The 42,051-nt window shown below is 70.2% G+C and carries 43 protein-coding genes, 1 tRNA gene and 1 riboswitch; of the genes, 31 read left to right on the forward strand and 13 right to left on the reverse strand.

What is annotated here, in order from left to right; genetic code table 11:
- Positions 1-128 precede the first annotated feature (128 nt).
- The 3 genes from ACWDA7_RS28630 to ACWDA7_RS28640 all read left to right on the forward strand — a co-directional run bounded on the left by ACWDA7_RS28630 (position 129) and on the right by ACWDA7_RS28640 (position 4,131).
- Positions 129-1,535 (forward strand): FAD-binding oxidoreductase, encoded by a 1,407-nt coding sequence (locus ACWDA7_RS28630; RefSeq protein ID WP_450607586.1) that lies wholly within the window; start codon positions 129-131, stop codon positions 1,533-1,535.
- 235 nt (positions 1,536-1,770) lie between these two features.
- Entirely contained in the window at positions 1,771-3,306 is a 1,536-nt protein-coding gene (locus ACWDA7_RS28635) for an RDD family protein (RefSeq protein ID WP_450607588.1), read from the forward strand.
- Between the two features lie 54 nt (positions 3,307-3,360).
- Positions 3,361-4,131 (forward strand): RDD family protein, encoded by a 771-nt coding sequence (locus ACWDA7_RS28640; RefSeq protein ID WP_450607590.1) that lies wholly within the window; start codon positions 3,361-3,363, stop codon positions 4,129-4,131.
- Between the two features lie 127 nt (positions 4,132-4,258).
- Here the strand turns inward: ACWDA7_RS28640 and ACWDA7_RS28645 are convergent, their stop codons facing one another.
- Complete coding sequence (locus ACWDA7_RS28645; protein WP_450607592.1) at positions 4,259-4,546, reverse strand: hypothetical protein; 288 nt, start codon at positions 4,544-4,546, stop codon at positions 4,259-4,261.
- Between the two features lie 479 nt (positions 4,547-5,025).
- Here ACWDA7_RS28645 and ACWDA7_RS28650 point away from each other — a divergent pair, with 479 nt between their 5' ends.
- Complete coding sequence (locus tag ACWDA7_RS28650; protein WP_450607594.1) at positions 5,026-7,353, forward strand: immune inhibitor A domain-containing protein; 2,328 nt, start codon at positions 5,026-5,028, stop codon at positions 7,351-7,353.
- A gap of 165 nt (positions 7,354-7,518) precedes the next feature.
- Positions 7,519-7,857, forward strand: a complete 339-nt coding sequence (locus ACWDA7_RS28655) for a hypothetical protein (protein ID WP_450607596.1) — start codon at positions 7,519-7,521, stop codon at positions 7,855-7,857.
- Positions 7,858-7,885: 28 nt separating this feature from the next.
- On the opposite strand, the gene ACWDA7_RS28660 is transcribed toward ACWDA7_RS28655, so the two are convergent.
- Both ACWDA7_RS28660 and ACWDA7_RS28665 read right to left on the reverse strand, forming a co-directional pair.
- Complete coding sequence (locus ACWDA7_RS28660; RefSeq protein ID WP_450607597.1) at positions 7,886-8,470, reverse strand: nicotinamidase; 585 nt, start codon at positions 8,468-8,470, stop codon at positions 7,886-7,888.
- Between the two features lie 250 nt (positions 8,471-8,720).
- Complete coding sequence (locus tag ACWDA7_RS28665) at positions 8,721-10,049, reverse strand: nicotinate phosphoribosyltransferase (RefSeq protein ID WP_450607599.1); 1,329 nt, start codon at positions 10,047-10,049, stop codon at positions 8,721-8,723.
- A gap of 92 nt (positions 10,050-10,141) precedes the next feature.
- Between ACWDA7_RS28665 and clpS the strand changes: the two genes are divergently transcribed.
- Together clpS and ACWDA7_RS28675 are read left to right on the forward strand one after the other, a co-directional pair.
- Complete coding sequence (clpS, locus tag ACWDA7_RS28670) at positions 10,142-10,459, forward strand: ATP-dependent Clp protease adapter ClpS (RefSeq protein ID WP_359391611.1); 318 nt, start codon at positions 10,142-10,144, stop codon at positions 10,457-10,459.
- 11 nt (positions 10,460-10,470) lie between these two features.
- On the forward strand, positions 10,471-11,076 hold the full coding sequence (locus ACWDA7_RS28675; RefSeq protein WP_450607602.1) for a DUF2017 domain-containing protein: 606 nt from the start codon (positions 10,471-10,473) through the stop codon (positions 11,074-11,076).
- On the opposite strand, the gene ACWDA7_RS28680 is transcribed toward ACWDA7_RS28675, so the two are convergent.
- Entirely contained in the window at positions 11,057-11,308 is a 252-nt protein-coding gene (locus tag ACWDA7_RS28680; protein WP_450607604.1) for a hypothetical protein, read from the reverse strand. The genes ACWDA7_RS28675 and ACWDA7_RS28680 overlap by 20 nt on opposite strands.
- A gap of 456 nt (positions 11,309-11,764) precedes the next feature.
- Between ACWDA7_RS28680 and ACWDA7_RS28685 the strand changes: the two genes are divergently transcribed.
- From ACWDA7_RS28685 to ACWDA7_RS28715, 7 genes are all read left to right on the forward strand, one after another.
- On the forward strand, positions 11,765-13,186 hold the full coding sequence (locus ACWDA7_RS28685; RefSeq protein WP_450607606.1) for an amino acid permease: 1,422 nt from the start codon (positions 11,765-11,767) through the stop codon (positions 13,184-13,186).
- 225 nt (positions 13,187-13,411) lie between these two features.
- Complete coding sequence (locus tag ACWDA7_RS28690) at positions 13,412-13,834, forward strand: M67 family metallopeptidase (protein ID WP_359391608.1); 423 nt, start codon at positions 13,412-13,414, stop codon at positions 13,832-13,834.
- Positions 13,835-13,913: 79 nt separating this feature from the next.
- Complete coding sequence (locus ACWDA7_RS28695) at positions 13,914-14,009, forward strand: putative leader peptide (RefSeq protein ID WP_359391607.1); 96 nt, start codon at positions 13,914-13,916, stop codon at positions 14,007-14,009.
- Positions 14,010-14,155: 146 nt separating this feature from the next.
- Positions 14,156-14,497: a MoaD/ThiS family protein gene (locus ACWDA7_RS28700; protein WP_450607608.1), complete on the forward strand. Its 342-nt coding sequence runs from the start codon at positions 14,156-14,158 to the stop codon at positions 14,495-14,497.
- A 6-nt stretch (positions 14,498-14,503) separates the two neighbouring features.
- Positions 14,504-15,454, forward strand: a complete 951-nt coding sequence (locus ACWDA7_RS28705) for a PLP-dependent cysteine synthase family protein (protein WP_450607610.1) — start codon at positions 14,504-14,506, stop codon at positions 15,452-15,454.
- A gap of 367 nt (positions 15,455-15,821) precedes the next feature.
- Positions 15,822-17,897 (forward strand): putative Ig domain-containing protein, encoded by a 2,076-nt coding sequence (locus tag ACWDA7_RS28710; protein ID WP_450607612.1) that lies wholly within the window; start codon positions 15,822-15,824, stop codon positions 17,895-17,897.
- Positions 17,898-18,038: 141 nt separating this feature from the next.
- Positions 18,039-18,566, forward strand: a complete 528-nt coding sequence (locus ACWDA7_RS28715; protein WP_450607614.1) for a hypothetical protein — start codon at positions 18,039-18,041, stop codon at positions 18,564-18,566.
- Between the two features lie 46 nt (positions 18,567-18,612).
- Here ACWDA7_RS28715 and ACWDA7_RS28720 read toward each other — a convergent pair whose 3' ends face one another.
- Entirely contained in the window at positions 18,613-19,053 is a 441-nt protein-coding gene (locus ACWDA7_RS28720) for a type II toxin-antitoxin system PemK/MazF family toxin (protein WP_450607616.1), read from the reverse strand.
- A gap of 248 nt (positions 19,054-19,301) precedes the next feature.
- On the opposite strand from ACWDA7_RS28720, the gene ACWDA7_RS28725 reads away from it, so the two are divergent.
- The gene (locus ACWDA7_RS28725) at positions 19,302-20,054 is read left to right on the forward strand and encodes an MBL fold metallo-hydrolase (protein ID WP_450607618.1); all 753 of its coding nucleotides are present in this window, start codon (positions 19,302-19,304) and stop codon (positions 20,052-20,054) included.
- 86 nt (positions 20,055-20,140) lie between these two features.
- Here the strand turns inward: ACWDA7_RS28725 and ACWDA7_RS28730 are convergent, their stop codons facing one another.
- Complete coding sequence (locus tag ACWDA7_RS28730) at positions 20,141-21,391, reverse strand: PTS transporter subunit EIIC (RefSeq protein WP_359391600.1); 1,251 nt, start codon at positions 21,389-21,391, stop codon at positions 20,141-20,143.
- 435 nt (positions 21,392-21,826) lie between these two features.
- On the opposite strand from ACWDA7_RS28730, the gene ACWDA7_RS28735 reads away from it, so the two are divergent.
- From ACWDA7_RS28735 to rdgB, 4 genes are all read left to right on the forward strand, one after another.
- On the forward strand, positions 21,827-22,060 hold the full coding sequence (locus ACWDA7_RS28735) for a glucose PTS transporter subunit EIIB (RefSeq protein WP_043440579.1): 234 nt from the start codon (positions 21,827-21,829) through the stop codon (positions 22,058-22,060).
- Positions 22,061-22,135: 75 nt separating this feature from the next.
- The gene (gene rph, locus ACWDA7_RS28740) at positions 22,136-22,867 is read left to right on the forward strand and encodes a ribonuclease PH (RefSeq protein ID WP_450607620.1); all 732 of its coding nucleotides are present in this window, start codon (positions 22,136-22,138) and stop codon (positions 22,865-22,867) included.
- A gap of 163 nt (positions 22,868-23,030) precedes the next feature.
- The gene (locus ACWDA7_RS28745) at positions 23,031-23,426 is read left to right on the forward strand and encodes a hypothetical protein (RefSeq protein ID WP_450607622.1); all 396 of its coding nucleotides are present in this window, start codon (positions 23,031-23,033) and stop codon (positions 23,424-23,426) included.
- 62 nt (positions 23,427-23,488) lie between these two features.
- Positions 23,489-24,091: an RdgB/HAM1 family non-canonical purine NTP pyrophosphatase gene (gene rdgB, locus ACWDA7_RS28750; RefSeq protein WP_450607624.1), complete on the forward strand. Its 603-nt coding sequence runs from the start codon at positions 23,489-23,491 to the stop codon at positions 24,089-24,091.
- A gap of 53 nt (positions 24,092-24,144) precedes the next feature.
- Here rdgB and ACWDA7_RS28755 read toward each other — a convergent pair.
- The 3 genes from ACWDA7_RS28755 to bcp form a co-directional block, all read right to left on the reverse strand.
- Positions 24,145-24,229: transfer RNA gene (locus ACWDA7_RS28755), tRNA-Leu, on the reverse strand.
- Between the two features lie 40 nt (positions 24,230-24,269).
- Complete coding sequence (locus ACWDA7_RS28760) at positions 24,270-25,289, reverse strand: HNH endonuclease signature motif containing protein (RefSeq protein WP_450607625.1); 1,020 nt, start codon at positions 25,287-25,289, stop codon at positions 24,270-24,272.
- 139 nt (positions 25,290-25,428) lie between these two features.
- Positions 25,429-25,896, reverse strand: coding sequence for a thioredoxin-dependent thiol peroxidase (gene bcp, locus ACWDA7_RS28765; protein ID WP_433131979.1), 468 nt, complete (start codon positions 25,894-25,896; stop codon positions 25,429-25,431).
- Between the two features lie 166 nt (positions 25,897-26,062).
- Here bcp and ACWDA7_RS28770 point away from each other — a divergent pair, with 166 nt between their 5' ends.
- The 3 genes from ACWDA7_RS28770 (at position 26,063) to ACWDA7_RS28780 (ending at position 27,267) form a co-directional block, all read left to right on the forward strand.
- The gene (locus ACWDA7_RS28770) at positions 26,063-26,401 is read left to right on the forward strand and encodes a DUF3618 domain-containing protein (RefSeq protein ID WP_450607627.1); all 339 of its coding nucleotides are present in this window, start codon (positions 26,063-26,065) and stop codon (positions 26,399-26,401) included.
- 44 nt (positions 26,402-26,445) lie between these two features.
- Positions 26,446-26,787, forward strand: coding sequence for a GroES family chaperonin (locus ACWDA7_RS28775; protein WP_043440554.1), 342 nt, complete (start codon positions 26,446-26,448; stop codon positions 26,785-26,787).
- A 67-nt stretch (positions 26,788-26,854) separates the two neighbouring features.
- A riboswitch (guanidine-III (ykkC-III) riboswitch) is annotated at positions 26,855-26,913 on the forward strand.
- A gap of 33 nt (positions 26,914-26,946) precedes the next feature.
- Entirely contained in the window at positions 26,947-27,267 is a 321-nt protein-coding gene (locus ACWDA7_RS28780) for a DMT family transporter (protein ID WP_359391593.1), read from the forward strand.
- Positions 27,268-27,359: 92 nt separating this feature from the next.
- Here the strand turns inward: ACWDA7_RS28780 and ACWDA7_RS28785 are convergent, their stop codons facing one another.
- The gene (locus ACWDA7_RS28785; protein WP_450607630.1) at positions 27,360-29,807 is read right to left on the reverse strand and encodes a transglycosylase domain-containing protein; all 2,448 of its coding nucleotides are present in this window, start codon (positions 29,805-29,807) and stop codon (positions 27,360-27,362) included.
- A 189-nt stretch (positions 29,808-29,996) separates the two neighbouring features.
- Here ACWDA7_RS28785 and ACWDA7_RS28790 point away from each other — a divergent pair, with 189 nt between their 5' ends.
- The 4 genes from ACWDA7_RS28790 to ACWDA7_RS28805 are packed head-to-tail and all read left to right on the forward strand — an operon-like array spanning position 29,997 to position 33,580.
- On the forward strand, positions 29,997-30,797 hold the full coding sequence (locus ACWDA7_RS28790; RefSeq protein ID WP_450607632.1) for an ABC transporter permease: 801 nt from the start codon (positions 29,997-29,999) through the stop codon (positions 30,795-30,797).
- Positions 30,790-31,635, forward strand: coding sequence for an ABC transporter permease (locus ACWDA7_RS28795; RefSeq protein ID WP_450607634.1), 846 nt, complete (start codon positions 30,790-30,792; stop codon positions 31,633-31,635). Before ACWDA7_RS28790 ends, ACWDA7_RS28795 begins: the two co-directional genes overlap by 8 nt.
- Positions 31,636-31,676: 41 nt before the next feature.
- The gene (locus tag ACWDA7_RS28800; RefSeq protein ID WP_450607649.1) at positions 31,677-32,672 is read left to right on the forward strand and encodes an ABC transporter ATP-binding protein; all 996 of its coding nucleotides are present in this window, start codon (positions 31,677-31,679) and stop codon (positions 32,670-32,672) included.
- A 32-nt stretch (positions 32,673-32,704) separates the two neighbouring features.
- A complete protein-coding gene (locus tag ACWDA7_RS28805) occupies positions 32,705-33,580 on the forward strand; it encodes a DUF1707 SHOCT-like domain-containing protein (protein ID WP_450607636.1) in 876 nt (291 codons plus the stop codon).
- A gap of 145 nt (positions 33,581-33,725) precedes the next feature.
- On the opposite strand, the gene ACWDA7_RS28810 is transcribed toward ACWDA7_RS28805, so the two are convergent.
- The gene (locus ACWDA7_RS28810) at positions 33,726-35,084 is read right to left on the reverse strand and encodes an SGNH/GDSL hydrolase family protein (protein ID WP_450607638.1); all 1,359 of its coding nucleotides are present in this window, start codon (positions 35,082-35,084) and stop codon (positions 33,726-33,728) included.
- A gap of 253 nt (positions 35,085-35,337) precedes the next feature.
- Between ACWDA7_RS28810 and ACWDA7_RS28815 the strand changes: the two genes are divergently transcribed.
- From ACWDA7_RS28815 to ACWDA7_RS28825, 3 genes are all read left to right on the forward strand, one after another.
- Complete coding sequence (locus tag ACWDA7_RS28815; RefSeq protein ID WP_450607639.1) at positions 35,338-36,705, forward strand: DUF445 domain-containing protein; 1,368 nt, start codon at positions 35,338-35,340, stop codon at positions 36,703-36,705.
- Between the two features lie 63 nt (positions 36,706-36,768).
- Positions 36,769-38,241: an MFS transporter gene (locus ACWDA7_RS28820; RefSeq protein ID WP_450607641.1), complete on the forward strand. Its 1,473-nt coding sequence runs from the start codon at positions 36,769-36,771 to the stop codon at positions 38,239-38,241.
- A gap of 393 nt (positions 38,242-38,634) precedes the next feature.
- Positions 38,635-39,090, forward strand: coding sequence for a hypothetical protein (locus ACWDA7_RS28825; RefSeq protein ID WP_450607643.1), 456 nt, complete (start codon positions 38,635-38,637; stop codon positions 39,088-39,090).
- Positions 39,091-39,114: 24 nt separating this feature from the next.
- Here the strand turns inward: ACWDA7_RS28825 and ACWDA7_RS28830 are convergent, their stop codons facing one another.
- Entirely contained in the window at positions 39,115-39,570 is a 456-nt protein-coding gene (locus tag ACWDA7_RS28830) for a hypothetical protein (protein ID WP_450607645.1), read from the reverse strand.
- A gap of 166 nt (positions 39,571-39,736) precedes the next feature.
- On the opposite strand from ACWDA7_RS28830, the gene ACWDA7_RS28835 reads away from it, so the two are divergent.
- Positions 39,737-40,732 (forward strand): GlxA family transcriptional regulator, encoded by a 996-nt coding sequence (locus ACWDA7_RS28835; RefSeq protein WP_450607651.1) that lies wholly within the window; start codon positions 39,737-39,739, stop codon positions 40,730-40,732.
- A 9-nt stretch (positions 40,733-40,741) separates the two neighbouring features.
- On the opposite strand, the gene ACWDA7_RS28840 is transcribed toward ACWDA7_RS28835, so the two are convergent.
- Positions 40,742-41,044, reverse strand: coding sequence for a hypothetical protein (locus tag ACWDA7_RS28840; RefSeq protein ID WP_359391582.1), 303 nt, complete (start codon positions 41,042-41,044; stop codon positions 40,742-40,744).
- A gap of 305 nt (positions 41,045-41,349) precedes the next feature.
- On the opposite strand from ACWDA7_RS28840, the gene ACWDA7_RS28845 reads away from it, so the two are divergent.
- Positions 41,350-41,823, forward strand: a complete 474-nt coding sequence (locus tag ACWDA7_RS28845) for a carboxymuconolactone decarboxylase family protein (protein WP_450607647.1) — start codon at positions 41,350-41,352, stop codon at positions 41,821-41,823.
- The last annotated feature ends 228 nt before the right edge of the window (positions 41,824-42,051 follow it).

Here is a 42,051-nt window from a genome sequence, read left to right on the forward strand (position 1 = left end):
ATGTCGTAATACTAGATCTTTGATAATTTGACTGGAGTTCAGAAGTTTGCTCTTACGATCTGTACTCGGCGGGGGAGGCCCGCCCCCGTGCGTACGGGGTTCACACCGCCGCTCCCGGGTGCGACGCTGTGATCATGAGCCGTATCGAAGCCCCGCGCGACGAAGTCACCGACAACCTCCTCGACCGTCTCAAGGCCGGCCTTCCGGCCGACGCCGTCCTGAGCGACCCCGACGTCACGGCCTCGTACGCGAACGACATGGCGAGTTTCTGCGCGGCCGGCACCCCGGCCGTGGTCGTGCTGCCGCGCACCGTCGAGCAGGTCCAGCACGTGATGCGGACCGCCACCGAACTGCGCGTCCCGGTCGTCCCGCAGGGCGCCCGCACCGGCCTGTCGGGCGGCGCCAACGCCTCAGAGGGCTGCATCGTGCTCTCCCTGACGAAGATGGACCGGATCCTGGAGATCAGCCCGGTCGACCGCATCGCCGTCGTCGAACCCGGTGTCGTCAACGCCGCGCTCTCCCGCGCGGTGAACGAGCACGGCCTGTACTACCCGCCGGACCCCTCCAGCTGGGAGATGTGCACGATCGGCGGCAACATAGGCACGGCCTCCGGTGGCCTGTGCTGTGTGAAGTACGGGGTCACGGCCGAATACGTCCTCGGACTTGACGTCGTCCTCGCCGACGGGCGCCTCATGTCGACCGGCCGCCGCACCGCCAAGGGCGTCGCCGGCTACGACCTCACCCGGCTCTTCGTCGGCTCCGAGGGCTCGCTCGGCATCGTCGTCCGCGCGATCCTCGCCCTGAAGCCGCAGCCGCCCCAGCAGCTGGTGCTGGCGGCCGAGTTCGGGTCCGCGGCCGCCGCGTGCGACGCGGTGTGCCGGATCATGGCGGGCGGGCATGTGCCGTCCCTCCTCGAACTGATGGACCGTACGACCGTCAAGGCCGTCAACGACCTTGCGCACATGGGCCTGCCGGAGACCACGGAGGCCCTGCTGCTCGCGGCCTTCGACACCCCCGACCCGGCCGCCGACCTCGCCGCGGTCGGCGCGCTGTGCGAGGCCGCCGGCGCCACCGAGGTCGTACCGGCCGACGACGCGGCCGAGTCCGAAATGCTCCTGAAGGCGCGGCGGCTGTCGCTGACCGCGCTGGAGGCCGTCAAGGGCACCACGATGATCGACGACGTGTGCGTGCCCCGCTCGCGGCTCGGCGAGATGCTCGAAGGGGTCGAGCGGATCGCCGAGAAGTACCGGCTCACCATCGGGGTCTGCGCACACGCGGGCGACGGCAACACGCACCCGACCGTCTGCTTCGACGCACAGAATCCCGAGGAGTCCCGGCGCGCCCGCGAGTCCTTCGACGAGATCATGGCCCTCGGCCTGGAACTCGGCGGCACGATCACCGGCGAACACGGCGTGGGCGTCCTGAAGAAGGAGTGGCTGGCCCGTGAGATCGGCCCGGTGGGCGTGGAGATGCAACAGGCCGTCAAGAAGGTCTTCGACCCGCTCGGCATCCTCAACCCGGGCAAGCTCTTCTGAGCCGCCCGGTGGGGCGGGCGCCATCGGCACACAGCCGGGTGCACGCCGCGAGGGGGCGCGGCAGGCGTTACACGAGTTCGGATGATTTCTTTCGGGGTGTGTTCCAGGTGTGTGAAGGGATTGCGCGGTGTCGCCCGGAAAGGGGTGGGTACGGGCGGAGCGGCCGTACTCACACCCGGCTTCTGATAGATGTGGATGTCCACACGATCCCCCGAGCAGATACGGGACGACGGACATGAGCGCCCCAACCCCGGCACCCGGTGACGACAGGCCCCGCGAAGGCTATTACCCGGATCCGTCCATTCCTGGATATGTCCGGTACTGGAACGGTGTCGCCTGGGTGCCGGGTACCAGCCGGCCGGCGCCCGGCGATGGCCGACCGCTCTCTCCGCCGCCCGGCGACGGCCGGCCGCTCTCCCCGCCGCCCGGCGCGGCACCCGCCCACGCCTCGGTGGAGGAGACCGGTCCGCACTTCTTCGACGAGGACCCGGTCGAGGAGACCCCCCAAGTGAGCCGGGCCGACGCCCAGCACGGCAGCCGGCCCGAGCCCGCCTCTGCGTGGGGCGCCGACCGCTCACGGCAGTCCGGTTTCGGCGGCGACCAGGACCGCCGGGTGTCGTGGGGCGCGTCGCAGGGCGCCGACCCGTGGCTCCCGCTCTCCGGGCGGCCCGACGGCACCGCGAACCGTACGGACGGCACGGCGACGATCCCGCCCGCCCGCCCGGATTCCTCCCCGGTCCCGGACGACACGGCCGTCTTCCGTCGGCAGCCGCGCGGCGAGGGCTCAGGTACTGGTGCCAGGGACACCTCCCCCGCGACCTCCGAGGGCACCATGACGTTCCGTGCGCTCTCCCCGCGCACGGGGGAGCAGAGCGGGAGCACGGGGGCGGCCGGGCCCGGTCCGGGGCGGCCGACGGCCGAGCCCTCCGCGAGCGCCCAGGCCGCGGCCCGCCAGGCCCTGGGGCTGGACCCGCAGGCGCCGGAGCCCGGCCCGCAGCGCACCGCGCCGCCGCGGCAGCCGTCCGCCCCGTCGCCGTCGGCACCCTCGACCGGTCTGCCCCCGCAGCAGCCGGCCGGCTCGCTCTCCCAGCAGCCCGCGACGAGCCTCCCGCAGCAGTCCGGCGGACCGGCCGCCACGCCGATGACCACGGGCCCCGGCGGCGGACAGCCTTCCTGGGCGCAGCAGGTGCACCGGCTGGCGATCCCGGCATCCGAGGGCGACCGGCCCCTCCCGCCCTGGAAGCCGCCGGTGGACGACCCGTTCCAGGCGGCCGCCCGGGCACAGGCGGCGGCCCGGCCCGCGGGCCTCGGCAAGCGGCTGGCCGCCCGGCTCCTGGACACCCTGGTGCTGGCGGCGGTCACGGGTGTGGCCGCCGTGCCGCTGGGCACCAAGGCGATCGACCACATCGACGACAAGATCGACGCGGCCCGGCTGTCCGGCCAGACCGTCACGGTCTGGCTGCTCGACGGCACGACCTCGATCTACCTCGCCGTTGTGTTCGCCGTGCTCCTCGGCTTCGGCGTCCTCTACGAGGTGCTGCCCACCGTCAAGTGGGGCCGCACGCTGGGCAAGAAGCTGTGCGGCATCGAGGTGCGGGACATCGAGGCCCATGAGCCGCCGGCGTTCGGCCCGACTCTACGCCGCTGGCTCGTCTACTGCGTGCCCGGTCTGCTCGTGGTCGGCGTCGTCGGCGTCCTGTGGTGTCTGTTCGACCGTCCCTGGCACCAGTGCTGGCACGACAAGGCGGCGCACACGTTCGTGGCGGGCTGACCCGGACGGCCCTGTAGGGATGCGGAGCCGGAGGGTTCGCGGTCGACTCGGGCCATGAGCACCGAACCGCCGCCCCCCGGTTCCGGGGGGTCCTCGGACGACGATCCGTTCCGGAAGCAGCCCCCGCCGTCCGAGGGCGGCGGTTCCGCACCCCACTGGGGCCCGCAGCACGGCGACCAGCCCCCGGCCGGCGGCCAACCCCCTCCCGGGGGCGCGCCGCCGCCCGGCGGCGGCCAACCCCCTTACGGCGCACCCCCGCCCGGCGGTGGAGGCCCGTACGGCACGCCTCCGCCGTACGGTGGCGGCCCCTACGGAGACGGAGGTCCCTATGGCGGCGGACCCTACGGCCCGTACGGCGAGTCGGACCCCCTTGCCGGAATGCCGCCGCTCGCCGACAGCGGCAAGCGGGTGCTCGCCCGGATCATCGACATGATCATTGTCGGGATCATCGTCGTGCTGCTGTCCTGGGCGTTCCACACGACCGAGTACAACGTCAACGCCAACCGGGTCGAGTACGGCAAGTCCCTGGGCCAGTCCGTGATCGCCGCGGTGCTCTACACGGCCTACGACACGATCATGATCTCGAGGTCGGGGCAGACGCTCGGCAAGAAGCTGCTCAACATACGGGTGGCCAATCTGACGGACGGATCCACCCCTTCCGTGCAGACATCGCTGGTCCGGGCGCTGGTGCTGTGGCTTCCGTTCGCGTTCTGCTGCGCCTGTATCTGGACCGCGATCTGCGGCGGCTGGAGCTTCTTCGACCGGCCCTACAAGCAGGGCCTGCACGACAAGGCGGCCCGGACCGTGGAGGTCAGCACGGTGTGAGGGACCGAGTCGGCGGACGGCGGCGAACCAAGAACCGGCGGGCCCGTGTCATACGGGCCCGCCGGTTCCGTTGCTCGTTGTGCGGTTGTCCGAAGTATCCGTCAAGTGCTGTGCAGGCGCGCTCGGTTCAGGGGTGCGCCGTCTCGCGTACGGGCTCTGCGCCCGCGGTGGATCCGACGGACGCCGTCGGGCGTCCGGCCGGGGCCTGCCGTTCGGCGGCGGGCCGCTCGGCACCCGACGCGGACTTCGGCAGCGGGACCGTCACGGCGACGAGCAGTCCGAGAGCGAGTGCCGCGAGGGCGATCACGGCGATCCCCGGGCTCGAACTCGTCTGTGACAGCAGCAGCATGGCGAGGGTGGAGAAGATCACGGTGCAGGAACCGTAGGCGAGCTGTGCGGCGTTCGGACGAGGCATGGCCATTCCTCGGGGTGGGGGTCTCCCCCCGTGCCTCTCGCTATGGGGGAGGATGCGGACAACTGTGTGGATTGCCGGTGCACTTGGGGTCCAGCCCGGAATCACGGGGTGACAGGGTGCCGGCAGGGCGATCCACCGCCATTCCGGCCGTACTGCCCGCCGACTCTATTCGCCTGCATTCCCGAGCGGAACCGTTGGTAAGCGTGACCTAACGCACGGTGCTGGTGCACGGGGGGCGCACAGAGTCATTCGGTCCACCGACTGGACGGGCTTACGCGCCTGTTGACAGGAGATTATGCCGTTCGCATAGCGGACGTCTGCTTCCGTTAATGCACTTGGCCTGTTCAAGTCAAGATCTGTCTTTTCTCTTAAACCTCCGGTCAAATGTCGTCACTTGACACACGCGTACACCGCGCGCGCGGACCTTCCAGGACAGGACCCTTCTTCCGCGCGATCGGACGCGTCGGGGAGGACTACAAGTGAACAGCAGATCCTGGACATTCAGAGCGGCCGCCGCGGCCGTCACTCTCGCGGCGGCCACCGCCACGCTGTCGGTGTCCGCCGCGGCCCAGACCGGCCCGGGCGTCTCGTCGGCCGCCGCCAACCGGCACGACCCGCAGCCGGTCAAGAGCAGGGAGCACGACCTCGACGGACCGCTGAGCAAGACTCAGGATGCCCAGCGGGAGGAAGCACTGGGCCGGGTCATCTCGGGCAAGGCCAAGGTCACCGACCGCGGCGCGTCGAAGGTGGTGAAGCTCAGCAACGGCAAGTACGTCGAACTCGCCCGTGAGCGCACCGACAAGATCTTCACCATCCTCGCCGAGTTCGGCACCAAGACGTCGCAGTACGGCGGCACCGCGGGGCCGGCGCACAACCAGATAGCCGAGCCGGACCGCGCCGCGGACAACAGCACCGCGTGGCAGGCGGACTACAACCGGCAGCACTTCCAGGACCTCTACTTCTCCACGGACCCGAAGAAGAAGTCCCTCAAGCAGTTCTACGAGAAGGCCTCCTCGGGCCGTTACTCGGTCGACGGCCAGGTCCAGGACTGGGTGAAGGTCGACTACAACGAGGCCCGCTACGGCACCAACGAGTGCGACACCTGCGTGTGGAACCTCGTCAGCGACGCCCTGGTCAAGTGGGTCGCCCAGCGCAAGGCCGCCGGTGACACCGACGCCCAGATCAAGTCCGCGATCGCCCAGTACGACCAGTGGGACCGCTACGACTACGACGGCGACGGCAACTTCAACGAGCCCGACGGCTACATCGACCACTTCCAGATCGTGCACGCCGGTGAGGATGAGTCCGCGGGCGGCGGCGCGCAGGGCGAGGACGCCATCTGGGCGCACCGCTGGTACGCGTACGGCACCGACGCCGGCAAGACCGGCCCCGCGAACAACAAGCTCGGCGGCACCCAGATCGGCGACACCGGCGTCTGGGTCGGCGACTACACCATCCAGCCGGAGAACGGCGGACTCGGCGTCTTCGCCCACGAGTACGGCCACGACCTGGGCCTGCCCGACAACTACGACACCACCGGGAGGGCGGAGAACTCCACCGCCTTCTGGGACCTCATGTCCTCGGGTTCGTGGCTCGGCACGGGCAAGAACAGCATCGGCGACACCCCCGGCGACTTCACCGCCTGGGACAAGCTCCAGCTCGGCTGGCTGAACTACCGGGTCGTCGGCTCCGGCTCTCCCTCGCTGACGAAGCTCGGCTACTCGGAGTACAACACGGCGAAGCCCCAGGCGCTGATCGTCACGCTGCCGAAGAAGACGGTCACCACGGACCTCGTCACCCCGGCGAGCGGCTCCTACCAGTGGTGGAGCGGCAGCGGCAACGGTCTGAACAACACGCTGACCCGTGACGTCGACCTGACGGGCAAGTCGTCGGCCTCGCTGTCCCTCAAGGGCTACTACGACATCGAGAAGGACTACGACTTCCTGTACACGGAGGTCTCCACCGACGGCGGCGCCACCTGGAAGGCGATCGACGGCACGGTGAACGGTGCCGCGATTCCGCGCGACGCGAGCGACCAGCCGGCCCTGACCGGCACCATCGACAAGTACGGCGACCTGGTCTACCCGCTGGACGCCTACGCCGGTAAGTCGATCAAGCTGCGCTTCCGCTACACCACCGACACCGGGGTGGCCCAGAAGGGCTTCGCGGCGGACGACATCACCATCACGGCCGACGGCTCCGCCATCTTCAGCGACGGCGCCGAGAACGGTACCGGCGACTGGGCCGTCAGCGGCTTCTCCGTCAAGGGAGCCTCCTACAGCGGCGACTACCCGCAGTACTACATCGCCGAGAACCGCCAGTACGTGTCGTACGACTCGACCCTGAAGACCGGCCCGTACAACTTCGGCTTCCTGAACACCAAGCCGGGCTGGGTCGAGCACTTCCCGTACCAGAACGGTCTGCTGATCTGGCTCTGGGACACCTCGCAGTCCGACAACAACGTCAGCGCGCACCCCGGAGAGGGCCTGATCCTGCCGATCGACGCGAACGCCAAGCCGCTGAAGTGGGCGGACGGGACCTACATGCGCAACCGCATCCAGGCCTTCGACTCCTCGTTCTCCCTGGAGCCGACGGACGCGATCACCCTGCACAACAACGGCGTGGCCGTGAAGATCAACAGCCGCCCGGGCGTTTCGCTCTTCGACGACCACAAGGGCACGTACTACTACCCCGAGACCCCGTATGCGGGTGTGAAGGTGCCGGACACCCACACGAAGATCAAGCTCCTGCAGCAGACGACGGACGGCAGCGTACTGACGGTGGCCGTGCTCACGCAGAAGCACTAGTCCCCGGACGATCATGTCCCTGGTGGCACCGATCACAGACTGAATACTGTTTTCGCAGGTCAGAGCACGATCGGCCGCGACCCTCTAGCGGGGCGCGGCCGATCGTGTTTAGGTGCGTCCTGTAGCTCTCTTATTGACACAAGGTCTCACGGGGGTGTGACAGGCATGGCCGCAGGAGGTTTCTGCAAGCTGCCGAGCGGCAGCGTGGTGGTGGCGCTGAACCTGCCCAGTCCGGGTTCGGGCAGCGGCTTCGTCCGCGTGCTCGTCCTCGCCCAGAACCGCGCCCGGGCGCTGACGCGCCTGCGCAATCTGGGTCTGCGCGCCGTCTACCTGCGCGGCAACGTGGCTCCGCCGACCCCCGACGAGATCACGGCGGTCCTGCACCACCCCGACGGCCTGATATGGCGCACCGCCCCCGACAGCGCGGGCCAGGAGCTGTCCCAGGAGCTGTGGCACCCGATCAGGGCGCTGCTGAGGCGCCAGACGGCGCAGGCGCAGGTCTAGGAGGAGGACCAGGAGGAGTGCGCGTGCCCTACACCACGGGCTTGCCGGACAGCTCCACGCCGGCCTCGCGCAGCTCCTCCAGCGCTCGCTCCGTGGTCTCCTCCGACACGCCTGCGGTCAGGTCCAGCAGCACCTGGGTGCGGAAGCCCTGGCGCACGGCGTCCAGGGCGGTGGCGCGCACACAGTGGTCCGTGGCGATCCCCACCACGTCCACCTCGTCGACCTCCCGCGCGCGCAGCCAGTCGCCGAGCGACACCCCGTTCTCGTCGGCCCCCTCGAACCCGCTGTAGGCCGCCGCGTAGGCGCCCTTGTCGAACACGGCGTCGATCGCGCCGGAGGCGACCGCCGGGGCGAAGTTGGGGTGGAAGCCCACGCCCTCCGTGCCCGCGACGCAGTGCGCGGGCCAGGAGTGGACGTAGTCGGGGTTGTCGGCGAAGTGTCCGCCGGGGGCGATGTGGTGATCGCGGGTGGCGACGACATGCCGGTAGCCGGCGGGGGCCTGACCGATCAGCTCGGTGATCGCGGCGGCCACATCGGCACCACCGGCCACCGCGAGGCTGCCGCCTTCACAGAAGTCGTTCTGCACATCTACGACGATCAAGGCGCGGCGCATGGTCGGTGTCCTTCGGCTTGGCGGCGGATCGGAGTGGAGGGGTGCGAGGCCCGGCCGTCTGTACGAACTACCGAGCCTAGAGACTTCACGGGCCGGGCGGGAGGGGGCGTGTGGCGGTCGGCGGGTGCGCGGGTCGCGCTGCCGTTGCATTCCCACCGGCCGCCCGTTCATGCGCCGAGCCGGACGGGTCGGCCGAAGCCGCACCCGCTCCGGCCCCCGGGGCGGTGCCGAGCGCGTCCTACGGAACGCCTCAGACGTATTCGGTCGGAAGGACCGGCTCCCCGCGCGACAGCTGGGTCGCCGACAGCGGGAGGCCGGCACGCGCGGCCGTGTGCCGGTCGCGGACGACGTCGAGCGGCTCGCGGGCGATCACCTGGCCGCCCTTGACCAGCTGGACCTGCAGTTGCCGGTCCACGAGCTCCTGCGGGACCGGCCCGGTGCCGATCACCTCGGCCTCCGCGACGCCGTCCTCGTCGAGCCGCCGTGCGGCCCACTTGCGCCCCCCGATGGACGTCTTTCCGCCGACCGACTTCTTCGCCACCGGCATCAGCGGAGCACTCGGGTCCGACGACTCGGCGCGGGCGACCAGCTTGTAGACCATCGAGCAGGTCGGATGGCCGGAACCCGTCACCAGCTGGGTGCCGACGCCGTACGCGTCCACAGGCGCCGCCCGCAGCGAGGCGATGGCGTACTCGTCCAGGTCGGAGGTGACGACGATCTTGGTGTCGGTCGCGCCCAGCTCGTCCAGTTGCTGCCGCACCCGGTGGGCGACCAGCAGTAGATCGCCGGAGTCGATGCGCACGGCGCCCAGTTCGGGGCCGGCGATGTCGACGGCGATGCGTACGGCCTCGGCGACGTCGTAGGTGTCCACGAGCAGCGTGGTGTTTCGGCCGAGCGAGTCCACCTGGGCCTGGAAGGCGTCCCGCTCGCTGTCGTGCAGCAGGGTGAACGCATGGGCGGACGTGCCGACCGTCGGGATGCCGTACCGGAAGCCGGCGGCCAGGTCGGAAGTGGTGGTGAAGCCTCCCACGTACGCGGCGCGCGCGGCAGCCACCGCGGCCAGCTCGTGGGTGCGCCGGGCGCCCATCTCGATCAGCGCCCGGCCGTCGGCGGCCGAGGACATACGGGAGGCCGCGGCGGCGACGGCGGAGTCGTGGTTGAGGATGGACAGGATCACGGTCTCCAGGAGTACGCACTCCGCGAAGGAGCCCTCGACCCGCATGATCGGCGAGCCCGGGAAGTACACCTCGCCCTCGGGGTAGCCCCAGATGTCGCCGTCGAAGCGGTACTCGGCCAGCCAGTCCAGGGTGTCGCGGTCGACGATCCGGTTCTCCCGCAGAAAGCCGAGGACGTCCCCGTCGAAGCGGAAGTTCTCGACCGCGTCCAGGACACGCCCGGTGCCGGCCACCACGCCGTAGCGGCGGCCGTCCGGCAGCCGCCGGGTGAAGACCTCGAAGACGGAGCGCCGCTCGGCGCTGCCCGCCTGGAGGGCGGCCTGCAGCATCGTCAGCTCGTAGTGGTCGGTGAAGAGCGCCGTCGAGGGCACGTCCACCGGCAACCCAAGGTCCGCAGTGTTCATGAGCGCTGATCGTACTCCCATTTCGTCAGTCTGACGATTTGTGGTGGTGGTCGCGGTGTCCGTTTGCGCGGGGCCCCGGTCGAGGTGGCAGCATGGGCCGTGTGACGGCACCCGCACCCCTAGAGATCGAAAAGACCGAGTCGGCGGAGGAGGAGTTCGCCGTCCCCGAACCCGATGTCCCATGGGTGACGATCGTCCACAACGACCCGGTCAACCTCATGAGCTATGTGACGTACGTTTTCCAGACGTACTTCGGGTACACCAAGGACAAGGCCACCAAGCTCATGCTCGACGTCCACCACAAGGGCCGGGCGGTCGTCTCCAGCGGTACCCGCGAGGAGATGGAACGCGACGTGCAGGCCATGCACGGCTACGGTTTGTGGGCCACCCTCCAGCAGGACCGGAAGTAACGACCTCCCTGATGTCAGGACACTTCGAATCGCTCCCCGGCGGCGGTGCCGCCGTCGCCCTCGACAACGTCGAGATCTCCATCATCCGGTCGCTGGCCGTGCAGCTGCTCGAGCTCATCGGGCCGGGCCCCGCCGAGAACGCCGCCGACGACCTGCTCGCCGAGCTGTTCAACGAGGGCCCGAGCGAACCGCCCTCCGACCCCGTGCTGCGTCGGCTGTTCCCGGACGCGTACGGCGGGCCCGGCGGCGAGCCGGCCTCGCCCGAGGAGGCCGAGGAGCAGCACGCGCACTCCGCCGAGTTCCGCCGCTTCACCGAGAACGATCTGCGCGCCCGCAAGCGGGACAACGCCCTCGCGGTGATCCGCTCGCTCGACGCGCTCACCTCGGCCAGCGAGGAGGGCGGCGTCCTCAAGCTGTCCCAGCAGGAGTCCGAGCAGTGGCTCGGCGCCCTGAACGACCTGCGCCTCGCGATCGGCTCGCGACTCGAGGTCGTCGACGAGGACGACACCGATCACCTCTACCGGCTGCCGGACGAGGATCCGCGCAAGCCCATGGTGATGGCCTACCTCTGGCTCGGCGGGCTCCAGGAGACGCTGGTCACGACCCTGATGCCCTGAGCTCTCGGTTGGCCCGTCCGTCGCGCACGCGTGGCGGGTGCCGCCAACCTGGGCGACGCACCCGCTGGAGAATCGTTTCTCCTTGCTGTGCCGCCCGGTCCCAGCTCACGAGAGCCGTGATGCAGGAGGTCGCACCCGCGCCGACGGCCTGCTTGGCGACCTTGCTCGCCAGGTCCTTGTTGAACCCGGTCCGCCCGCGACGCGGCGTGACGTTGGCGGCTGCGAAGATCATGGGGCGAGTGAGTTGATCGAGATCTGAGCTTCGGTCGCCGCCGCGGTGGGGGAGCCGGGTTCCGGGGGTGCCGGAGGCCGGGACAGGGCCCGTATCGCCGGGCTGGACACATGCAGTGCAGCCGCCCGCCGATCACCTGAACGTGTCCATGTGGTCGCTCAGAGGACACTCAAATCCGGATAACGATCGCGTCACCACCGCTATCCCATTTGCCACCCTTCGTGCCTCGTGGGTGTCACTGAGTGTGGCGCACCTCACACGCCGAGCGGTGGATCAACCTCACGGCGTGGTAGACCTTCACGACCGCTTGGCGGAGGACAGCACCCATGTCCGGCCGGGCGCGCCACCGAGTCGACGGACCGTCGGCCAGGCACACTCCAGCAAATCCGGGGGGATCGGAACCCGATCCGAGGTCGCACGAGCGGCTCGGATCGGCATGGAGAAAGGCGCACCGACATGACCTCGTCCCAGGTCGACCAGGAGCACGACATCGGCAAGGCCGTGGGCGGCGAGGCCGCCGAGGAGGGATACCGGCGCGGTCTCAACAGCCGCCAGGTCCAGATGATCGCCATCGGCGGCGCGATCGGCACCGGGCTCTTCTACGGCTCGAGTGCCAGCATCGCGAAGATCGGGCCCAGCCTCATCGCGTGCTACGCGGCCGCCGGCATCGTGATCTTCTTCATCATGCGGGCCCTCGGGGAACTGCTCACCTATCGCCCGACATCGGGCAGCTTCGCCGACTACGCCCGGGAGTTCTTCGGCCCCTTCGCCGGGTTCGTCACCGGTTGGTCGTACTGGGCGCTGTGGATCACCGCGTGCATGTCCGAGGTCACGGCGGCCGGTCACTACATCAACTACTGGTGGCCCTCGGTGCCCGTCTGGTCCACCGCCGCCATCGCGCTGGCCGTGCTCTTCATCGCCAACCTGGTCTCGGTCAAGCTCTTCGGGGAGCTGGAGTTCTGGTTCTCCACCGTCAAGGTGACGGCGATCGTCGCCATGATCGTCATCGGCGTCGGCATCCTCACCTTCGGCTTCTCCTCCGTCGGTGACACCGCCTCGGTCAGCCATCTGTGGTCGGACGGCGGGTTCGCCCCCAGCGGCACCTGGCAGGCCATGCTGGCCATGCAGGGCGTGATCTTCGCCTACCTGGGTGTCGAACTGGTGGGCATCACCGCCGGGGAGGCCGAGAACCCGAAGAAGACCCTCCGCCGGGCCATCAACACCCTTCCGGTCCGTATCGGCATCTTCTACGTCGGCTCGCTGATCGTCATCCTCTCCGTCTACAGCTGGACCAAGTACACCCCGGGTGTGAGCCCGTTCGTGCAGGTCTTCGGGGCCGTCGGCATCCCGGGCGCGGCCGGGATCATGAACTTCGTGGTGCTCACCGCCGCGCTGTCGTCCTGCAACTCGGGCATCTACTCCACCGGCCGGATGCTGCGCGGGCTGGCCCTCAGCGGAGAGGCCCCCGACACGGTGGCCAGGCTCAGCGGACGGCAACTGCCGTTGCCCGCGCTGGTGGTCTCGACACTCGTCATGGGGCTCGGCGTGGTGGTCAACGTCCTCTCGCCGGACAAGGCGTTCGTCTACATCACCTCGGTCGCCACCTGCGCCGGGCTGTGGACCTGGATCATGATCCTCGCCGCTCATCTGCGCTACCGCTCCCGGGTCAGGGCCGGTCTCCTGCCGGCCTCCGACTTCCGGATGCCGGGCGCGCCGGTCACCGACTGGCTCGGCATCGCGGCCCTCGGCTTCGTCGTCGTCCTGATGGCGCTCAACGGTGACACCCGGCTCGGCCTGTACGTCTTCGGCGTCTGGTTCCTGCTGCTCGTCGTCGGCTACCTGGCCGCCGTCCGGCGCCGCCCGGCCGAGGCCGCGTAGTCGCCTGCCCGCCAGTAATACAGCCCGGCCGCTGAGGGAGGGCGCCGGCTGGACCTGCGGTGACCACCCGGGCTTCCTGGCCGCACCGCCGGCCGCCCGCCGCTCACGGTGTCCGCGATATGGGCCGTCCTGTACCACCTTCCGGTACGGGGCGGCCCGTTCGCCGCTCGCCGCCGCTCCGCCTGACGCGCTGCGCGCGGACCCTGTCTGCTTATCCTGACCGTCATGCTGACCATCACCCAGGCCCTCGTCGACCAGATCGTCGCCCACGCGCGCAAGGACCACCCCGACGAGGCGTGCGGCGTGGTCGCGGGCCCGGTGGGCTCCGGCCGCCCCGAGCGCTTCATCCCGATGCTGAACGCGGCCCGCTCGCCCACGTTCTACGAGTTCGACTCCGGCGATCTGCTCAAGTTGTACCGGGACATGGACGACCGCGACGAGGAGCCGGTGGTCATCTACCACTCCCACACCGCGACCGAGGCGTACCCGTCCCGCACCGACATCTCGTACGCCAACGAGCCCGGCGCGCACTACGTCCTGGTCTCCACCGCCGACACGGACGACGCGGGCCCGTTCCAGTTCCGTTCGTTCCGGATCCTGGAGGGCGAGGTGACGGAGGAGGAGGTCACCGTGGTGGAGCACTACTGATCCCGCAATTCGGTCAGAATTCATCCATCATGTGAGATCACACTCCGGTCACCGGCACGGGAATCGATACGATGACCCCATGGTTTTCCACGACGTGAGCGAGAAGACGCCGGGCACGCTGCTCGTGGCGCGGCTGCACGTCGACCTGTGCAGGCTGAACAGCGCCTTCTGTTGACGCCGCCCTGTCGCCGACGGCCATGAGGGCCGCGGCACTCCGCCCCGCGTACCACCGCTCTTGCGCCGCAGTGTGCCGTCCGTCCAGCCCTCGGCTCCGAGCTGGGGGCCCCCCATCCAGACCTCTCCCGACAGGAGCCCCAAGCCATGGCCATCGAGGTCCGCATCCCCACCATCCTGCGCCAGTACACCGACGGTCAGAAGGCCGTCGAGGGCAACGGGGAGACCCTCGCCGAACTCTTCGCCGACCTCGAGACGCGTCACGCGGGCATCCAGGGCCGCATCGTCGACGAGGCCGCCGGCGGCGAGCTGCGCCGATTCGTGAACGTCTACCTGAACGACGAGGACGTCCGCTTCCTCGACGGCATCAACACCAAGCTCGCCGACGGCGACAACGTGACGATCCTGCCGGCCGTGGCGGGAGGTTCCGCCACGGCGCAGCCGCGGCCGGTCCGTGCGGTGGCCGGGCGGCGCTCCGGAACGGCCTGATCGCAGATGCGCTACGACTCTCCGCTCGCCGCGGTGGGCAACACCCCTCTGGTGTGCCTGCCGCGGCTCTCGCCGTCCGCCGACGTCCGTATCTGGGCCAAGCTGGAGGACCGCAACCCGACCGGCTCGGTCAAGGACCGCCCCGCGCTGCACATGATCGAGCAGGCGGAGAAGGACGGGCGGCTGACCCCGGGCCGCACGATCCTGGAGCCCACCTCGGGCAACACGGGCATCTCGCTGGCCATGGCGGCCAAGCTCAAGGGCTACCGCATGGTGTGCGTGATGCCCGAGAACACCTCCCAGGAGCGCCGGGACCTGCTGGGCATGTGGGGAGCCGAGATCATCTCCAGCCCGGCCGCCGGCGGCTCCAACACCGCGGTGCGCGTCGCCAAGGAACTGGCGGCCGAGCACCCGGACTGGGTGATGCTCTACCAGTACGGCAACCCGGACAACGCGGGCGCGCACTACGCCACGACCGGGCCCGAGATCCTCGCCGACCTTCCGTCCATCACGCACTTCGTGGCCGGTCTCGGCACCACCGGCACGCTGATGGGCGTGGGCCGGTATCTGCGCGAGAACAAGCCGGACGTGAAGATCGTCGCGGCCGAGCCGCGCTATGACGACCTGGTGTACGGCCTCAGGAACCTCGACGAGGGCTTTGTGCCGGAGCTGTACGACGCCTCGGTGCTCACCACCCGCTTCTCGGTCGGCTCGGCGGACGCGGTGACCCGCACTCGTGAACTCCTGCAGCAGGAAGGCATCTTCGCCGGGGTCTCCACCGGTGCCGCTCTGCACGCGGCCATCGGGGTCGGCAACAAGGCGGTCAAGGCGGGCGAGAGCGCCGACATCGTCTTCATCGTGGCCGACGGCGGCTGGAAGTACCTGTCGACGGGCGTCTACACGGCGGCGACGACGGAAGAGGCGATCCAGACGCTGCACGGTCAGCTGTGGGCATAGGGTTATCCCTATAGGGGTGACCGGGGGTTTCGCCCCCGGGACCCGCCTTCTCATCATCGCGCCAACCCCTGTCCATGGGTGCGCTAAGTGCCGCCTATGGAGCGGCAAAGATCTTCCTTCGGGACTGCCCGCTCTCTCCGCTACAGGGCTACGTTCTGCCCGCACCCTGTCATGACCCGCTCACTGGGCCCTGTGGGGGTGTTCAAGGTGTTCCAGGTGTCATGACCATGACCGTGCGTTCACCGTCGCTACGCGCGTCACGGCCTGCCACTCACTCGTGAATCCCCACTTACGGCTGTGGCTCCGCGTTCGGCCCCACCCAGGCCGCCCGCGGCGCCGGCCTCAAACCGAGAGAGGCAGCACCCCCATGCGTGAGTCCCGCCCGAGCAAGCGGCGCCGGAGTCTGCGAAGACTCCTCACCGCCGCACTCCCCGCTCTCGCCCTCACCGTCGCCGGCCTCATGGCGGCCCCGTCCGCCGGCGCCCAGAGCGCCCCCGACACCGCACAGTCCACGCACTCGACCCGCGCCGCCCAGAACGCCAAGGCGCTGACCGACCCCAAGGCCCAGACCTTCCACTCCACCGGCAAGGCCGGTCAGAAGGTGCCGACACAGCACCTCTGCGGCACCCCGAGCGCCGGCCACGCCTCCTGCTTCGCCCAGCGGCGCACCGACATCAAGCAGCGACTGTCCGCCGCGCTGGCCGCCGCACCCTCCGGCCTGAGCCCGGCCAACCTGCACAGCGCCTACAACCTGCCATCCACCGGCGGCTCGGGCCTGACCGTCGCTGTGGTCGACGCCTACAACGACCCCAACGCCGCGTCGGACCTCGCGACCTACCGCTCGACCTACGGCCTGTCGGCGTGCACCAAAGCCAACGGCTGCTTCAAGCAGGTCAGCCAGACCGGCTCCACCACGTCGCTGCCCTCCAACGACTCCGGCTGGGCCGGTGAGGAGGCGCTCGACATCGACATGGTCAGCGCCGTCTGCCCCAACTGCAACATCATCCTGGTCGAGGCCAACTCGGCCTCCGACAGCGACCTGGGCATCGCGGAGAACGAGGCCGTCTCCCTCGGCGCGAAGTTCGTCTCCAACAGCTGGGGCGGCTCCGAGTCCTCCTCCCAGACCAGTGAGGACACCCAGTACTTCAAGCACCCGGGTGTCGCCATCACGGTCTCCTCGGGCGACTCCGCCTACGGCGCCGAGTACCCGGCGACCTCCCAGTACGTGACCGCGGTCGGCGGCACCGCGCTGACCACGTCCTCCAACTCCCGTGGCTGGACCGAGTCGGTGTGGAAGACCAGCAGCACCGAGGGCACCGGCTCCGGCTGCTCCGCCTACGACCCGAAGCCCTCCTGGCAGACCGACACCGGCTGCTCCCGGCGCATGGAGGCCGACGTCTCCGCCGTCGCCGACCCGGCCACCGGTGTGGCGGTCTACGACACCTACGGCGGCTCCGGCTGGGCGGTCTACGGCGGCACCAGCGCCTCCTCGCCGATCGTCGCCGGCGTGTACGCCCTCGCGGGCACCCCGGGCGTCAGCGACTACCCGGCGAAGTACCCGTACTCCCACACCTCCAACCTGTACGACGTCACCACCGGCAACAACGGCAGCTGCTCGCCCTCGTACTTCTGCACCGCCACGACCGGCTACGACGGGCCGACCGGCTGGGGCACCCCCAACGGCACCGCCGCCTTCACCGCCGGCAGCAGCAGCGGCAACACCGTGACCGTCACCAACCCGGGCAGCCAGTCGACCACCACCGGCGGCTCGGTCAGCCTGCAGATCCACGCGACCGACAGCGCGGGTGCGGCCCTCACCTACAGCGCCACCGGTCTGCCGACGGGCCTGTCGATCAACAGCTCGACCGGCCTGATCTCCGGCACCGCCTCCACCGCGGGCACCTACAACGTGACCGTCACCGCCCAGGACTCCACGGGCGCCTCCGGCTCGGCCTCCTTCAGCTGGACGGTCGGCTCCTCCGGTGGCACCTGCTCCTCGGCGCAGCTGCTCGGGAACGCGGGCTTCGAGTCCGGCAACACCACCTGGACCGCCACCAGCGGGGTCATCACCAACGACACTGGTGAGGCCGCGCACAGCGGTTCGTACAAGGCCTGGCTCGACGGATACGGAACCTCGCACACCGACACGCTGTCCCAGTCGGTGACGATCCCGTCCGGCTGCAAGGCGACGTTCACCTTCTACCTGCACATCGACACGGCGGAGACCACCACCAGCACCCAGTACGACAAGCTGACGGTGACCGCTGGGTCGACCACGCTGGCGACGTACTCGAACCTCAACAATGCCTCGGGTTACGCCCAGAAGTCCTTCGACCTCTCCTCGTTCGCGGGGTCCACGGTCACCCTCAAGTTCAGCGGCGTGGAGGACTCCTCGCTGCAGACCAGCTTCGTCGTCGATGACACCGCCCTGACGACCAGCTGACGCACCTGTGCGCAAAGGGCCCCGGCCGTGTGTGCGGCCGGGGCCCGGTGGCGCTCGGCCAGGGATCCTGATGGGCTGGAGAAACGTCACACCAGCGGCAGGGCACAGGACAATGGACGAGGCACAGGAAGGCGGCCGCCCATGCGCCGTACGACGTTCCACCGGACCACCCTCGTCGCCGCCGCGGCAGCGGCGCTCCTCGTCGCGGGCTGCGGCAGCGGGGGCGGCGGCCGGGGCGCGGGCAGCGGGGCGTCGACCCCCTCGGGTCCGACACCGGCCTCGGCGTCCCCTTCCCCCTCCCTGTCGCCATCGGCACCGCCCTCCCCGGCCCCCACGGCGAGCGGGACGGTCTGTGCTCCGGAGGTACAGCTCATCGCGGCCGACACGGGCCGCACCGTATGCGTGACACAGGGCGGACAGCTCCGCCTCACCCTGGACGGCACCCGGGACCGGCCGTGGACCACGGTGAAGGCCACCGGCGGCGCACTCCAGGCCACCAACGCCGGCATCGTCATCCAGCCCGGCGACGCCGTCGCCGCCTACAAAGCGGTGGCCCCGGGCACGGCACGGCTCACCGCGACCCGCCCGCTGTGCGCCAAGCGCCCGGGCCAGGTGTCGTGCCTGGGAATCGAGCAGTGGACGGTCACGGTCACGGTGACCGAGCCATGAGAACGCGTTACGCGGACGACACCACGAGGACCAACCATGAGGCCGATCACCCCGCCAGGTACCGCACCTGATCCCACAGTGCGGGGTCCACCACGCCCACCCGGCGGCGGAAATCCCACAGCGGAACGTCCCGCAGCTCGTCGGTCTCCAGGAAGCTGGGCCGGCCGTGGGCGTCGGCGACCGTCCCCGGCGGCAGCGGGATCACTCCCGCCCGCTCGTCGTGGTACCGACTGGTGATCTTCGCGACGGTCGCGCTGCTCCCGTGCACTGTCAGCACCAGACACGGCCGTTCCTTGCCGCCCGGCCGGTCCTCGTACGGCACACTCGCCCACCAGATCTCGGCGGGCCGTGGATGCACCCCGGCGCGGCCCGGCGGACGCGTGGCCGCACGGCGACGGCGGTGCCCGCGCCCCCAGCCGTCCACCAGCGTCGCGACCAGCGCCAGCAGCACCACCGCCGCCAGCGCGAGCCACCAGGACGTGTCCATATGGATGACGGTACCGGCGCGTCCGGCGCGTCGCCCGCCCTTCACAACTGCCGCGCGCCCTACCGCGCCCCTCATGCGCCGTCGGTCCAGCCGAACCGGTGACACCACAGGTGAGTTCGCCCACAACGGCCCCTGGCGGAGGAGCGACCGGCCCTTTTGCGCCTTACGCTCGACGGACCGCACGCCCCCCCCGTCACCGTCCACATCCCTGCCTTCTGCACTATCTGCCACGCGGAGGTTCCAGCTTTATGAAGCTCACCGTCGTCGGCTGCTCGGGGTCGTTCCCGTCCGCGGACTCGGCCTGCTCGAGCTACCTCGTCGAGGCCGACGGCTTCCGGCTGCTTCTCGACATGGGCAACGGCGCCCTGGGCGAGCTGCAGCGCCACTGCGGTCTCTACGACCTCGACGCGATCTTCCTCAGCCATCTCCACGCCGACCACTGCATCGACATGCTCGGGTACTTCGTCGCGCGCTACTACCGCCACGACGGCGGCCGCGCGGCACCCATCCCGGTCTACGGCCCCGAGGGCACGGAGCAGCGCCTCACCACTGCCTACGCCGACACCCCCTCGGCCTCCTCGATGAGCGAGGTCTTCGACTTCCACACGGTCAAGCCGGGCACGTTCGAGATCGGCTCCTTCACCGTCCACACGGAACGCGTCCGCCACCCCGTGGAGGCGTACGGCATCCGGGTCGAGCACGGCGGCAGGTCGCTCACGTACTCCGGCGACACCGGCGTGAGCGAGGCGCTGGACGAACTCGCCCGCGACACGGACCTGTTCCTGTGCGAGGCGGCGTTCACCTACGGCAAGGAGAACATCCCGGACCTCCACCTCAACGGCCGCGAGGCCGGCGAGGCGGCCGCCCGCGCCGGTGCCCGCCGCCTGATCCTGACCCACATCCCGCCGTGGACCGACCCGGAGATCAACCTGGCCGACGCCCGCGCGGTCTACAAGGGTCCGGTGGAGCTGGCGGCGCCGCGCGCTACGTACGAGGTCTAGCCCCGCCGTACGGGAAACCCCCCGCTCACGCCCGAAGGCCCCGGAACCGAAGAGGTTCCGGGGCCTTCGTGTCGCTCGTGAGGGGCTCACGCCTTGGTGAGGTCCTCGACCTCCTCCTCGGGCTCGCGGCCCGGGGTGGGGAGGTTGAACTTGGTGATCGCGAAGCGGAAGACGACGTAGTAGATCGCCGCGAACACCAGGCCGATCGGGATGATCAGCCAGGGCTTGGTGGCCAGGTTCCAGTTGAGCCCGTAGTCGATGACGCCGGCGGAGAAGGTGAAGCCCGCGTGGACGCCGAGAGCCCAGGTGATCGCCATGGACAGGGCCGTGAGGACCGCGTGGATCGCGTACAGCACCGGGGCGATGAACATGAACGAGAACTCGATCGGCTCGGTCACACCGGTCACGAAGGAGGTCAGCGCCAGCGAGATCATCATGCCCATCACGGCCTTGCGGCGCTCGGGGCGGGCGGAGTGCGCGATGGCGATCGCCGCGGCCGGCAGGCCGAACATCATGATCGGGAAGAAGCCCGACATGAACTGTCCGGCGGTCGGGTCACCGGCGAAGAAGCGGTTGAGGTCACCGTGGACGACCTGACCGGCCGAGTTCTTGAAGTCACCGATCTGGAACCAGGAGACGGTGTTCACGAACTGGTGCATGCCGACCGGGATCAGCGCACGGTTGATCAGACCGAAGAGGCCCGCGCCCAGGGCGCCGAGACCGGTGATCCACTCGCCGAAGTTCGAGATGCCCTCGCCGATCGGCTTCCAGATCAGGCCGAAGAAGACGCCGGCGAGCGTGCCGACGAAGGCCATGATGATCGGCACCAGGCGACGGCCGTTGAAGAAGCCGAGCCAGTCCACCAGCTTGGTGCGGTGGAAGCGCTGCCACAGCACGGCGGAAAGCAGACCCATGAGGATGCCGCCGAGGACACCGGGGTTGTTGTAGGTCGCGGCTATGTCGGCGCCGGCCTGGACCTTCGCCTCGGTGACCGGGAAGGCCTTCAGTACGTTGCTGTAGACCAGGAAGCCGACCAGGGCGGCGAGCGCGGTCGAGCCGTCGGCCTTCTTCGCGAAACCGATCGCGACACCGATGCAGAACAGCATCGGGAGGTTGTCGAAGATCGCGCCACCGGCTGTGGCGAACACCGCTGTGACCTTGTCGGGCAGGTTCAGCTTGTCGTGGATGTCCTGCTGCCCCAGCCGCAGCAGGATGCCCGCCGCCGGCAGTACGGCGATCGGGAGCTGAAGACTGCGGCCGACCTTCTGCAGGCCCTGGAACAGACCTGATCCCCGCTTCTTTGCGGGGGCCGCCGAGGTTGCGGTGGCGGTGCTCATAGTTCCTCCATGTACCGGGGCTGCCGGGGGACGGGAAGGGCGAAAAGGGGTGGACAGCACCCGCGTGGTCTACACCACTCACTGGTGTAGACCTGTTCTAGCACGGTGAAGGTGGGATAAGGAACCCATGGAATCCGTGGCCGTAAAAATGCGGCGAGTAGTGTCGCACTCGTCGCGAATCACCCGAAACGATAGCCCGAGGGGCGTATGTGACCAGAAGTCCGAACGGCGTGACGATCGCCACGTCACGCCGACGCCCCCCGCGCGCGCCCCGGACGGCCGGGTTGGCGGCGATTCCCCAAGTGGTGTAGACCAGCCCAGGACGGTCGCGCCGTCGGGAACGCCTGTCTCGGGTTCGGACGACCAGACCGCTCGCGAAGTTGGGCCGACTGTGGGTTACTGCGACAAAGCGGTTCCGGATCAGGGAGAAAAGACATGGCCAGCAAGGCTGAGAAGATCGTTGCCGGGCTCGGTGGCATCGACAACATCGACGAGATCGAGGGCTGCATCACCCGGCTGCGCACCGAGGTCCACGACGCCTCGCTGGTCGACGAGGCCGCCCTGAAGGCCGCCGGCGCCCACGGCGTGGTCAAGATGGGGACCGCCATCCAGGTCGTCATCGGCACCGACGCGGACCCCATCGCCGCGGAGATCGAAGACATGATGTGAGCCACCCGCTCACACATCAGGGGCCCTTCCCACCGGGAAGAGGCCCCTGACCCATGTACGACTAGGCTCGGTCCCATGTCTCGCATCGACGGCCGCTCCCCCGAACAGCTCCGCCCCGTCACCATCGAACGCGGCTGGAGCAAGCACGCCGAGGGCTCCGTCCTCGTCTCCTTCGGCGACACCAAAGTCCTCTGCACCGCCTCCGTCACCGAAGGCGTCCCGCGCTGGCGAAAGGGCAGCGGAGAAGGGTGGGTCACCGCCGAGTACGCCATGCTGCCCCGCTCCACCAACACCCGCGGCGACCGCGAGGCCGTCAAGGGCAAGATCGGCGGCCGCACGCACGAGATCAGTCGGCTCATCGGCCGCTCCCTGCGCGCCGTCGTCGACTACAAGTCGCTCGGCGAGAACACCATCGTCCTCGACTGCGACGTCCTCCAGGCCGACGGCGGCACCCGCACCGCCGCGATCACCGGCGCCTACGTGGCACTCGCCGACGCGGTCGCCTGGGCGCAGCACAAGAAGCTCGTGAAGGCCGGCCGGCAGCCGCTGACCGGCACCGTCTCGGCCGTCTCCGTCGGCATCGTCGGCGGCGTCCCCCTCCTCGACCTCTGCTACGAGGAGGACGTACGCGCCGAGACCGACATGAACGTCGTCTGCACCGGCGACGGCCGCTTCGTCGAGGTGCAGGGCACCGCCGAGGCCACACCCTTCGACCGCAAGGAACTCAACGCCCTGCTCGACCTGGCGGCCGCGGGCTGCGACCAGCTCACGGCGATCCAGCGGGCGGTCCTCGAGGCAACCGCATAGCGCCGTCCGGCGTTTTCAGGGATAGCCGCACTACTGCGATGGGGCGCCCGGGGCCTTCCCGGGCGCCCCGCGCAGCTCTCCACGACACCCACGGGTCGGCGAGCCGGACCGGCCGGCGCGCCACGGAGTGTGCGGCACCGCCAACGGGGAGGGAAACCGTTCCATGGCCGCGCGCCACCGCCGACGCACCGCCGCCGCATTCGCCGCCATCGCCGTACTCACCGCCGTGGGCGCGAGCGCGGGCTGCGACGCCGTCGACAAGGCGATCGACTGCGTACAGACCGCCGACGCCATCGCCGACAGCGTCACCGACCTCCAGCAGGCCGTCGAGAACGCGGCGAACGACCCCGCACAGACCGACACGTCCCTCGACTCCATCGAGAAGAACCTCGACCAGATCGGCGACAAAACGGACAACGTCGACGTCAACAAGGCGGTCGACGACCTCCGCAAGGCCGTCACCGACGTCCGCCAGGCCGTCCAGAACGGCGACAAGACCCCCGACGTCGGACCGGTGACCGACGCGGCGGGAGAGCTGACCAAGGTCTGTACGTCGTAGCGCCCCGCAACCCCCCGGGGGCAGGGGCGGGCGCGGCCCGCGTCCCACGGATACTGGGGGGCATGACCCGCCTGATCCTCGCCACGCGCAACGCCGGAAAGATCACCGAACTCAGGGCGATCCTCGCCGACGCGGGCCTCCCGCACGACCTGGTCGGCGCGGACGCCTACCCCGACATCCCCGACGTCAAGGAAACGGGCGTCACCTTCGCCGAGAACGCCCTGCTCAAGGCCCACGCCCTGGCCCGGGCCACGGGTCTGCCCGCGGTGGCGGACGACTCGGGCCTGTGCGTGGACGTCCTGCACGGCGCCCCCGGCATCTTCTCGGCCCGCTGGGCCGGCCGGCACGGCGACGACAAGGCGAACCTGGACCTGCTCCTGGCCCAGCTCGCCGACATCGACGACGCCCACCGGGCCGCCCACTTCGCCTGCGCGGCGGCCCTGGCCCTGCCAGACGGCACAGAACGGGTGGTCGAGGGCCAGCTGAAGGGCACCCTCCGCCACACCCCGTCCGGCACCAACGGCTTCGGCTACGACCCGATCCTCCAGCCGGAGGGCGAGACCCGCACGTGCGCCGAACTGGCCCCTGAGGAGAAGAACGCGATCAGCCACCGGGGGAAGGCGTTTCGGGCGCTGGTACCGGTGGTGCGGGAGTTGCTGGGCTGACACCCGGCCATGAGCAAGGCCCGGTCCGTATGGACCGGGCCTCTTCATGTCTGTGCGGTCGGTGGGACTCGAACCCACACGGGATTTCTCCCACGGGCACCTAAAACCCGCGCGTATCACCTATTTCGCCACGACCGCCTCAAAACGGACATTTCATTGGGCTGCCGCTTTGTGTCGCTCAGTGTACGGGGGAGTCCTCCTGCCTCGCGGAGCGCCCGCCCTTCTGCCTGCACCAGGTTGCCGTCAGTGCATGGCAGTTCGGGCACAGGTACCGCAGGTTCTCGATGCGGTTGTCCAGCCAGTCGCCGTTGATGTGATCGATCTGGAGTGTGATCGGCCGCCCCAGCCACTGCCCCCTGTTTCCGCAGGACGCGCAGCGGTAGGCAGTGCCCTCCTCCTGGAGCGCTGCGTGCAGGCGCGTCCGGTTGGGGCGTGCGGAACCTTCGGGGAGGACCACCAGCACCAGTTCCGCTGTGGGTGTGCGTGGAGCCACCGGTTCGGCACCCCAGGTGCGCCGTGTGAAGTGGCTGGTGTCCAGGCCGAGTCGGGCGACCGTCCGGCGTACGCGCCGGTGGTTCGTGTCGTTCACCTCGAGTCCCATGGCACGCATGACGTCGGCGTAGCTCATGGCCTTGGGCACGGCCGCGCGTAGTACGTCCTCGGGGACCGCGGTGCGGGCGTTGCGAAAGTGGGATGTGTCGATGCCCTGTTCTCGGAACATCCGTCCCAAGGCGGCGCGCGACCGGCTGTCGTCGGGCACTCCCAGGATCCGGGCTGCTTCCCGCACACTTCCGGCGGACCCGGCTGCGGTCCGCAGTTGGTCGTGGGTGAAGGGAAGGTCCAAGTACGGCCGGTCGATGCCCGGGAAGTGGCTGATGTCGATACCGGCTGCCGCAATGCGGCGCCGGATGTGCGCGAGGGTGCCGGTCGCGGGCGTGGCGCCGAGCTTCAGCGCGACCTCGCGCAGCGTCGTGGACGATGCCGCCGCGGCAGCGATCGCGGCGTCCGGATATCTGCGCCATGGGCTTCGATGCGTGAAGTGGCCGGTGTCGATTCCGTGGGCGGCGACTCGCTGCTGCAGAACGCGGCGCTGCCCGCCGCTGGGCTTGAGGCCCAACCGGCGCATGAGGTCGTTCCACGTGCAGGACTGTGCGACGGCCGATGCCAGCGCGATTCGGTCGTACGGGCCCGTGGCCATGGCGCCCCCTCCGCTCTCGGCCGCGTGTTCGCAGCCCGCACGGATTAACGAACCGGATATCGGACAGTCACGCCCGGAAGCGAAAACGGCCCGCGCCGGGGTGTAGCGGTGCGGGCCGCGGGGCTGGAGGGATGTGTCGTCAGATGCCCAGGTCCTTGATGATCTTCGCCACGTGCCCCGTCGCCCGCACGTTGTACAGGGCGCGCTCGACCTTGCCCTCCTCGTCCACGATCACCGTGGAGCGGATGACGCCGACGACCGTCCTGCCGTACATCGTCTTCTCTCCGAAGGCGCCGTACGCGTCCAGGACCTGCTTGTCGGGGTCGGCGAGGAGGGTGACCTCCAGGGACTCCTTCTCACGGAACTTCGCGAGCTTCTCCGGCTTGTCGGGCGAGATGCCGATGACGTCGTAGCCCGCGCCCGCCAGCAGTTCGAGGTTGTCGGTGAAGTCGCACGCCTGCTTGGTGCAGCCCGGGGTGAGCGCGGCCGGGTAGAAGTACACGATGACCTTGCGGCCTTTGTGGTCGGCCAGGGAGACCTCGTTGCCGTCGGCGTCCGGCAGGGTGAAGGCGGGGGCGGTGTCGCCGGGCTTGAGTCGCTCGCTCATCGGTACCTCACGTGGCAAGGGGCGGGTTACCCCGACGAGCCTAATCTCCTTCCGGTGCCTCCAGTGGGGGTGCCGGGGAGTGCGTCGGGGGTGAAGCTGACAGACTGTCGACCACAGATGTAGGAATTGCGCGGAACACGTCGCAAACGACCACGGAGGAAGCGCGGTGGCGGACACGTCGAGCACGCCGGACACCAGGACTCCGGCGCAGATCGAGGCGGACATCGAGCGCCGTCGCGAAACCCTCGCCGAGACGCTCGACGAGATCGGCGTCCGGGTGCACCCGAAGACGATCGTCGGGGACGCGAAGGCCAAGGTCGTCTCCAACATCGACCACACGCTCGGGCGCGCCTACGTCGGTGTCAACCGGGTCGTCAGCGAGGTGAAGGGGCAGTTCGTCACGGAGGACGGTGCGCCGCGTCTGGAGCGTGTCGTGCCCGTGGCGCTGGTGGTCGTGGGGGTCGTCGGGCTGCTCGCCTACGGCTCCCGGCGGCGCAGGGGCTGACCCGGACGCGCACGGAGCCGTCGAAGACGGGTAGGTTCGGGGGCGTGAGCGAGAAGACCCACCACGACAAGTTGCCCATCCGGATGCTGCACGACCGTGTGCTGGTGCGGCAGGACGCCGCCGAGGGTGAGCGCAGGTCCGGCGGCGGCATCCTGATCCCCGCGACGGCGGCCGTCGGCCGGCGCCTCGCCTGGGCCGAGGTCGTCGCGGTCGGGCAGAACGTACGGACCGTGGAGCCGGGTGACCGGGTCCTGTACGACCCGGAGGACCGGGCCGAGGTCGAGGTCCGTGGGACCGCGTACGTCCTGATGCGCGAACGCGATCTGCACGCCGTGGCCGCGGACCGCTTCGAGGGGTCGGAGGACTCCACGGGCCTGTACCTGTAGTTCACATCGCAAAGGGGCTGGTGGCGGGCTGCCACCAGCCCCTTTTTACGTTTCTTTGCTACGGTGGGCCGACCCGTGAGGGACCCGACGAGACGCGCCGTACCGGGACCGTAAAGACGACGCACCCCCTGTTGATCGCGAGAACACGGAGGTGCCGTCATGGCCTGGGTTCTGCTTGTCGTCGCCGGCCTGCTGGAGGTCGGCTGGTCGGTCGGGATGAAGTACACCGACGGTTTCACCCGCCTGTGGCCGAGTCTGGCCACCGGTGCCGGCATCGTCGCGAGCATGCTGCTGCTGTCGTACGCCGCGAGATCGCTGCCGATCGGTACGGCGTACGGCGTCTGGGTGGGCATCGGCGCGGCGGGTGCGGCGGTGCTGGGCATGGCGGTCCTCGGCGAGCCCGCGACGGCCGCGCGGATCTTCTTCGTGGCGCTGCTGCTGGTGGCCGTGGTGGGGCTCAAGGCGACCTCGCCGCACTGATCCGCACGAGCCGCACGATTCTGATGATTCGGACGATCCGGATCTACGGTCGTCCCCGGTGGGGCATCCCGCCCGTTCACGCCCCTGCCGGTTCACGCTCCCGCTCCACCCGTCGCCCCGACTGGGCCGGCCGTGTCGCCGGTCCCGGTGATGTCGCCGGGGCCGCGGCCCGGCCCCGTATCGCCTCCGGTGCCGGTGGTGCCGCGCTGGCCGGGAGGACCGCCTGTTCCCGCGGTGCCACTGTCGGCGGCGCCGCCGGTGTCCGGGGTGGCCCCGTCGCCGGTGGTGCCGCCGGTGCCCGCGGTGCCGCCGCCGGTCGTGCCCGGTGTGCTGCCCGCTCCGGTGGTGGCGCCGTCGCTCCGACCTGGGGTCCGGTTCTGGTTCTGCCCCGGGGTGCTGCTCGTCGGGCCGCCGTTGTTCCGGGGGCTGGCGCCGCCGGGCCGGTCGTCCCAGTTGTAGCCGCCGTTGTAGCCGCCGTTGTAGTCGCCAGGGGGCTCGTCGTAGGGCTGCGCACCCTCCTGCAGTTGAAGGTTGAAGTCCTGGATCTGATTGCCCTGGAGGGCTGCCTCCGTGAACTGGGCCCAGATCTCCGCCGGTGCGCCGCCGCCGTTGACGCGGTCCAGGCCTGTCGCACCGTAGAGCGACTCGTGCCGGCCGGTGTCCGGGTCCTGGCCCATCACGGCGACCACCGTCGCCAGGTCCGGGGTGTAGCCGGCGAACCAGGCGGCCCGGTCGTCCTCCGAGGTGCCTGTCTTGCCCGCGGCGGGCCGGCCGGCGGCCTGGGCGGCCGTTCCGGTGCCGCTGTCCACCACGCTCTGCAGGATGGACGTGGTGGTGTCCGCCGCCTCGCGGCTCACCACCTGCCTGGGGGTCTCGTCCGGCAGCGTGACGTTCTCCTTGCCGTCCTTGGAGACCTTCTCGATCAGCGTGTAGGTGCCGTGCTTGCCGTGGTTGGCGAGCGTCGCGTACGCCTGGGCCATGTCGAGGACGCTGGCGGTGGCCGCACCGAGCGCGATCGACGGGTACGGGCTCATTTCGGGCGTGTTCTCGGGCAACCCGAGGTCGATCGCGGTCTGCTGGACCTTGGAGGGGCCGACGTCGACCGCCATCTGTGCGTACACCGTGTTCACCGACTTGTCGGTGGCCGTGCCGACGGTGATCGGGCCGTACGAGACCTCGTCCTCGTTCTCGGGCGCGTATGTCCCGCCGCCCCAGCCGTCCACCGGGAGCTTGTTCGTGCCGTCGTACACCGTGTAGGGATTGATGGTGTCGCCGTACTGCGTTTTGGAATTGTTCTGGACGGCCGAGGTGAACACGAACGGCTTGAACGTGGAGCCGACCTGGTAGTCGCGGCGGGTCGCGTTGTTGACGTACTGCTTGGTGTAGTCGATGCCGCCGTACATCGCGAGGACCTTGCCGGTGGCCGGGTCGATGGCCACGCCGCCCGCGCGGACGTACCGGTCGACCTTGCGGTTCTTCTTGTCGAGCCTGCTCATCAGCTGGTCGTTCACGGCCTGGGTGAAGGCGTCCTGCTTGGACTTCTGCAGGGTGGTGGTGACGCGGTAGCCACCGGCGGCGAGGGTGCTCTCGTCGATGACCTTGTTGCCGACGAGGTAGTCCCTGATCGCCTCGACGAGGTAGCCGCGCTGGCCGGACAGGCCGGGCGCGGTCACCGGCTGGCGTGGCATGGGGAACGTCACCGCCCGCCGTTGCGTCTCGGTCAGCCAGCGCATCTTCACCATGCCGTCGAGGACGTACTTCCAGCGGGCCATGGCCGCCGGCCCGTTCTCCGGGTGGGCGATGATGTCGTACTGGCTTGGTGCGTTGAGCAGGGCGGCGAGGTAGGCGCTCTGACCGACCGTGAGTTTTTTGGCGTCCACGCCGTAGTAGGCCTGTGCGGCGGCCTGGATGCCGTACGCGTTGCGGCCGAAGTAGCTGGTGTTGAGGTAGCCCTCGAGGATGTGGTCCTTGCTCTTCTCGCGGTCGAGCTTGATCGCGATGAAGAACTCCTTCACCTTTCGGGTGATGGTCTGCTCCTGGGCCAGGTAATAGTTCTTCACGTATTGCTGGGTGATCGTGGATCCGGACTGCTTGCCCTTGCCGCTGGCCGTGTTCCAGGCGGCGCGGACCATCGCCTTGGGGTCGACGGCGGACTCGGAGTAGAAGTCGCGGTCCTCGGCGGCGAGCGCCGCGTGCTGGGCATCCTTGGACATCTGTGCGAGCGTCACGTTCTGGCGGTTGACCGAGCCGTCGCGGGCCATTTCGGTGCCGTCCGCGTACAGGTACACGTTGCTCTGTTTGGTTGCGGCGGCGTTCGCGGCCGGGATGCTGACGATGGCGTATCCGAGCGTGAACAGGCCGGTCAGGAGCAGGAGTCCGGTCACGAAGGCGCCGAGCACCGTCCGCCAGGTCGGGATCAGCCTGCGCCAGCCCGTGCGGCGTGGACGCCCGGGCCGGCCGGGTGGTGGCCCGGTCAGCCCGGGAAGCTCGTCTTCTTCGGGTGCCAGGGTCTGGCTGCTGTGTTGCGGCTCGTCGCTCATCGTCTGCCGGACTCCCGTTTCGCGTCGTACGTTCCCGTACGCCAAGTGCGTCCCCGATGAAGACTGCCGCACCTCGCGCCCACGTTCCCGTTATGACGGACATGTCGGGTGTGGAAAACGCGTGGTACACCACTTGTCCGCGCGCTAGGCTCCAGCGCTTCGGCCCGCCTGCGTCGAAGGAGGTTTCCCGTGGGGACAGGGCGGTTGTACGCCGCCGTCGCCGCCGGTGGTTTCCGGCGGTATGCGACCTACCGAACCGCGACCGCGGCGGGAGTCTTCACCAACACAGTCTTCGGGTTGATCTTGGCATACACCTACCTTGCCCTGTGGAACGAGCGACCCCACCTGGGTGGATACGACCAGGCGCAGGCTCTTACGTTCGTTTGGGTGAGTCAGGGGCTGCTGATGACGGTGGCCGTGTTCGGCGGCGGCTTCGAGGACGAACTGATCGAACGCATCCGAACCGGTGACATCGCCATCGACCTGTACCGGCCCGCCGACCTCCAGCTGTGGTGGCTGGCCTCGGATGCCGGGCGGGCCCTGTTCCATCTGCTGGGCCGGGGCGTGGTCCCGCTGGTGTTCGGCGCGCTGGTCTTCCCGCTGGCGCTGCCGGCCCGGCCGCTGGCCTGGATCGCCTTTGTGATCGCGGTGGCGCTGGGGGTCCTGGTGAGCTTCGCGATCCGCTTCGTCGTGGCGCTGTGCGCTTTCTGGCTGCTCGACGGGGCGGGTGCCGCCCAGCTCGCCGCGCTGGTGGCGGTCTTCTGCTCGGGCCTGCTGCTGCCGCTCAACGTCTTCCCCGGCGCTCTCGGCGAGGTCGTCCGCGTGCTGCCTTGGTCCGCCCTGATGCAGGCTCCGGTGGATGTGCTCCTCGGTCGGGCGCGGCCCCTGCCCACGTACGCCTTCCAGGGTGCGTGGGCGGTCGTGCTGCTGACCCTCGGCCGGCTGGTGCAGTCGGCCGCGACCCGGCGGGTGGTGGTCCAGGGTGGCTGACACGCCTCACGGCGGGGCGCGGGAGCACGGGCGCGTGCGCGCGGGGCTGCGCGCCTATTTCTTGATCAGCGGCATGTGGATCCGCTCCACGATGGCCTATCGCGCTTCCTTCGCCATGACCGCGTTCGGCAACTTCGCCGGGACCGCGTTCGACTTCGTCGCGATCATGCTGATGTTCTCGCGGATCGATGTGCTCGGCGGCTACCGCCTGCCCGAGGTCGCGTTCCTGTACGGCCTGTCCGCCACCGCCTTCGGTCTCGCCGACCTCGCGCTCGGCTCGATGGACCGGCTGGGGCGGCGGGTGCGCGACGGGACGCTGGACACGATCCTGGTCCGCCCGGTGCCCGTGCTCGCGCAGGTCGCTGCGGACCGTTTCGGGCTGCGCCGGATCGGCCGGATCACCCAGGGGGCGCTGGTTCTCGGGTACGCCGTCGCCGCACTGGACGTGTCCTGGACCCCGCTGAAGGTGGCGATGGTCCCGCTGTCGCTGCTGAGCGGGGCGGTGATCTTCTGCGCCGTGTTCGTGGCGGGCGCGGCCTTCCAGTTCGTCGCGCAGGACGCCTCCGAGGTGCAGAACTCGTTCACGTACGGCGGTCAGACCATGCTGCAGTACCCGCCCACCGTCTTCGCCAAGGACCTGGTGCGCGGGGTGACGTTCGTGCTGCCGCTGGCCTTCGTCAACTGGCTGCCCGCGCTGTATGTGCTGGGGCGGCCCTATCCGCTCGACCTGCCGGTGTGGGTCGCCTTCGCCCCACCGCTGGTCGCGGCGGGCTGCTGTGCGGCGGCGGGGGCGGCCTGGCGGGCGGGACTGCGTTCGTACCGGAGTACGGGGAGCTGAGGGCCCAGATGGAAGGTGGCTTCGTGGTGGACGGTGACGGCATGGACGGGGGCCTCGCGGGCGGCGGCCTCATCGAAGTCGACCGGGTCGAGAAGGTGTTCGACGTGCGTCGGAAGACCGGCTTCCTGCGCCGTGAGCGGCGGCAGGTGCGGGCCGTCGACTCGATCTCCTTCACCGTGGCACGCGGCGAGATGGTCGGGTACATCGGACCGAACGGCGCCGGGAAGTCCACGACGATCAAGATGCTGACCGGGATCCTGACGCCTAGCGGCGGCCGGCTGCGGGTCGCCGGCATCGACCCCGCCCGGGAGCGGACGCGGCTGGCCCGGCGCATCGGGGTGGTCTTCGGTCAGCGCACCACCCTGTGGTGGGACCTGCCGCTGATCGACTCCTACCGGCTGATGCACCGCATGTACCGCATCCCGGACGGGCGTTACCGGGAGAACCTGGACCGCTGCGTCGAACTCCTCCAGCTGAGCGGCCTGTTGGACGTCCCGGTCCGGCAGCTGTCCCTGGGCCAGCGGATGCGCGGCGACATCGCGGCGGCACTGCTGCACGACCCCGAGGTGCTGTACCTCGACGAGCCGACCATCGGCCTGGACGTCGCCTCCAAGGCCAGGGTGCGCGAATTCCTGCGGGACCTGAACGCCGAGCGCGGCACGACGGTGCTGCTGACCACGCACGACCTGCAGGACATCGAGCAGTTGTGCTCACGGGTGATGGTCATCGACCACGGGCGGCTGGTCTACGACGGCGGGCTCGCCGGACTGCACGAGGTGGGCGACAGCGAGCGCACCCTGGTGGTCGACCTGGAGCGGGAGATGCCGCCGATCGAGGCACCGCCCGCGCGCGTGGTGCGGGTCGACGGGCCGCGGCAGTGGCTGGCGTTCCCGGCGTCGGAGTCGGCGGCCCCCCTGGTGGCCCGGGTCGCCGCGGAGTACCCGCTGGTGGACCTGTCGGTGCGGGAGCCGGACATCGAGGCGGTCATCGCGAAGATGTACACGGGGCTGGGACAGGCCGAGCGAGCGGTGTCGTAGCCCGCCGCGCGGCGACCTCGTAGGCTGATCGCATGACCGACGCCGTGTCTTCCGACGGGACACCTCCCAGGCCCTCCGTCCCGGATCTCCGTGCTTCCGACGCCGACCGCGAACGTGTCGCCGAGGTCCTGCGGGACGCCCTGGCCGAGGGCCGGCTCGACATGGAGGAGTTCGAGGAGCGGCTGGAGGCGACGTACAAGGCGCGGACGTACGGGGAGCTGGCGCCGATCACCCGGGACCTGCCCGCGGCGGGCGTCACGGCTCCGCCGGTCTCGCTGGTCAAGGAGCCGGTGGGAGACGGGGATTGGGCAGGGCGGGTCGTCGGCGGCGACGGGTCGTCCACCTGGGCCGTCGCCATCATGTCCGGGTTCCAGCGCAAGGGGCGCTGGACGGTACCGAAGCGGTTCAGCTCCTTCGTCTTCTGGGGCGGCGGTGAGATCGACCTGCGCGAGGCGCACTTCGCGGACCGCGAGGTCGAGATCAACTGCGTCGCGATCATGGGCGGGGTCAGCGTCATCGTGCCGCCGGGTGTCGAGGTGGTCGTACGCGGCATCGGGATCATGGGCGGCTTCGACCACCGCGAGGAGGGCGTGCCGGGCGAGCCGGGCGCGCCCCGTGTGATCGTCACCGGGTTCGCCTTCTGGGGCGGAGTCGGCGTCGAGCGCAAGCTGACCCGGGCCGAACGACAGCGGCTGAAGGAGGAGCGGCGCCGGGAGAAGCTGGACCGCAAGGCCGTCCGCAGGGGCCTGCACGCGTCCCACCGCGAGGCCCTGGAAGCCCATCGCGACCTGCTGCGGGAACGCCGTGACGAGCGCCGGGAGTGGCATGAGGGGCGCCGCGAGCGGCACGAGGAGCGCCGGGAGGCCCGGCGCGAGCACCGCGACCGGCGGCGGAGCGGAGAGTACTGACCAGGCGTCCCGTCTCGGACGGCACCGGCCGGGTCGGGCTGGGCCCGTACTGAGCCGGGCTCTGCCGGCGGGTGCCGCACCGCTGCGCGGTCGGCCTTCGGCCGCGGCACGCCCGGCGGTCATGGACCGGCCCTCGTCCCCGTTCTCACAGCTGCGCCGGTGCCGCCCCCTTCAGTGAGGAGAGGTCGAAGATTTCCGCCATCCGGCGGAAACCCGCGTCGCTGGGGTGGAGGTGGTCGCCCGAGTCGTAGTCGGCGCGCAGCCGGCGCGGGTCGTAGGGATCCCGCAGCGCCCTGTCGAAGTCGACGACCTCGTCGTACACCGTGCCCGCGCGGATCTGCGCGTTGATGGCCTGCCGCACCTCCTCGCGGTCGTCCCGGTAGGCGGGGTAACCCTGGAACGGCATGAGCGTCGCGCCCACGACCCTGAGTCCGTGCGCGTGCGCCTCGCGGACCAGGGTGCGCAGCCCGGCCGTGATCCGGTCCGGGTCGGCGTGGCCGGGGTCGCGCAGGATGTCGTTCACACCGAGCTCGATGACGACCGCCTTGACGTTCGCACGGCCGAGGACGTCACGCCCGAAGCGGGCGAGGGCACTCGGGTTGTCGGCGACGGAGGCGCCCCCGCTCGATTGGAGCGGCAGGGCGGACCCGCCGGCCAGTACGCGATTGCCGCTGATGCCCTGGTTGACCACGCTGTAGCGGGGCACCTCGGCGGAGCCGGCGGCCTCGCTCAGCCGGCGGTCGAGGAAGTCGGTCCAGCGGCGGTTGGCGCCCTCGGTGGAGGTGACGCCGTCGGTGATCGAGTCGCCGAGCGCGACGACGGTGCCGACCGATTCCTTGCTGAGCAGGTCGAGAGCGGTCAGATAGCGCCAGTACGGCGTCTGTTCCCGGTAGGCGGCGCCGCCGGTGTCCTGGGTGCGGTCGCCCAAGGCGACGTACGAGATCTGCCGTGCGGTCCGGTGGAAGGTGACCGGGCCCGACGGGACGGGGGAGTAGGTGGTCACGAGCACGTCCGAGTCGCGCGGTACGGCGATCCGGACGGCGTCGCTGACCACCTGCCGGCCCGGCGGGATGACGACCGAGACGGCCCCGGCGAAGGTGAGCGGGCGCAGGGTGCCCGCGGCCGCCGCCGCGTCGTTGTGAGCCGCGGCGAGGGCGATCGAGGCGTGGGTGACGGTGAGCGGCCGCTGACCGTAGAGATTGGACAGCGTGATACGGGCGCTCGTACCCCCGATGCCCACGTGCACGACGTTGCGCACGGAGCGTCCCGCCATCCCGTACGTCCCGGTGCCCGGCTCGGCACCGGAGGGCGAGGCCGACCAGGCGCCGACCCAGACGCCGGTGGAGGCGGGGGCGGCGGCGCCCGGCCGGCCGGGAAGGCCGTCGGTGAGCGTCCCCTGGTCACCGCCGTCGCCGGTCGTGGCGCCGATGAATATGCCGGCCGACACGGCCAGGATGAGCGCGCACAGGGCAGCGATCAGGGCATAACCGTTTCGCCTGGTCATGCTGCGAGTGTTCTCCTCGGGACGGGAGTCCGGGGCTCCGGTGTCGATCATCACCATGATGCGTCATGGCGCGGGAGGAGGCCGACGGGAACCCTGGCGGATCGTGACGGAACGGACAGGCCTTGCCCCAGTGTCCGGGTTGCCCGGGGTCCGGGGAACCCGTACGAGACCCTGAAAGGCCCCGAGACTTCTCCGTCCGGACAGACGCCGGGAACTCCCGTTCCGTTCCATGAGTCGGTCAGGAAGGGACAATGTGTACGGGGGACACGAACGGGTGGAGTGGATGGAACGCACGGAACCGGAGGAAGTGGTGGCTGAGGTGCCGCCTGCCCGCTCGGATACCGCCACGAGCCGGGCGATGACGGCTTTCAGCCCCGCCGACGAGGAGAAGCGCCGAGGTGTGCGCCGGATGAAGAGCACGGCGACCGGGCTGCTGCTCCTCGTGGCGCTCGTGTACGCCCTCGCCACCTGGGCGCGGGGCGCGGGCGCGGGCCCCTGGGCGGCCTATGTGGCCGCCGCAGCAGAGGCAGGCATGGTCGGTGCGCTGGCCGATTGGTTCGCGGTCACCGCGCTCTTCCGGCACCCGCTCGGCCTGCCCATCCCGCACACGGCGATCATCCCCAACAAGAAGGATCAGCTCGGCATCTCCCTCGGCGAGTTCGTCGGCGAGAACTTCCTCTCCCAGGAAGTCGTGCGGCAGCGCCTGCACGCCGTCGGCATCGCCGCCCGGCTGGGCACATGGCTCGCCGATCCGGAACACGCGGACCGGGTGACGGCGGAGCTGGCGACGGCCCTGCGAGGAGCACTGACGGTGCTGCGCGACTCGGACGTCCAGGCGGTGGTCGGCGAGGCCATAACGCGCCGCGCCGACGCGCAGGAGATCGCTCCGCCCCTCGGCAAAATGCTGGAGAAGGTCGTCGCGGACGGCGGCCACAAACGGGTCGTCGACCTGATCTGCGTCCGCGCCCACGACTGGCTCGTCCTGCACGACGACCAGGTCATGTCCGCAGTCCAGGGCGGCGCCCCCGGCTGGACTCCCCGGTTCGTCGACAAGAAGGTCGGCGAGCGGGTCTACAAGGAACTGCTCCGCTTCGTCACCGAGATGCGCGACTCGCCCACGCATCCCGCGCGCGGTGCCCTCGACCGGTTCCTCGCCGACTTCGCCTCCGACCTCCAGTCCGACACCGACACCCGCGCCCGTGTGGAGCGGCTCAAGGGCGATGTGCTGGGCCGGGGCGAGGTCCAGGACCTGATCGCCTCCGCCTGGACGGCCGTCCGCTCCATGATCGTGTCCGCCGCCGAGGACGAGCACAGCGAGCTGCGGCAGCGCGTACGGGCCTCGCTGTTGTCGCTGGGCCAGCGCATGGCCACCGAGGAGCGGACCCAGTCCAAGGTCGACACGTGGGTGGAGAGCGCCGCGGTGCACGTCGTGACGACCTATCGCAAGGAGATCACGTCCTTGATCACGGACACCGTCGCCGGCTGGGACGCCGTGCACACCACGCGGAAGATCGAGGCGCACATCGGCCGCGACCTGCAGTTCATCCGGATCAACGGCACAGTGGTGGGCTCGCTTGCGGGGCTGTTGATCTACACCGTGTCGCGGGCGCTCGGAGCGTAACCGTCCGCCGATCGGGCACTCGGGGTGGGTGCGGCGTCACCCCGCGTCCCCGAGGAGGCAACCATGTCCGTCACCGCGCCCCCACCCGGCACGGTCACCACCGCGATCCCCGCCCGCCTGGATCGTCTGCCCTGGTCACGCTGGCACTGGACGATCGTGATCGGACTCGGCACGGTATGGATCCTGGACGGCCTCGAGGTCACGGTCGTCGGCAACATCGCCAGTCGTCTCTCCGAGCCCGGCAGCGGGTTGCCGATCTCATCGAGCGCGGTCACCGGCACGGCGGCCGCGCTCTATGTGGCGGGCGCCTGCGTCGGTGCGCTGTTCTGGGGGCGCCTGACCGACCGCTACGGCCGCAAGAACCTCTTCATGATCACCCTCGCGGTCTACCTCGCGGCCACCGCCCTGACCGCGGTCTCCTTCTCGACCTGGTGGTTCTTCCTCTTCCGCTTTCTGACCGGCTTCGGCATCGGCGGCGAGTACGCGGCCATCAACTCCGCGATCGACGAGCTGATCCCGGCGCACTACCGCGGCCGCGTCGACCTGATCATCAACGGCAGCTTCTGGCTGGGCGCGATCGGCGGCTCGCTGCTGTCGATCGTCGCGCTGAACACCGACCTTCTGCCCGTGAACGTGGGCTGGCGGCTGACGTTCGCCCTCGGCGCCCTCCTCGCCCTGGTGATCCTGCTCGTGCGCCGGCACGTCCCCGAAAGCCCGCGCTGGCTGCTGATCCACGGCAGGGAGAAGGAAGCGGAACGCGTGGTGGCCTCCATCGAGCGGCAGATCGAGGACGAGAGGGGCGAGCCGCTCCCCGCGCCCAAGGGCGAGATCACCATCCACCAGCGCGAGAGCATCGGCTTCGCCGAGATCGCCCGCACCGTCTTCACCGTCTACCGCAAACGCGCCGTGCTCGGCTTCTCCCTCTTCATCGGCCAGGCCTTCCTGTACAACGCCATCACCTTCGGATTCGGCGCGATCCTCACCAAGTTCTTCCACGTCCCCACCGGCGACACCGGCTACTACTTCGCCGTCATCGCCGTCGGCAACTTCCTCGGCCCGCTGCTGCTCGGCAAACTCTTCGACACCGTCGGCCGGCGGGTGATGATCTCGTCGACGTACCTGCTCTCCGGACTGCTGCTGTTCGGCACGGCCTGGCTGTTCGACCGGGGCTCGCTGAGCGCGGGAACACTGACGGCGTGCTGGTGCGCGGTGCTGTTCTTCGCCTCGGCGGGCGCGTCCAGCGCGTATCTGACGGTCTCCGAGATTTTCCCGATGGAGACGCGGGCCATGTCGATCGCCTTCTTCTACGCCCTTGGCACCGCCGCCGGCGGCATCAGCGGCCCGCTGCTGTTCGCGGACCTCACGAGCACCGGCCGGGTCGGCGACACGGTCCTCGCCTTCCAGATCGGCGCGGCCCTGATGTGCGCGGCGGGGCTGGTCGCGGCCCTGCTTGCGGTCCGGGCGGAACGACGGTCGCTGGAGGACATCGCCAGGCCGCTGACGGCGACGGCGGCGGGGGCGCAGGCTCGGCCGTAGGTCTTGGGGTCTGGACGCGGGCGGGGGCTCCGGATGCGTGGCTTACGGTCTGTCGCGCCTCCGAGGCAGTCGCGGCTGCGGGCGCGGGTGGGGCTGCGGGTCGGCGCCGTGGCGACGGGCGTGGTCGGGTGGCTTCGGGTCTGTCGCGCCTGCGAGGCTGGCTGTGGGGGTAGCGGCTCCGGGTGAGTGGCTGCCGCGTGCCCGTCGCGGCGGGGGCGCGGCCCGGGGGCTGCGGGTCGGCGCCGTGGCGACGGGCGTGGTCGGGTGGCTTCGGGTCTGTCGCGCTTGCGAGGCCGTCGCGGCTGCGGGCGCGGGGCCGTGTGCGAGGTGCCCAGGGCGATCTGAGTACCCGTACTCTGCCGACTCCGCCGCTCCGCGGAAACCCTCGTACGCATGACCGAGAAGCTGCTCTGCCCGATGCGAACGCGTCCCTGGCCCGAGCGCTGGCTGATCCGCCTGCTCGGCGCCGCCCTCGCCGCCGCGGCCTACCTGCTGTGCCTCCCGTGGGACCCGCGCAACCAGCCGGCCACACCCACGGCCACCGAGGACACGACCCCTGTCACAGGCGTCGGCGTCCTCGCCCTCACCGTGACCCTGCTGCTCCTGGCGGCCTACTTCGGCCACTGGGACCACCTGGGCTGGCCACTGCTCCTGGTCGCCGCACCGCCCGCCGCGCTGATGTACGTCTCCTTCCGCACCCACCCCGCACCGGACGCCGCGCTGTGGCCCCTGGCATGGGGCTTCTTCACGCTGCTGATCGCGGCGGGCGTGTTCGTGACGACCGGAGTGGCGCGCGCGCTCCGCGGGGAGTGGGCGCGCGAGGACCTGCCGCAGACGAACCCCTTGTGACACGACAGCCCCGCCGCGCGGCCGTCAGGCCCCCGTCGTGGACCCCGGGCGCACGATCATCAGCACGGTGACGGCGGCCCACAGAAGGTTGAAGACACCGGTGGCCATGGCGAGCCGGACCGTGACCCGCTCACTGACCACGCCGCCCTCCACCGCCTCGAGGACGGCGCCCTGCCGGGGCAGGACCAGGGCACCGAGCACCACTGCCGCGAGTGTGGTCAGCACGATCGACAGGATCAGCCAGGTGTCGCCGAGCACGCCCATGTTCTTGGCGGTGGCGAACCCGAACACGGGGACGACGACCCCGACGAGTGCGTAGACCCGGCAGGTGCGGTGCAGCAGCGCGAGGCTGTGCCGGCTTTCCGCGGGCTCGGCGAGCACCTTGCGGGCGACGGGCGGGAACATGCTCGCGGCGACGGTGACAGGACCGACGGCGACGATCGCGGCGAGGACATGGACGGCGAGAAGGAACTTGGTCACGAGCCGACGCTACGGGCGCGAAGATCACTGACGGAAGTGGCGGAATTGCCAGTACCCAACGGATTCTCGCCACGCGGCCGCGCATGGCCATCTACCTGCAGGGATCGAGGATTATCCGCCACTGCAACGCCTTGGCCGTGACCCGGCGTCCCCGTACGCTCTCGCCATCCACACCGTGGCCATCCTGGCGCTGGACCAGGTGATCCCCTTCGACCTCTCGGCGCCGATCGAGGTCTTCTCACGCACCCGTCTGCCGGACGGACGGCCCGCCTACCGGGTACGGATCTGCGCGCCGACGGAGGAGGTGGACGCGGGCACGTTCCGGATCCGGGCGCCGTACGGGCTCGAGGCGCTGGCGGAGGCGGACACGATCATCCTGCCGGGCACGGAGGACCCGACACGGCCGCTTCCGGAGGGCGTCAAGGGGGCCCTGTGCGCGGCCGCCGCGAACGGCACACGCATCGCGTCGGTGTGTGCGGGCGCGTTCGTGTTCGCCGCGACCGGACTGCTGGACGGACGGCGGGCGACGACGCACTGGGTGGCGGCGACCCTGCTGGCCGAACGCCACCCGGAGGTGACGGTCGACCCGGACGTGCTCTACGTCGACGAGGGCCAGTTCCTGACCTCGGCGGGCGCGGCCGCGGCGCTCGACCTGTGCCTGCACATGATCCGCAAGGACCACGGCTCGGCGGTCGCGGCGGACGCGGCCCGTCTGTCGGTCATGCCGCTCGAACGCGAGGGCGGCCAGGCCCAGTTCATCGTCCACGCCCGGCCGCCGGCCCCTGCGGGGACCACCCTGGAGCCGCTGCTGCACTGGCTGGAGGAGAACGCGGACCGCGACCTGACCCTGGACGACATCGCGGCCCGCGCCGGTACGAGCGCCCGCACCCTCAACCGCCGCTTTCGCGAACAGACCGGCACGACCCCGTTGCAGTGGCTGCACCGGGCGCGGATCCGGCGTGCCCAGTACCTCCTGGAGACGACGTCGCATCCCGTCGAGCGCATCGCGACCCAGACGGGGTTCGGCTCCCCCACGGCCTTCCGCGACCGCTTCAAGCGGGTCGTCGGGACGAGTCCGTACGCGTATCGGCGGACGTTCAGGGGAGTGAGCGGGCCCGTCTCAGGGGGCGGCGGGGGAGCGGCTGCCGGACGGCTCGGCTGACCGGGGGGCCTAACCGCGCCGGTCGGCCACGGCCCAGGAGGCGAGGGCGACGGCTCCGGCGACCCCGAACACCGCGGGCCACGCGCCCACCTTCTTGGCCAGCGGATGCGACCCGGCGAACGCGGCGACATACGCGGCGGTCAGCGCCCCGGCCGCAGCACCACCCGCCTGCCGCCGCCACCGCTCGGCCGACGCGGCCCCCGCCACGGCCAGCACGGCCCCGCCGAGCTGCCGCTTCTTGCTCCAGCGGGCGACCCCGTACCCGCCGACGAGACCGGTCGCGGCCACCAGGGCCGTAGGAACCTTCGCCATCGCTTGCTGCCTCCTGTGCCGGTGTGTCCGGGTCGCCGTTGCGGCTGATGACCGAGGCTAACTCCGCGCCCGGCAAGACCATGGCCTCACCCCCTGCCGGGCGCGCCCCGGTAGCCACGCCATGCCGTTCGGAAGGTCGGAACGGACAAGAGCGGTGTGACGCCTGGGTCCAGGGCCGCCCTCAGCGTGGCGAGCCTGGGGTGAGATGAGACGCAGGTCACATGCCCCCGCTCGCCCGGCCGGTCACATCGTGCGGTGGTGCTCCGTCAGTGCTGTGTAACCGTCGATACGGCAAGGAGATCGCCATGGAAGCCCGTCTCAACTTCTTCACCAACCCCGTGGCAGGCAAGTTCACGAGGTACATCAACTCGGCCGGCAAGGTGATCAGCGACTCGACGCTTCCCGCGGCGACGCAGGAACTCGTGAAGATCCGCGCCAGCCAGATCAACGGCTGCGCCTTCTGCACCGACATGCACACCAAGGACGCGGTGGCCGCCGGCGAGGACCACCAGCGCCTCCACCTCGTCGCCGCCTGGCGGGAGGCCACGGTCTTCACGGACGCCGAGCGCGCCGCCCTGGAACTGGTCGAGCAGGGCACCCGCATCGCCGACGCGGCAGGCGGGGTCCCGGACGAGGTCTGGGCGAACGCCGCGAAGCACTACGACGAGGACCAACTCGCCGCGCTGGTCTCCCTCATCGCCCTGATCAACGCGTACAACCGCATGAACGTCCTCGTCCAGCAGCCGGCGGGCGACTACCAGCCGGGACAGTTCGGCTGAGCACGGGCGGCCGACGGGGGGACGGGCCCGGAGGCGGAACCCGCCGCACACAGCGGCGGCGCCCGCCTCCGGGCCCAGCGTTGATCTCCCCGGAGCGGGCGTTCCTCGTGGAGAGGGAGAAGCGGAGATACGTCTGGCCGGAAAATCACAGCAGCCGAGGGCATGCCGGTGCCTGCTCGGGGCTTGGGTGAAAGTGACTGGGCTTGAGCTGCAGCGGCTGGTCAGACT

It is taken from the genome of Streptomyces sp. NPDC001156 (assembly GCF_053598275.1).

Excerpts from the sequence above, each read along its gene's own strand:
- ACWDA7_RS28635 (WP_450607588.1), top strand. The coding sequence starts at position 1,771 with ATGAGCGCCCCAACCCCGGCACCCGGTGACGACAGGCCCCGCGAAGGC.
- ACWDA7_RS28640 (WP_450607590.1), top strand. The coding sequence starts at position 3,361 with ATGAGCACCGAACCGCCGCCCCCCGGTTCCGGGGGGTCCTCGGACGAC.
- ACWDA7_RS28645 (WP_450607592.1), bottom strand. The coding sequence starts at position 4,546 with ATGCCTCGTCCGAACGCCGCACAGCTCGCCTACGGTTCCTGCACCGTG.
- ACWDA7_RS28655 (WP_450607596.1), top strand. The coding sequence starts at position 7,519 with ATGGCCGCAGGAGGTTTCTGCAAGCTGCCGAGCGGCAGCGTGGTGGTG.
- ACWDA7_RS28660 (WP_450607597.1), bottom strand. The coding sequence starts at position 8,470 with ATGCGCCGCGCCTTGATCGTCGTAGATGTGCAGAACGACTTCTGTGAA.
- ACWDA7_RS28665 (WP_450607599.1), bottom strand. The coding sequence starts at position 10,049 with ATGAACACTGCGGACCTTGGGTTGCCGGTGGACGTGCCCTCGACGGCG.
- clpS (WP_359391611.1), top strand. The coding sequence starts at position 10,142 with ATGGGCCGTGTGACGGCACCCGCACCCCTAGAGATCGAAAAGACCGAG.
- ACWDA7_RS28675 (WP_450607602.1), top strand. The coding sequence starts at position 10,471 with ATGTCAGGACACTTCGAATCGCTCCCCGGCGGCGGTGCCGCCGTCGCC.
- ACWDA7_RS28680 (WP_450607604.1), bottom strand. The coding sequence starts at position 11,308 with ATGATCTTCGCAGCCGCCAACGTCACGCCGCGTCGCGGGCGGACCGGG.
- ACWDA7_RS28685 (WP_450607606.1), top strand. The coding sequence starts at position 11,765 with ATGACCTCGTCCCAGGTCGACCAGGAGCACGACATCGGCAAGGCCGTG.
- ACWDA7_RS28690 (WP_359391608.1), top strand. The coding sequence starts at position 13,412 with ATGCTGACCATCACCCAGGCCCTCGTCGACCAGATCGTCGCCCACGCG.
- ACWDA7_RS28695 (WP_359391607.1), top strand. The coding sequence starts at position 13,914 with ATGGTTTTCCACGACGTGAGCGAGAAGACGCCGGGCACGCTGCTCGTG.
- ACWDA7_RS28700 (WP_450607608.1), top strand. The coding sequence starts at position 14,156 with ATGGCCATCGAGGTCCGCATCCCCACCATCCTGCGCCAGTACACCGAC.
- ACWDA7_RS28705 (WP_450607610.1), top strand. The coding sequence starts at position 14,504 with ATGCGCTACGACTCTCCGCTCGCCGCGGTGGGCAACACCCCTCTGGTG.
- ACWDA7_RS28710 (WP_450607612.1), top strand. The coding sequence starts at position 15,822 with ATGCGTGAGTCCCGCCCGAGCAAGCGGCGCCGGAGTCTGCGAAGACTC.
- ACWDA7_RS28715 (WP_450607614.1), top strand. The coding sequence starts at position 18,039 with ATGCGCCGTACGACGTTCCACCGGACCACCCTCGTCGCCGCCGCGGCA.
- ACWDA7_RS28720 (WP_450607616.1), bottom strand. The coding sequence starts at position 19,053 with ATGGACACGTCCTGGTGGCTCGCGCTGGCGGCGGTGGTGCTGCTGGCG.
- ACWDA7_RS28725 (WP_450607618.1), top strand. The coding sequence starts at position 19,302 with ATGAAGCTCACCGTCGTCGGCTGCTCGGGGTCGTTCCCGTCCGCGGAC.
- ACWDA7_RS28730 (WP_359391600.1), bottom strand. The coding sequence starts at position 21,391 with ATGAGCACCGCCACCGCAACCTCGGCGGCCCCCGCAAAGAAGCGGGGA.
- ACWDA7_RS28735 (WP_043440579.1), top strand. The coding sequence starts at position 21,827 with ATGGCCAGCAAGGCTGAGAAGATCGTTGCCGGGCTCGGTGGCATCGAC.
- rph (WP_450607620.1), top strand. The coding sequence starts at position 22,136 with ATGTCTCGCATCGACGGCCGCTCCCCCGAACAGCTCCGCCCCGTCACC.
- ACWDA7_RS28745 (WP_450607622.1), top strand. The coding sequence starts at position 23,031 with ATGGCCGCGCGCCACCGCCGACGCACCGCCGCCGCATTCGCCGCCATC.
- rdgB (WP_450607624.1), top strand. The coding sequence starts at position 23,489 with ATGACCCGCCTGATCCTCGCCACGCGCAACGCCGGAAAGATCACCGAA.
- ACWDA7_RS28760 (WP_450607625.1), bottom strand. The coding sequence starts at position 25,289 with ATGGCCACGGGCCCGTACGACCGAATCGCGCTGGCATCGGCCGTCGCA.
- bcp (WP_433131979.1), bottom strand. The coding sequence starts at position 25,896 with ATGAGCGAGCGACTCAAGCCCGGCGACACCGCCCCCGCCTTCACCCTG.
- ACWDA7_RS28780 (WP_359391593.1), top strand. The coding sequence starts at position 26,947 with ATGGCCTGGGTTCTGCTTGTCGTCGCCGGCCTGCTGGAGGTCGGCTGG.
- ACWDA7_RS28785 (WP_450607630.1), bottom strand. The coding sequence starts at position 29,807 with ATGAGCGACGAGCCGCAACACAGCAGCCAGACCCTGGCACCCGAAGAA.
- ACWDA7_RS28800 (WP_450607649.1), top strand. The coding sequence starts at position 31,677 with ATGGACGGGGGCCTCGCGGGCGGCGGCCTCATCGAAGTCGACCGGGTC.
- ACWDA7_RS28805 (WP_450607636.1), top strand. The coding sequence starts at position 32,705 with ATGACCGACGCCGTGTCTTCCGACGGGACACCTCCCAGGCCCTCCGTC.
- ACWDA7_RS28810 (WP_450607638.1), bottom strand. The coding sequence starts at position 35,084 with ATGACCAGGCGAAACGGTTATGCCCTGATCGCTGCCCTGTGCGCGCTC.
- ACWDA7_RS28820 (WP_450607641.1), top strand. The coding sequence starts at position 36,769 with ATGTCCGTCACCGCGCCCCCACCCGGCACGGTCACCACCGCGATCCCC.
- ACWDA7_RS28825 (WP_450607643.1), top strand. The coding sequence starts at position 38,635 with ATGACCGAGAAGCTGCTCTGCCCGATGCGAACGCGTCCCTGGCCCGAG.
- ACWDA7_RS28840 (WP_359391582.1), bottom strand. The coding sequence starts at position 41,044 with ATGGCGAAGGTTCCTACGGCCCTGGTGGCCGCGACCGGTCTCGTCGGC.
- ACWDA7_RS28845 (WP_450607647.1), top strand. The coding sequence starts at position 41,350 with ATGGAAGCCCGTCTCAACTTCTTCACCAACCCCGTGGCAGGCAAGTTC.